Origin of the sequence: Acinetobacter sp. GD03645, from assembly GCF_029845285.1 — a bacterium.
GTDB classification, from domain to species: domain Bacteria; phylum Pseudomonadota; class Gammaproteobacteria; order Pseudomonadales; family Moraxellaceae; genus Acinetobacter; species Acinetobacter corruptisaponis.
Map to the genome: position 1 here is coordinate 115,343 of NZ_JAOCLL010000010.1, position 52,637 is coordinate 167,979.

The 52,637-nt window shown below is 41.7% G+C and carries 53 protein-coding genes and 1 pseudogene (1 of these 54 cut by a window edge); 31 read left to right on the forward strand and 23 right to left on the reverse strand.

The features are described 5' to 3' along the window. The 3 genes and pseudogenes from N5J47_RS10015 to N5J47_RS10025 all read right to left on the reverse strand — a co-directional run. Nucleotides 1–733: pseudogene (locus tag N5J47_RS10015) on the reverse strand (hypothetical protein); its annotated part reaches 29 nt to the left of the window's first position; the annotation flags it as partial. 298 nt (nt 734–1,031) lie between these two features. Next, on the reverse strand, nt 1,032–2,867 hold the full coding sequence (locus tag N5J47_RS10020) for a YadA-like family protein (protein WP_279961001.1): 1,836 nt from the start codon (nt 2,865–2,867) through the stop codon (nt 1,032–1,034). A gap of 59 nt (nt 2,868–2,926) precedes the next feature. Then, nucleotides 2,927–4,660 (reverse strand): YadA-like family protein, encoded by a 1,734-nt coding sequence (locus N5J47_RS10025; RefSeq protein WP_279961002.1) that lies wholly within the window; start codon nt 4,658–4,660, stop codon nt 2,927–2,929. A gap of 453 nt (nt 4,661–5,113) precedes the next feature. On the opposite strand from N5J47_RS10025, the gene N5J47_RS10030 reads away from it, so the two are divergent. Further along, nucleotides 5,114–5,461, forward strand: coding sequence for an IS630 transposase-related protein (locus N5J47_RS10030; protein WP_279961003.1), 348 nt, complete (start codon nt 5,114–5,116; stop codon nt 5,459–5,461). A gap of 262 nt (nt 5,462–5,723) precedes the next feature. Beyond that, nucleotides 5,724–6,119: a hypothetical protein gene (locus N5J47_RS10035; RefSeq protein WP_279961004.1), complete on the forward strand. Its 396-nt coding sequence runs from the start codon at nt 5,724–5,726 to the stop codon at nt 6,117–6,119. A gap of 248 nt (nt 6,120–6,367) precedes the next feature. Here N5J47_RS10035 and N5J47_RS10040 read toward each other — a convergent pair whose 3' ends face one another. Continuing rightward, on the reverse strand, nt 6,368–7,192 hold the full coding sequence (locus N5J47_RS10040; protein WP_279961005.1) for a hypothetical protein: 825 nt from the start codon (nt 7,190–7,192) through the stop codon (nt 6,368–6,370). A gap of 828 nt (nt 7,193–8,020) precedes the next feature. Here N5J47_RS10040 and N5J47_RS10045 point away from each other — a divergent pair. Next, complete coding sequence (locus tag N5J47_RS10045; RefSeq protein WP_279961006.1) at nt 8,021–9,169, forward strand: alpha/beta fold hydrolase; 1,149 nt, start codon at nt 8,021–8,023, stop codon at nt 9,167–9,169. 90 nt (nt 9,170–9,259) lie between these two features. Here the strand turns inward: N5J47_RS10045 and N5J47_RS10050 are convergent, their stop codons facing one another. After that, a complete protein-coding gene (locus N5J47_RS10050; protein ID WP_279961007.1) occupies nt 9,260–11,323 on the reverse strand; it encodes a bifunctional diguanylate cyclase/phosphodiesterase in 2,064 nt (687 codons plus the stop codon). Between the two features lie 552 nt (nt 11,324–11,875). Between N5J47_RS10050 and N5J47_RS10055 the strand changes: the two genes are divergently transcribed. After that, on the forward strand, nt 11,876–12,286 hold the full coding sequence (locus N5J47_RS10055) for a hypothetical protein (protein ID WP_279961008.1): 411 nt from the start codon (nt 11,876–11,878) through the stop codon (nt 12,284–12,286). Between the two features lie 94 nt (nt 12,287–12,380). Further along, nucleotides 12,381–13,022, forward strand: a complete 642-nt coding sequence (locus N5J47_RS10060; RefSeq protein WP_279961010.1) for a hypothetical protein — start codon at nt 12,381–12,383, stop codon at nt 13,020–13,022. Between the two features lie 383 nt (nt 13,023–13,405). Here the strand turns inward: N5J47_RS10060 and ilvC are convergent, their stop codons facing one another. From ilvC to N5J47_RS10075, 3 genes are all read right to left on the reverse strand, one after another. Beyond that, the gene (ilvC, locus tag N5J47_RS10065) at nt 13,406–14,422 is read right to left on the reverse strand and encodes a ketol-acid reductoisomerase (protein WP_004659026.1); all 1,017 of its coding nucleotides are present in this window, start codon (nt 14,420–14,422) and stop codon (nt 13,406–13,408) included. A gap of 98 nt (nt 14,423–14,520) precedes the next feature. Continuing rightward, nucleotides 14,521–15,012: an acetolactate synthase small subunit gene (gene ilvN, locus N5J47_RS10070; RefSeq protein WP_262466117.1), complete on the reverse strand. Its 492-nt coding sequence runs from the start codon at nt 15,010–15,012 to the stop codon at nt 14,521–14,523. Continuing rightward, entirely contained in the window at nt 15,012–16,736 is a 1,725-nt protein-coding gene (locus N5J47_RS10075) for an acetolactate synthase 3 large subunit (protein ID WP_267981670.1), read from the reverse strand. Before N5J47_RS10075 ends, ilvN begins: the two co-directional genes overlap by 1 nt. Nucleotides 16,737–17,243: 507 nt before the next feature. On the opposite strand from N5J47_RS10075, the gene N5J47_RS10080 reads away from it, so the two are divergent. From N5J47_RS10080 to holA, 4 genes are all read left to right on the forward strand, one after another. Beyond that, nucleotides 17,244–17,591: a DUF4124 domain-containing protein gene (locus N5J47_RS10080; protein ID WP_279961012.1), complete on the forward strand. Its 348-nt coding sequence runs from the start codon at nt 17,244–17,246 to the stop codon at nt 17,589–17,591. Nucleotides 17,592–17,731: 140 nt separating this feature from the next. Beyond that, complete coding sequence (gene leuS / locus N5J47_RS10085; RefSeq protein ID WP_279961013.1) at nt 17,732–20,356, forward strand: leucine--tRNA ligase; 2,625 nt, start codon at nt 17,732–17,734, stop codon at nt 20,354–20,356. Nucleotides 20,357–20,404: 48 nt separating this feature from the next. Beyond that, a complete protein-coding gene (gene lptE / locus N5J47_RS10090; RefSeq protein WP_279961014.1) occupies nt 20,405–20,914 on the forward strand; it encodes an LPS assembly lipoprotein LptE in 510 nt (169 codons plus the stop codon). 9 nt (nt 20,915–20,923) lie between these two features. After that, nucleotides 20,924–21,910, forward strand: coding sequence for a DNA polymerase III subunit delta (holA, locus tag N5J47_RS10095; protein ID WP_279961015.1), 987 nt, complete (start codon nt 20,924–20,926; stop codon nt 21,908–21,910). A gap of 8 nt (nt 21,911–21,918) precedes the next feature. Here the strand turns inward: holA and N5J47_RS10100 are convergent, their stop codons facing one another. Beyond that, nucleotides 21,919–22,368, reverse strand: coding sequence for a bacteriohemerythrin (locus N5J47_RS10100; protein ID WP_267981665.1), 450 nt, complete (start codon nt 22,366–22,368; stop codon nt 21,919–21,921). A gap of 371 nt (nt 22,369–22,739) precedes the next feature. Between N5J47_RS10100 and N5J47_RS10105 the strand changes: the two genes are divergently transcribed. The 5 genes from N5J47_RS10105 (at nt 22,740) to N5J47_RS10125 (ending at nt 29,248) form a co-directional block, all read left to right on the forward strand. Continuing rightward, nucleotides 22,740–23,567, forward strand: coding sequence for a Sir2 family NAD-dependent protein deacetylase (locus N5J47_RS10105; RefSeq protein WP_279961016.1), 828 nt, complete (start codon nt 22,740–22,742; stop codon nt 23,565–23,567). A 108-nt stretch (nt 23,568–23,675) separates the two neighbouring features. Continuing rightward, nucleotides 23,676–25,010 (forward strand): MacA family efflux pump subunit, encoded by a 1,335-nt coding sequence (locus N5J47_RS10110; protein WP_279961017.1) that lies wholly within the window; start codon nt 23,676–23,678, stop codon nt 25,008–25,010. 1 nt (nt 25,011) lies between these two features. Continuing rightward, entirely contained in the window at nt 25,012–27,003 is a 1,992-nt protein-coding gene (locus tag N5J47_RS10115; protein ID WP_279961018.1) for a MacB family efflux pump subunit, read from the forward strand. An 11-nt stretch (nt 27,004–27,014) separates the two neighbouring features. Further along, nucleotides 27,015–28,415: an efflux transporter outer membrane subunit gene (locus N5J47_RS10120; RefSeq protein WP_279961019.1), complete on the forward strand. Its 1,401-nt coding sequence runs from the start codon at nt 27,015–27,017 to the stop codon at nt 28,413–28,415. Nucleotides 28,416–28,759: 344 nt separating this feature from the next. Beyond that, nucleotides 28,760–29,248, forward strand: a complete 489-nt coding sequence (locus N5J47_RS10125) for a hypothetical protein (protein WP_279961020.1) — start codon at nt 28,760–28,762, stop codon at nt 29,246–29,248. Nucleotides 29,249–29,344: 96 nt separating this feature from the next. Here the strand turns inward: N5J47_RS10125 and N5J47_RS10130 are convergent, their stop codons facing one another. From N5J47_RS10130 to orn, 3 genes are all read right to left on the reverse strand, one after another. Beyond that, complete coding sequence (locus tag N5J47_RS10130) at nt 29,345–30,148, reverse strand: enoyl-ACP reductase (protein WP_279961021.1); 804 nt, start codon at nt 30,146–30,148, stop codon at nt 29,345–29,347. 142 nt (nt 30,149–30,290) lie between these two features. Beyond that, nucleotides 30,291–31,025 carry a Bax inhibitor-1/YccA family protein gene (locus tag N5J47_RS10135; RefSeq protein WP_279961022.1) on the reverse strand — a complete coding sequence of 245 codons (735 nt, stop codon included), beginning with the start codon at nt 31,023–31,025 and terminating at the stop codon, nt 30,291–30,293. A gap of 106 nt (nt 31,026–31,131) precedes the next feature. Then, the gene (orn, locus tag N5J47_RS10140) at nt 31,132–31,686 is read right to left on the reverse strand and encodes an oligoribonuclease (protein ID WP_267981657.1); all 555 of its coding nucleotides are present in this window, start codon (nt 31,684–31,686) and stop codon (nt 31,132–31,134) included. Between the two features lie 124 nt (nt 31,687–31,810). Here orn and rsgA point away from each other — a divergent pair, with 124 nt between their 5' ends. From rsgA to N5J47_RS10165, 5 genes are all read left to right on the forward strand, one after another. After that, nucleotides 31,811–32,869: a ribosome small subunit-dependent GTPase A gene (rsgA, locus tag N5J47_RS10145; protein WP_279961023.1), complete on the forward strand. Its 1,059-nt coding sequence runs from the start codon at nt 31,811–31,813 to the stop codon at nt 32,867–32,869. A 94-nt stretch (nt 32,870–32,963) separates the two neighbouring features. Then, complete coding sequence (locus N5J47_RS10150; protein WP_267981655.1) at nt 32,964–33,380, forward strand: rhodanese-like domain-containing protein; 417 nt, start codon at nt 32,964–32,966, stop codon at nt 33,378–33,380. A gap of 11 nt (nt 33,381–33,391) precedes the next feature. Beyond that, nucleotides 33,392–33,652: a glutaredoxin 3 gene (gene grxC / locus N5J47_RS10155; protein WP_004681801.1), complete on the forward strand. Its 261-nt coding sequence runs from the start codon at nt 33,392–33,394 to the stop codon at nt 33,650–33,652. A 27-nt stretch (nt 33,653–33,679) separates the two neighbouring features. Continuing rightward, nucleotides 33,680–34,138: a protein-export chaperone SecB gene (secB, locus tag N5J47_RS10160; RefSeq protein ID WP_004678443.1), complete on the forward strand. Its 459-nt coding sequence runs from the start codon at nt 33,680–33,682 to the stop codon at nt 34,136–34,138. A gap of 90 nt (nt 34,139–34,228) precedes the next feature. After that, nucleotides 34,229–34,717 (forward strand): hypothetical protein, encoded by a 489-nt coding sequence (locus N5J47_RS10165; RefSeq protein ID WP_279961025.1) that lies wholly within the window; start codon nt 34,229–34,231, stop codon nt 34,715–34,717. Between the two features lie 14 nt (nt 34,718–34,731). Here the strand turns inward: N5J47_RS10165 and N5J47_RS10170 are convergent, their stop codons facing one another. Both N5J47_RS10170 and N5J47_RS10175 read right to left on the reverse strand, forming a co-directional pair. Further along, the gene (locus N5J47_RS10170) at nt 34,732–35,340 is read right to left on the reverse strand and encodes an alpha-ketoglutarate-dependent dioxygenase AlkB (protein WP_279961026.1); all 609 of its coding nucleotides are present in this window, start codon (nt 35,338–35,340) and stop codon (nt 34,732–34,734) included. Then, nucleotides 35,327–36,166: a methylated-DNA--[protein]-cysteine S-methyltransferase gene (locus tag N5J47_RS10175; protein ID WP_279961027.1), complete on the reverse strand. Its 840-nt coding sequence runs from the start codon at nt 36,164–36,166 to the stop codon at nt 35,327–35,329. Before N5J47_RS10175 ends, N5J47_RS10170 begins: the two co-directional genes overlap by 14 nt. Nucleotides 36,167–36,311: 145 nt before the next feature. On the opposite strand from N5J47_RS10175, the gene N5J47_RS10180 reads away from it, so the two are divergent. Next, nucleotides 36,312–36,803, forward strand: coding sequence for a DUF4184 family protein (locus N5J47_RS10180; RefSeq protein WP_279961028.1), 492 nt, complete (start codon nt 36,312–36,314; stop codon nt 36,801–36,803). Between the two features lie 21 nt (nt 36,804–36,824). Here N5J47_RS10180 and coaBC read toward each other — a convergent pair whose 3' ends face one another. Beyond that, nucleotides 36,825–38,081, reverse strand: a complete 1,257-nt coding sequence (gene coaBC, locus N5J47_RS10185; RefSeq protein ID WP_279961029.1) for a bifunctional phosphopantothenoylcysteine decarboxylase/phosphopantothenate--cysteine ligase CoaBC — start codon at nt 38,079–38,081, stop codon at nt 36,825–36,827. Nucleotides 38,082–38,195: 114 nt separating this feature from the next. On the opposite strand from coaBC, the gene radC reads away from it, so the two are divergent. Genes radC through N5J47_RS10205 form a run of 4 tightly spaced genes read left to right on the forward strand, consistent with a single transcriptional unit; the run spans nt 38,196 to nt 41,477 of the window. After that, nucleotides 38,196–38,930, forward strand: coding sequence for a DNA repair protein RadC (gene radC, locus N5J47_RS10190; RefSeq protein ID WP_279961030.1), 735 nt, complete (start codon nt 38,196–38,198; stop codon nt 38,928–38,930). Nucleotides 38,931–38,974: 44 nt separating this feature from the next. Further along, a complete protein-coding gene (locus N5J47_RS10195) occupies nt 38,975–39,886 on the forward strand; it encodes a bestrophin family protein (RefSeq protein WP_279961031.1) in 912 nt (303 codons plus the stop codon). 54 nt (nt 39,887–39,940) lie between these two features. Continuing rightward, nucleotides 39,941–40,726 (forward strand): hypothetical protein, encoded by a 786-nt coding sequence (locus N5J47_RS10200; protein WP_279996976.1) that lies wholly within the window; start codon nt 39,941–39,943, stop codon nt 40,724–40,726. Nucleotide 40,727: 1 nt separating this feature from the next. After that, nucleotides 40,728–41,477: a hypothetical protein gene (locus tag N5J47_RS10205; RefSeq protein ID WP_279961033.1), complete on the forward strand. Its 750-nt coding sequence runs from the start codon at nt 40,728–40,730 to the stop codon at nt 41,475–41,477. 99 nt (nt 41,478–41,576) lie between these two features. Here the strand turns inward: N5J47_RS10205 and N5J47_RS10210 are convergent, their stop codons facing one another. Genes N5J47_RS10210 through N5J47_RS10220 form a run of 3 tightly spaced genes read right to left on the reverse strand, consistent with a single transcriptional unit; the run spans nt 41,577 to nt 43,112 of the window. Continuing rightward, nucleotides 41,577–41,993, reverse strand: a complete 417-nt coding sequence (locus N5J47_RS10210) for a type II toxin-antitoxin system VapC family toxin (protein WP_279961034.1) — start codon at nt 41,991–41,993, stop codon at nt 41,577–41,579. Continuing rightward, a complete protein-coding gene (locus tag N5J47_RS10215; protein WP_279961035.1) occupies nt 41,980–42,216 on the reverse strand; it encodes a hypothetical protein in 237 nt (78 codons plus the stop codon). Before N5J47_RS10215 ends, N5J47_RS10210 begins: the two co-directional genes overlap by 14 nt. A 44-nt stretch (nt 42,217–42,260) precedes the next feature. After that, the gene (locus N5J47_RS10220; RefSeq protein WP_279961036.1) at nt 42,261–43,112 is read right to left on the reverse strand and encodes a PHP domain-containing protein; all 852 of its coding nucleotides are present in this window, start codon (nt 43,110–43,112) and stop codon (nt 42,261–42,263) included. Nucleotides 43,113–43,157: 45 nt separating this feature from the next. Between N5J47_RS10220 and N5J47_RS10225 the strand changes: the two genes are divergently transcribed. From N5J47_RS10225 to mnmC, 4 genes are read left to right on the forward strand one after another with little or no spacing between them, the layout of a single operon-like run. After that, the gene (locus N5J47_RS10225) at nt 43,158–43,769 is read left to right on the forward strand and encodes a septation protein IspZ (protein ID WP_267981645.1); all 612 of its coding nucleotides are present in this window, start codon (nt 43,158–43,160) and stop codon (nt 43,767–43,769) included. A 23-nt stretch (nt 43,770–43,792) separates the two neighbouring features. After that, complete coding sequence (locus tag N5J47_RS10230) at nt 43,793–44,095, forward strand: YciI family protein (RefSeq protein WP_279961038.1); 303 nt, start codon at nt 43,793–43,795, stop codon at nt 44,093–44,095. Between the two features lie 3 nt (nt 44,096–44,098). Then, nucleotides 44,099–44,545: a hypothetical protein gene (locus tag N5J47_RS10235; RefSeq protein WP_267981643.1), complete on the forward strand. Its 447-nt coding sequence runs from the start codon at nt 44,099–44,101 to the stop codon at nt 44,543–44,545. A gap of 18 nt (nt 44,546–44,563) precedes the next feature. Next, nucleotides 44,564–46,468: an FAD-dependent 5-carboxymethylaminomethyl-2-thiouridine(34) oxidoreductase MnmC gene (gene mnmC, locus N5J47_RS10240; RefSeq protein ID WP_279961039.1), complete on the forward strand. Its 1,905-nt coding sequence runs from the start codon at nt 44,564–44,566 to the stop codon at nt 46,466–46,468. Between the two features lie 84 nt (nt 46,469–46,552). Here mnmC and N5J47_RS10245 read toward each other — a convergent pair whose 3' ends face one another. Further along, a complete protein-coding gene (locus tag N5J47_RS10245) occupies nt 46,553–46,867 on the reverse strand; it encodes a rhodanese-like domain-containing protein (RefSeq protein WP_279961040.1) in 315 nt (104 codons plus the stop codon). A gap of 90 nt (nt 46,868–46,957) precedes the next feature. Here N5J47_RS10245 and N5J47_RS10250 point away from each other — a divergent pair, with 90 nt between their 5' ends. Together N5J47_RS10250 and N5J47_RS10255 are read left to right on the forward strand one after the other, a co-directional pair. Continuing rightward, a complete protein-coding gene (locus N5J47_RS10250) occupies nt 46,958–47,446 on the forward strand; it encodes a YajQ family cyclic di-GMP-binding protein (RefSeq protein ID WP_267981638.1) in 489 nt (162 codons plus the stop codon). A gap of 14 nt (nt 47,447–47,460) precedes the next feature. Further along, nucleotides 47,461–47,955 carry a DUF4442 domain-containing protein gene (locus N5J47_RS10255; protein ID WP_279961041.1) on the forward strand — a complete coding sequence of 165 codons (495 nt, stop codon included), beginning with the start codon at nt 47,461–47,463 and terminating at the stop codon, nt 47,953–47,955. Nucleotides 47,956–48,007: 52 nt separating this feature from the next. Here the strand turns inward: N5J47_RS10255 and N5J47_RS10260 are convergent, their stop codons facing one another. From N5J47_RS10260 to N5J47_RS10270, 3 genes are read right to left on the reverse strand one after another with little or no spacing between them, the layout of a single operon-like run. After that, a complete protein-coding gene (locus N5J47_RS10260) occupies nt 48,008–48,421 on the reverse strand; it encodes an acyl-CoA thioesterase (RefSeq protein WP_279961042.1) in 414 nt (137 codons plus the stop codon). Nucleotide 48,422: 1 nt separating this feature from the next. Beyond that, nucleotides 48,423–48,860, reverse strand: coding sequence for a thioredoxin TrxC (trxC, locus tag N5J47_RS10265; RefSeq protein WP_279961043.1), 438 nt, complete (start codon nt 48,858–48,860; stop codon nt 48,423–48,425). Further along, entirely contained in the window at nt 48,861–49,757 is an 897-nt protein-coding gene (locus N5J47_RS10270) for an alpha/beta fold hydrolase (protein ID WP_279961044.1), read from the reverse strand. A gap of 123 nt (nt 49,758–49,880) precedes the next feature. Here N5J47_RS10270 and N5J47_RS10275 point away from each other — a divergent pair, with 123 nt between their 5' ends. Continuing rightward, nucleotides 49,881–50,216: a TIGR01244 family sulfur transferase gene (locus N5J47_RS10275; protein ID WP_279961045.1), complete on the forward strand. Its 336-nt coding sequence runs from the start codon at nt 49,881–49,883 to the stop codon at nt 50,214–50,216. 65 nt (nt 50,217–50,281) lie between these two features. On the opposite strand, the gene N5J47_RS10280 is transcribed toward N5J47_RS10275, so the two are convergent. Further along, nucleotides 50,282–52,306, reverse strand: a complete 2,025-nt coding sequence (locus N5J47_RS10280) for an Ig-like domain-containing protein (protein ID WP_279961046.1) — start codon at nt 52,304–52,306, stop codon at nt 50,282–50,284. Between the last annotated feature and the right edge of the window lie 331 nt (nt 52,307–52,637).

A 52,637-nucleotide genomic window follows, 5' to 3' on the forward strand; every position in this document is an offset into this window, starting at 1 on the left:
GTTTTCTTGGAGCACCATCTTTGGTTGATGGATATTCATCCAGCAACAAAACTGCGCTTAAAGGATCACATTGTATTCTTTCCTTTATACTTTCATCATCATAGATTACACCCTGAGCCTCTGCATAGAATTTTTTAGAATATTGTGCATGATAGCTTGCCACCCAGTTTTGTAAAATATTGGGCAAATTAAAGGTATAAAAATAAGTTCGTGATTCATTTGGCTGATAAACACTGACCGTTTCATCATTTAAACAATAATCTGTTTGTGTTATTTTTGCCGTTTTTGTACCCGTAAGCTGGAAAGCCGCTTTACAACTATTGGTATATTCATAAATTGGAGATGATGTTGTATTTTTGACCACCACCTGTAATTTATATCTGATTCGTAATGGATGACTCATACCCAGTAAATCCGAACGATCTCCCATCATCATTGGAACATGAGGGAAATTTTGACGAACAAACTGGATCGTGCGTTCTATTCCATTACAGTTTTGAGTGATGGGATTTGGATAAGCAACTGCATATAGCAAACCATCTTCTTCCATACGGTCTGGCCTAACATCTGGTTAAGGCTTGGGTACGGGACTTTCCGTGCCCACAGACAGTCCACCTGTCCCTGTTCCTCCAAGACTCACCCCTACACTCAGATTACCATCTTCATCTTTACAGCCAGCTAAAAGCAATGTCCCCATTAAGAATAGAAAAAATTTAGAGTTTATAGATGCCATAATATATGTTCTCATTTGCTTTGTTATAAAGATTTTGCTGACAACATCCTGTTGTCCTGCTTATCTCCCAGGCATTTTATCATACCTCTAAGCACCTGATATAATTCAATACTAATCACAAAATATTTAAGTTATTAAATGCAAAAAAAGGACCACCCTCATGCTGATTAAGGATAGCCCCAAAGGAACTTCTTCCCAAGAATATCTGAGTTTTGGTTTAGCCAATCAGTAAAACCTAGATACACTTGGCACTTTATTTTTTTTATTCATTCACCATTTATATATACATGGACGTCCGTTAGAACGAGTAGCTTAGACCAACACGCCCCCCCACTTCATTTCCGCCTGCGAAGCCAACCGCACCACTCAGTGAAACACGATTTGCAATGAATGAAGTCACAAGACCCACTGATCCAGCTGTTTCACCCTCATAGTGACCTACACCTGCAAACAATGCGACTTGACCTGAACGAATGTTTGGCACTGCCTGTTGAGCTGCAAGAGCCATTGCCACACCACGGTAAGCACTTTTCTCAAAGTTATCCAAACGTTTAGCTGCTTGATTAATACGACCATCAAGGCGATTAACCTCTGCTGTACGGGTTGCTGCCTCTACATCAATGCGTTGACCTAAGGCTGCATCACCTGCAACACGTGCATCCCTTTCAGCATTAACCGCTGCAATACGCTCTGCTTTAGTGGTTGCATCGCCTGCGATACGATCTACTGTTTCTTGTGCATCTGCATTGGCACGAAGTACTGCTTCATTGTTAATCGCTACGATACGAGCTTCCTTTTCTGCTACATCCCCTGCGATACGAGCTTCTTTTTCGGCATCATCTGCTGCTGCACGAAGTTTTGCTTCATTGTCAATCGCTGTGATACGTGCATCTCGTTCAGCATTGACCGCTGCAATACGTTCTGCTTTGGTCGCTGCATCGCCTGCAATACGTGCATCTTTTTCGGCATCATCTGCTGCTGCACGAAGTTTTGCTTCATTGTCAATCGCTGTTGAAAGAACAGCATCTGCATTGGCACGTTCTTTGGCTTCATCATCAACCGCTTTCTGACGTGCTGCAACCTCGACCGCTAATTTATCAGCTAAGTCTTTGTCACCTGCAATACGTTCCGCTTTTTCTGTAGAAAGTAAATCATCAGCATGAGCAATCAGTTGCGCACCTGCACCGATCTTGGCGATTTCTTTTTGTAGCTGTGATACGTTAATGGCATCTTGATTGTCTACACCATCCGCCACTTGACTGATCGTACGAACAGCACCAGTGAAGAACCCACCAAAACTCACCGTGTCCTCAGTACTACCACCACCACCATTGTGAGTATCAGCATTATAACCAATTGCGACTGAGTTTTTATCGTCAGCAACAGGCTGTCCTGGTGCCGCTGGATCTTTCGAACCAATTACAATCGTATTTTCTGCACTACCTGTTGTACTGTGACCAATATGGATTGCATTCAGTCCACCTCCAAGTGCGTCATGACCAATATTTAGTGCATTTTCACTTCCTGTTTCTGCATTATAGCCAAGTGTGGTTGCATTTTTTGCATTAGCCCATGTTTCACTACCAATCGCAGTTGCCCCATCACCACCACTCGCCCATGCCCGATCACCCAAAGAACTCGATTGGTTACCACGGACTTCGCTATGTCCACCGAACGCAGTTGCATTTTCATCATAGACATTTTGGCTATTACCTACAGCAACACTACCCGCTTTGTTTACATTAACGCCCGCACCAACAGCTGTACTATTGGTATCATTTGCATTGATCCATGAACCCACCGCAATACTGCTCTCACCTCTGGCATGGGCCTCAGCACTTATAGCAATAGAGGAATTGCCTGTGGCTTCATTGTTTGTACCCGCAGCAAAACTATCTTTCCCCATAGCATTGCTGTTATAACCTAACCCAATACTGGTGTTATCAACATCATTGAGTTGGCCCAAGATAATACCATTGGCTGTAGATGGAACATTGGCATAATTGGTTTCCCCTCCCATTGCATTACTTAAACCAGTGCCTGTTCCTGCTGGACCTTCCCATACAGGTGCTGCATAAGCATGACTTGCCATCAAGGCAACTGCTATTATTGATAATTGAAAATTTTTTTTCATTACATCATCCTTTTATTATGACCAAATCTAACTTAGTAATTCATTTAACTAAGTACGACTTAGTTCCCTCCGATGACATACGCTACACCAGCACGACCACCCACTTTTCCACCATCAGCAACACCAAATGCACCGCTGCCAGATAGGCGGTCACTAAATGAGGTAACCGCGCCAAATGCGCCTGCTGCTTCACCCTCGTAATAACCAACACCACCAAACACAGCAACCTGACCAGATTGGAGACTTGGGATTGCCTGTGACGCTGCCAATGAAATTGCGATACCGCGGTTAGCAGTTGTTTCCACACGGTCTAAGCGATAGTTTAATTGGTCAACTCGACCATCCAGACGTTTTACTTCTGCTACACGAGTTGCAGTTTCGCCATCAATACGCTTACCTAATGCAACATCCGCATTAGCACGTAAGGTTGCTTCATTATTAATCGCTGCGGTACGTTCTGCTTTTTCTGCGGCATCGCCTGCAATACGTTCCGCTTTTTCAGTTGCATCTGCATTAGCACGCAAGGTCGCTTCATTATTGATTGCTGCAATACGAGCATTTTTCTCTGCGAGATCCCCTGCAATACGGTCTGCTTTTTCTTGTGCATCCGCATCGGCACGTAGAGTTGCTTCATTATTAATTGCCAAGATACGTGCATCTCGTTCAGCATTAATCGCAGTAGTGCGTTCTGCTTTTTCTGCGGCATCACCTGCAATACGATCTGCTTTTTCAGTTGCATCCGCACCTGCACGTAAGGTTGCTTCGTCATCAATCTTTGTTTGCAAAGCATCATCACCAGCAATACGAGCAGTTTTTTCATTGTTCACCGCGGTGGTACGGTCTGCTGCTTCTTGTGCAATTTTGCCATCTAAAAGTGTATCACCTGCAATACGCTCAGCTTTTTCAGTATCAATCTTGGTATTAATCGCATCTAAGTCTGCTTGTGCAGGCGCATTATTAATTTTTGCAAGCTCTGATTTTAATTGTCCAAGATTCACTGCATCCTTATCATTAATACCATCTGCAACATAAACCACACGACGATCACCCATTGCAACAGTATTATCTTGATCTGCAACGGTATTTGCACCAATCGCTACCGAGTTGGCACCTGTTACTTTTGCCCCTGCACCTATTGCAACACCACCCTCCGCACTGGCTTCCGCACCACTACCAATCGCAATCGAATTTATACCACTTGCGACTGCATTACTGCCTGTGGCAATGGCATTGTCTGCGGTTGCTTTTGCACCAAAACCCAGACTAGTTGCATACTCACCTGATGCTTCTGACGTAGAACCTACGGATGTTGCACCTGTACCATTGACAGTAACCGAGTCACCAAATGCACTGGCTTGATTTCCTTTTAAATCAATATTGCCACCGACCGCTGTACCATTATCATCTGCAATGGTGATTTTATTTCCAACCGCCTGCGATGCTTGTCCATTTACAGTAATATCATTACCAACCGCTGTAGCAAAATCTTTATCGGTGGTATTGCCACTTCCGAGCACAGTGGAGCGAATGCCAGTTGTGCTGTTACCATTTCCGATAACAGCGGACCAATGTCCATTTACTGTATTTCCTGTACCACCAGTGAAACCTTCATTGCCTGTTCCAGTATTATCTGTACCAACCACAGTTGTATTCGCCGCCGCATTATTTGTACCGACAACCGTTGTATCTGGTCCAGTTGCAGTATTCCCTGTGCCAATGTTTGTTTGAGCTGCATATACATTTGCAGCCAATAAAGCTGTTGCTATTACTGATAATTGAAAAGTCTTTTTCATTACGTGTTCCTTTGCATACTAATTATATTGTTGATAAATATTGATTTTTAAAAATCCCATAAGTTCAGCATAACCATTATGCGACATGAATCATTAAATCAATATTCAAATGTGTAATCTGCACACGTATAAAAAGTTAGCACATAGGTTGTTCATTATCAAGAACTTTAAAAACAATAAAATAAAATACAAAAATAAATTTAAATCAATTACTTATTCTAAAAAAATCATATAAAAAATTAAAAAATAATTTTTTTCCTTAAATTTATATTAAAAATATGTTCAATATGTACATAGTTTAATTTTAGTGATACATTTCATCAAGTAAGTCACTTGAGTGAATTTGTTAAGAAAAATGGCTCACCATGAACCTGAAAAGCATGGGGGGGGGTACTTAAGATTTAAAAATGTGGAACTTACATAAAACAGGAAAGGAAACAATAAGTAGACTTTATGCGAGCATATTCATTAGATCTTCGTAAGAAAGTAATGGCTGCCTACCATCAAACACAACATAAATCTGAAGTCTGCAAAAGGTTTAATATTGCCAGGTCCACCCTGGATGAATGGATTTTACTGGAACAAACCACACAGGATTTGAAACCATTACCTGCCATCAGGAATGGCCGACCTTTTAGCATTAAGGATTTAGAAAGTTTTGAGGAATTTGTAAAATCAACGCCCTTTACACAAATTAGGGACTTACTTGATCCTTTTGAGCAGAAGTTTGGCTATAAGGTTTCCTATTCAGTTCTCTGGAGGGGCTTGCACAAGATAGGCAGGGCAAAAAAACGAAATTAATGACTAGCTGAGGTTACTGACTCATCTACAATGTTGTGATGTAAAAAAAGAAAAAATACAATATTAAGTAGTGAACTAGAACCAAAATATATGGTTCCACACAGCAACAGTAAGCAATTAAAATTTAAAATGATTTCATAAAAAATAGCTTGAGAAAAAACTATTTTTAAGACTGCTTAATACTGGAGTAATAAAAAGTAGAAATTTCTTTTATTGCTACAGGATCACGGATCAATCTATTAGCCTTTTAGGGGAAAATACAATGTCTGATCAATTTAGAATCATGGACCGTATCATGGCTTGCTATAAACCGTATTTAGGACAGCAAAATCGTTGCTCTTTAAATTTTAAAAACTGGAATTTGTCCAAAGCAGGTAAACTAAAATTTAAAATTATTGTACCTGACGGGTGTTCGTTACCTCATTTTAATTTAAGACAAGAAAGACTCTTTGGTTCTGATGAGATTCTTTATGAAGATCTTTGGAATGGTAAGGAAATTGACGTAAATGATAAAGATATTTGGCAAGGAAAGCAAAAGGTATATGTTGAAACAATTAATCCACTTCACAAAGTCAGTTATATGGCATTACAAGAAAAGAATAAATTGAGAGAATTCAGGGAAATCTTGCAATATGAAATTATTGTATATGTCATCTAATAACTGAAATTACACAGTGATCATTTTGAAAATGAAAATTTCTAGATAATCCACTTTCAAAAAATTTATATACAACTCTACCTCTAATGCAAATGATCTGTCTTATAATGGTTTTTTAATTGACCGAGTTTTAATACACTACAAATAGATAAGAACAAATGATAGCGTTGTGCTCTTACCATCTACTGAGCTGAATTAGAAAGGTTTCTATTCACACTTCGCAATATACAATACTGCTTAGGACGATGTCACTCATCGTACTGATAAACCCCCAGACGAAATCGTTTAGTGGCATCTGCTGAATTTTCATCATTCTTACAATAATCAATAGCAGCAGAGATCACGGCCTTTGACATTAGGTTCCATAAATCAGCACTCAATTGATTTAACTTTTCAACAGATTCCTGACTCAGCTCATCAGCAAATATTGCCTGTTCCAGAAAATTGCTCTGTCTAGTCAGGTTACTAATTCCAGCAGCAAGGTGGTCGGAAATATTTTGGGAAAATAATTGCTTACTCTCATCCATTTGTGGATCTGGAGTAAAACTGGAATTTTGTAGAATCACTTCATCATTTTCTTCCAGAACAATTCCCAACCTTTTTAATTCCAATAGAATTGATTTTGGATGTTTCTCAGAAGAAATTTGTCTCACAAGGCTTTCAAAGCTATTTTCATTACCCTGAAAAGGAATCCGTTCTGGTAATTTTTGACTCACCCAAAGACCAACCACACGTGCAGGAACACTGATCGGAAGCTGTAGGTTAAATTGATCAACCAAAGCATACTCGCCATAGCTTTGACAAAAAGCCCTTACATCACGGCGATTTAGACCAGACAACAAACTTATTGCGGAATCGGTTTTCTTCTGTTGAATCTTATCCAGTTCTTTTATTGCTTCGTTATAAAATAATGCTTTAAGCGCAGTGGTAAATTCACTATAACCAATGCCAGACTTGATCAGCCAATGAATCAACTGAGGCATGATACTGACGACATGCTCCAGTGTCGTTTCAGTATCATGAGACAACATCGTATCTTCAGAATTTACTAAAGTTGATGTCTCTTTACTCATGTAAACTCCAACCTTTAGCTCAACATTAAAAGAACTTTAACAATAAAAAATAGGATTTTCCTTATTCTAGCTGAATTCCCCCTAAGTGAGGATGAGGATTGTAGGCTTTTTTTTAAAAAAGTTGATGTGTTTTTACTTACAAGTCAAAAGAAAACAGATTAAATTAATATTAATCAAAATCTTAAGTATTTTAGCAATATTTTTTCAATCCTAAGTTGTTGTAATTAATAAAAATGAACAAGCAAATCACTCCTATCCTGAAAGTTTAAGCACCCATACTTTTGCCACAAACAGGCATTAGATCAGCTTTACAATAAAAAAAACCATCTCTAAAAAATAAAAAAGAGATGGCGAATGAGGAGCCTTTTCAGGGTTTGTAGCTCATAATTTAATATAGCAAATAAATGCTCAAATTACACATTTATTATAATAAAAAATAGCATCTATGTAACATTTTATGTGTTATTAGAACAAAATATTTAATATTTAGTTTAACATAATTAAATATATGAGAATTAATTTCTTTAGAAATAGGATGAAATATAAATAATATAATTATTTCAATATTTTAAGAAAAAGTAATGAATATATGTAAAATATCCAAATTAATTTCCCATCAAAACAAATGCTTAAAACACACATTTAAATTCATTATCTATCTATAGATTCGACCTCACATAAGACTGGAAAGAAATCAGCTTGTCCAAATACCCATTATTTCAAATTGATCATTTTGTAAGACAAGTTGAGCAAATGAGTCACTGAGCTCATGTCATTTTTCTTCTAATATGCCGCTACTGAATAGCAACCTGAGAGTTTAGGTTCATCATGACTCAATTGCCGAAAGTTAAACATGCCCTGCTTCGTTCACGAACTGCAAAAAAAGTGCTTAACAGCCATACCAGCCATCAAGCACGTCATATATATTCCAATGCAACAGACCGTATCTTTCGCGGGGCCCAGCTTGCATTGTCTGGAAAGACTCCCTTTGACGTGGTCTATCAACGTGAAATTATCAGTTTACGTCATTATACACCCCATACGGACTCCCCAGTACAGAAACACCGTATTCCCCTAGTGATCGTGCCACCTTTAGCAGCCAATATGCTGATCTATGATTTATTCCCAAATCGTAGCTTGGTACGTTATTTTCTTGGTCAGGGCTTTGATGTATATCTGATTGACTGGGGTACGCCAAGCCTACGTCAGGCAAAATATAACCTCGGCACCTATGTAAAAACATTTATGCCAGATTTTCTAGAGAAAATTCGGGAACATAGTGGTCAGCAACAGCTTTCCCTGTTTGGCTGGAGCTTAGGTGGTGCACTTTCACTATGCTACACCTCCTTGTTTAAAGATAAAAATATTCAGAATCTGGTGATTTTAGCCTCACCTATCAATACCCATAAATCAGGTTACATGGGTAAATTTTACCAGCGCTTAACAGCTCCAGCCCAATGGGTTCGCAGCAATACCAACTTCCGTATCCATCAAGTGCCTAGCCGTGTCTTTCATGTACATGGATGGCAAAATACCCTAGGCTTCAAACTCACTGATCCTATTGGTAACTTTAAGAACTATTGGGAATTGGTGAAGAACCTGAATGACCGCCAGTTTGTGGTTAACCATGCCACCTCAAGCTCTTTTGTGGACAATATGCTGGCCTACCCAGGCGGCGTAATGCGTGACATTATTTTACGTTTCTGGATTGATAATGAACTATCTACAGGTTCAGTAAAATTTGGAGACCAAACTGCCAATTTAAAAGACATCGACTGTTCAGTGCTGGCCGTGGGTGGTAATACCGATATCATTGTGACTGCTGAAGCACTACGTCCTCTAATGGATTTAATCAGTAGTGAAGACAAGCAATTTAAGGTTGTGCCAGGTGGACATATGGGGCTGGTCTCAGGTAATCAGGCACCACAGACTGTATGGCCTGTTGTAACCGAATGGCTATCCCAACGTTCTGATTAAAGGTTCATACTTCCCATAAAGGCTGTTGCTGTTGAACAAATAAACAGCCTTTAATGGAGATCAATTGTTATAAAACCAGATTATCTAAGATTAGGCAAAATGTGGCTGCCCTTGCAATACCAGACTATCAATATTAACGGGCCTGCCAAGCAAGTATCCCTGTAATTGATTACAACCTAAATTTTTAAGAATATCCGCTTGTTGCTGTGTTTCCACTCCCTCAGCCGTGACAATCAAACCTAGTTTTGCAGCAAGATGAATTATACTTTCTAAAATCGCTTCTTCTTTAGAATCGGGTTGTAAATCCATCAGGAAACCGCGATCAATTTTGAGTTCATCGACAGGTAAATCCTTTAAATACAGAAAGCTTGAGTAACCTGTTCCAAAGTCATCTATTGCGATTCGAATGCCGAGCTTACGCAGGCGTTCCAAGGTACGAATACTTGAATCAATGTGATGCATTGCGGTTGATTCAGTAATTTCCAGAATCAGGTTGTGAGGCTGGATTTGATATTTTTCCAATAATTGTTCAAGGACACTGAATAATTTCTTATTTTCAAACTGTAATGCTGACAGATTCACTGCAATTGGATAAAACTGGTTTTTGCTCTGCTCCCATTTCTGAATTTGTTGACAGGCTTGTTCCAGCGCCCAATATCCCATGGGAATAATTAAACCCGTTTTTTCAGCACCTTCAATAAACATTTGTGGCGTAAGCAGTCCCAAACTTGGATGCTTCCAGCGAATCAGGGCCTCAACACCACAGACTTCATAGTTTGCGGTAAATTTTGGCTGGTAAAACAAGACAAACTGCTGCTCATCAACCGCCTTATATAAATCATTGATCAGTTTGGACTGGCTGCGTACATCTTGCTGATCGCTCATGGACTGGAATACGGTATAGGTATTACGTCCCTGATCTTTTGACACCAGCATGGCAACATCCGCATTAATCAACAAATCCTGAATATTGGTGCCATGTTCAGGATACATCGCAATCCCAAGGCTCGCGGATATATTAATGTCTTTACTGGCAATTAAATAAGTTTCCTGAATAAAATGCAGGATTTCTTCAGCAAGCTGCATTGCCTCATTGATATCGGTATTTTCAGAAATCAGGACAAATTCATCGCCACCTATACGGAATAACTTATGGTTTTGATTTAGCTTATTGTGTAAACGATTGGCCATCTGGATCAACAACTGATCCCCAATATGATGCCCGAACGCATCATTCACCGACTTAAAACGATCCAGGTCAATATATAAAAAGGCAGCCTTTTGCTCATGCAAGCGATGATGGCTAAACACAACCTCTGCATAGTCGGTTAAATACATACGGTTAGGCAGCTTGGTTAGGGCATCATGCAGGGACTGAATCTCAAGCTCTTTATTTATAAAGGTAAGTTGTTGATTACGTTCTTCCAGTCTAGATTCTAAAACCGCAACGGCAAAACCTGCGACAAACACCAGACTGGTAATAAAGATGATTGTGAACAACAATACACTTTGCTCTGTCTGTGCAGCATTCAAGGCCTTAATAATACTTTCATCAAAATAGGTTGCCGCCATGCCTGTGTAATGCATACCGACAATGCTCAGCGCCATTAACACCGCAACAATTGCTTTTAGTCCAATCCGATACCTGACTGCTGACTTATATTTAAAGATAAAGAAGAAACTTAGACCAGCCCCACTGATTGCAATTAAAACTGAGCAAATAACCAGTAAGGGATCATAATGCATCTGATGATGTTCAACTGTAAGTGCCATCATGCCTGTATAATGCATACCTGCTATACCCAAGCCCATAAACACGGCACCAAGAATCAGGCGAGGCAAAGGCAAAGTTGGGCGTGAAGTCAGCCACACCGCAAAAATAGAGGCAATTGCACCCACCATATAGGAAAGCGTCGTTAAACCCAGATCAAAATGATAGCCTTCTGGCAAATGACTCGCCAGCATTCCCACAAAATGCATTGCCCATATCGCCAACCCCAGGATTAGACCACTCGCAACCAGAATGCTTTTTTCAAACTTTTTATAAGCAGCCTTGAAAACCAGCTCTTCCATTGAAACTGCGGCATAGCATGTTGCCACCGCAACCAGAATGGAAACGATGACCAATGTGTTATCGTAATCAACGTGTACCATAAAGGAATTCCATGATTATCCATTACTTTTTTTTATTTGCCGAGCAAATTGCCCAGGCTCAGAACGATCCTTCACACTCAAAAAAGATACGAATAGTGCATTCATAAACTTTCCTTAACAATAACATCATCTAGCATAAGGTCAAGTCTTTTTCACTTTATAAATCAATAGAATAAAAACACACAATCATTTCAGACCCATGAAAAACATTGTTTTTTTATCACAATTTTTTATCCAAAGACTTATTTATTTTTTACTGGACAGTACGAATATTTCAGTTATTTGTTTTTGTAGGTTTTAAATCGAACTGGGACATCAAAATACCCAGCAATTTTATTGTTTTCATTTTGCCTAAACCATTTTCTGGAAAATAATTAAGGCTTAAATATATTATGCCTTTTTGATCTTTGTATTGTTATAACTCTGTTATCACCCTATCATATAATTTTTAAGTATGGATTTAAAATATCTTTTCTTATCAAAATGATAGAATAAAATATAAAACCAAATTATGATATGGTCAATTCATATACAAAAAGAAAAATGTAGCGTATGCCATCACAGCCCCTCATTAGACTAAAAAAGATTAGTTCCGAAGAACAACTGGAGTACCTGAAAAAACAGCTTGAAGTTTCTGTGCTCCCTCACTTCTTTACCTATCGACAAATGTTTGAGCAAAAAATCCAATGTTTTGCATTACTACTTTATATGTTGGGAATTTTCTCTAGTTTCATTCCCTTTATTCCCTTAGAGAAAGAACAGAGTAGATGGCTATTTTTGGGTGCTGTGATTTGCTATGGCATACTGTTACTGCAAAGTTTTATCTCTTCTTCGCTTAAAAAATATTATTTACGGCCATACCAGCCAGAAATAGAGGCTCATCAGTATTTGGCCACACAGGGGGGAAATTTTACAAATTCACGTCTGGAATCAAAAACAAAAATGGCTGGAGCTAACAGCTGAGTTTCAGGATATATCAAATGATTACATTCGAAAAAAATTTCGTATTCCTTATCCACAAATAGAGAAGTTCAAAAACCCCCTTGATCCTAAACAGTTGATTGGACAAAAAGTCGAACTCTGTTTATTGCCACAGTCATATCAGCCCTTACAAATACGACTACTTCCAACAGAAAAAACCAAACTGGAATTTTTCCATTCAAAATCAGTCTTGTTTTTTAGCCAAAATCAGCTTTGGTCACTACACCATCAACGGATTCATATTAAGTCTTCAGTATGCACATTTACAGTGCAGGAGATTCAATTCGTTCGATCAACTGAAAATTTTGATTTCCATCTTGACTTCTATTGCCCTGAATACTGTGATTTCCAAATTCCATCAACGATTGGCAATTTTTCAGAGTTTGAACAAGCTTTATTTGAATGTTTTAAGGATATTGAGTTTGATCATTATCAAAAACTTAAATATAGCAACCAACCACAACATATTAAAATTTGGCAATGCCAGCCTGCTTTATTGCCTACTATAGAAAAAAGGAAAGTAATCAAAGATTTTGAGTTAAGTTTAGGTTTAATATTTATAATCACCATTGTTATTGTTTTTATACTCATTTTCTTAGCACATCACTTTATTGGTCTAAGTCTATTATTTTTTGCCATCGTGGCTTTAATCAGTATTTATTTCTACAATTTATCGTCAAAACGGCTTTTTGATTATCATCAGGATGCTCAACTATAAGCTAAAAAAAAGAAACCCTTGTAGAAACAAGGTTTTTTTTAAGATCCAACTAAAAATTAGTTCTTTTCATTATCAACTCTTTATCAACGATTTTATTTGCTTGAATCCAAGGTACGAAAAAGATGAAAGCACTGCTTTCATCTTTTTGAGGCACGTAACAATAAACATAAAAAAACCCACTCAAATAGAGTGGGTCTTCGCATTCAAATCAATTGATTTGAGAAATTAGTTCTTCTCTTTATCAACGATTTTATTCGCTTGAATCCAAGGCACGAATAAAGATGAAAGCACTGCTTTCATCTTTTTGAGGCACGTAACAATAAACATAAAAAACCCACTCAAATAGAGTGGGTCTTCGCATTCAAATTAATTGATTTGAGAAATTAGTTCTTCTCTTTATCAACAATTTTATTCGCTTGAATCCAAGGCATCATTGCACGTAACTTATTACCCGTTACTTCAATGCCATGCGCTGCGTTTTGACGACGACGAGCAGTCATTGATGGGTAGTTCAATGCACCTTCCTGAATAAACATCTTCGCATATTCACCAGACTGGATACGTTTCAACGCGTTACGCATTGCTTCACGAGACTGTTCGTTGATCACTTCAGTACCAGTCACATATTCACCATACTCAGCATTGTTAGAAACTGAGTAGTTCATGTCTGCGATACCGCCTTCGAACATCAAGTCAACAATTAACTTAAGTTCGTGTAAGCATTCGAAGTAAGCCATTTCTGGAGCATAACCCGCTTCAACCAAAGTTTCGAAGCCCATTTTAACCAGTTCAACCGCACCACCACAAAGAACCGCTTGCTCGCCGAACAAGTCAGTTTCAGTTTCTTCACGGAAAGAAGTTTCGATGATACCTGTACGGCCACCACCTACGCCTGAAGCGTAAGAAAGTGCAACGTTACGCGCATTGCCAGAAGCATCCTGATGAATCGCGATAAGGTCAGGAACACCTGAACCACGTTGATATTCTGAACGAACAGTATGACCAGGTGCCTTTGGAGCAACCATGATTACATCCAGGTCTTTACGTGGAACAACCTGGTTATAAAGGATAGAGAAACCATGAGCAAATGCTAAGGTTGCGCCTTCTTTAATGTTTGGTTCAATCACATCACGATAAAGCTGAGATTGGAACTCATCTGGAGTCAGGATCATCACCAAGTCAGCCTGAGCAACAGCAGCTGGAACTTCAGACACTTTAAGACCAGAATTTTCAGCTTTTTTCCAAGATGCTGAACCAGCACGTAAACCAACAGTTACGTCTACGCCAGAGTCTTTCAAGTTAAGTGCGTGAGCATGACCTTGTGAACCATAACCAATGATTGCAACTTTCTTGCCTTGGATGATAGATAAGTCACAGTCTTTATCGTAAAAAATTTGCATCTGTTTTCTCCGCTAAAATTTTTGTCATTTCCCTTGTTCTACAAGGATATATCTGTTGTAACCACCCAATTCCTACTTTTAAGGAACTGGGTAAGCCATTAAATTGTTAAAACCTTTTCACCACGAGCGATGCCTGACACACCAGAACGCACAACCTCAAGGATGGTGTTCTCTGCAAGTGCATCAATGAAACCATCAATCTTGTCCGTTGTACCCGCGATCTGAATGGTATAGGTCGTTGGCGTAACATCTACGATTTGGGCACGGAAGATATCCGCTGTACGCTTGATTTCCGCACGGGCCGCACCAAGTGCCTTAACCTTGATCAACATCAGTTCACGCTCAATGTGTGAACCTTCTGACAGGTCAACCACTTTTACCACTTCAACCAGTTTGTTGAGTTGTTTGGTGATTTGCTCGATCTTGTGATCATCGCCATACGTGGTCAATGTCAAACGAGATAGGGTTTCATCTTCTGTCGGTGCAACATTGAGTGTCTCAATGTTGTAGCCGCGTTGACTGAACAAGCCAACCAGACGAGAAAGCGCACCTGCTTCGTTTTCAACGAGTACAGAAATAATATGTCTCATTATGTACGCTCCCCTTTGCCTAACCACATATCTTTCATCGACTGACCCGCAACCAACATTGGATATACATGCTCAGTACGGTCCACCATGACATTAATGAATACACATTTATCATTAATTGCCATCGCTTCGGCTAATTTAGCTTCCAGCTCATCAGCGTGGTTAATCTGAATACCCACATGGCCATAGGCTTCCATTAACTTGGCAAAATCGGGCAATGAATCGACATAAGAACTTGAATGACGTCCTTCGTAGTTCATATCCTGCCATTGTTTTACCATGCCTAGCGCCTGGTTGTTCAAGCAAAGAATTTTTACATTCAGACCATATTGCTTACAGGTTGAAAGTTCCTGAATACACATCTGAATTGAAGCTTCACCCGTAATACACACTACTTGCTGATCTGGAAATGCAAGCTTGGCTGCCATCGCATACGGCAAGCCAACGCCCATAGTGCCCAAACCACCAGAGTTGATCCATTGACGTGGACGTTTGTATTTGTAGTACAACGCACCAAACATCTGATGTTGACCAACGTCAGAGGTAATGATCGCTTCACCATTGGTGACACGGTCCAATGCTTCAACAACCTGTTGTGGCTTCATGCTGCCATCAGTCGGTGTTTCATATTTAAGACCATGCACCTTACGCCATTCATTAATCTGAGACCACCATTCAGCAATCGCTTCAGGATTTGGCTTGGACACATTCATTTGTTTCAATTGTGCCAACATTTCCTGAAGTACAGGCTCTACTGCACCCACAATTGGAATATGCGCCATAATGGTTTTTGAGATGGTCGCAGGATCGATGTCAATATGAATGACTTTGGCATTTTGACAGAACTTAGCTGGGTTGTTGGTCACACGGTCATCAAAGCGTGCGCCAATCGCTAAAATCACGTCAGCATTGTGCATTGCCATATTGGCTTCATAAGTACCATGCATTCCCAACATACCCACAAACTGTGGATCATCGCCTGGGAAACCACCCAAGCCCATCAGCGTGTTGGTGACTGGATAACCCAATAGATGTGCCAGCTCAGTCAATAATGCTGAAGCATTGCCCTGAACCACACCACCGCCCGTATAAATCATTGGGCGTTTTGCGGTAATCAGTTCATCAATCGCCTTACGGATTTGACCAGAATGACCACGTGAAGGCGGTTGATATGAACGCATCTTCACTTTTTCAGGATATTCGTAGGCAAATTTGTCCGTAGGGTTGGTTGCATCCTTAGGAATATCAACCACAACTGGACCTGGACGGCCAGAAGACGCGATATAGAATGCCTTCTTGATAATTGCAGGAATTTCGCTGGCATGACGAACCTGGAAACTGTGTTTTACAATTGGACGGGAAATCCCGACCATGTCCGTTTCCTGGAATGCATCTTCACCAATTAAATGAGTCGCAACCTGACCAGACAAAATCACCATTGGGATTGAGTCCATATAGGCTGTTGCGATTGGAGTCACAGTATTTGTCGCGCCTGGACCAGAAGTCACAAGGACAACACCTGTTTTCCCTGTTACGCGCGAATAAGCATCTGCCATGTGGCCAGCAGCTTGTTCATGACGTACGAGGTAATGATTGATTCTGTCTTGTTGAAATAGCGCGTCATAGATATGTAAAACTGCGCCGCCTGGATAACCAAAAACATGCTCTACGCCTTCGTCCGCAAGGGCACGAACGAGCATTTCACCACCAGATAAAAGTTCCAACGTGATTCACCCTAGTATTTGCACAGTTTATAGGAGACATAAACCGTGTTTCATTCATTAACTTATGCACTTTTTTAAGTGTGCGTATTCTACTCGTTTTTGCTGCAATAGGAAAAATTTTCTGACTCATCAGCCGTATAAGCTGTTTTTACATCTCGAATCAAAATATGCTGGGATAAGCATATTTCAAAAAATCATTCTCTCGGCTAGAAAGAATGTCCATTGCAAGCCATGACATTTATTCGAAGGGTGATCAAATAAGCGCATATAAAACTAAAGCAAGCATTTTTGTTGCTTTCATACACAAAGTCAAGAATAAAGGAAAGGTTTTTCTATAATATTTTTTAGCTGTTGTTTTTTTAGGCTTATTCACGGCTGTGGTTTAGTCTAGTGAAACGTCCATTTATCAAAATTTCATTTTCTTTTTACATAAAACGATGCATTGTAAATTGCATCCTGAATACACTTTGATCGAATATAGACAGAATTCTCTTGGGGAGATCAAACATGAAACCATCTTATTTAAAAACGGGCTTATATACGGTTGCCACAACAGCACTGCTGCTTTGTTCAAGTCAAAACCATGCGCAACAGTACTACAAATGGGTCGATGCAAATGGATCGACCCACTACACCACCACACCTCCGCCTAAAGGTGCAAAACGTTTAAACAAAGTTTCAACCTATGGTGGAAATCAGCCGACACAAGCACCAGCCACAACAGCAAATCAGGCCGCACAGCAAGCCCAGAACGCTGCGCAACATGCATCACAGGCAGCAAATGTGGCGGCTGAAGCGGCTGCAACAACCTCACCTCCTGCTCAGGCACCATCTGCACCATCACATTCAGAATGATAAAGTAGCCTGAATAGATCAAGGTGGTATCTAACCGCCTTGAAGATAAAATCCCAATCTAAAAACTGACATTTCACCCAGTTTTGCGCTATGCTGTGCAGCAATCTTAATCTTACTTTTTTGTTGTATCGCATATCCCTATGACGACTTCTCACATTGACGCCGAATATCAAGCAAGTGCCATTGAGCCCCAAGTTCAACAAGACTGGGACAATCGCAAAGTTTTCAAAGTTGCCGACACTGTAGAGGGCAAACATCGCTATATCCTGTCGATGTTCCCCTACCCAAGTGGCAAGCTGCATATGGGGCATGTGCGCAACTACACCATCGGTGATGTGATTAGCCGTTTTTACCGTTTAAAGGGCGAAACTGTGTTGCAGCCAATGGGCTGGGATGCGTTTGGTTTACCTGCCGAGAATGCAGCAATCGCGCATAAAGTTGCGCCTGCAAAATGGACATTTGAAAACATCGCCTACATGCGTGACCAGTTAAAGAAACTGGGGTTGTCTGTGGACTGGGATCGTGAGTTCGCAACCTGTACGCCTGAGTACTATCACTGGGAACAATGGCTGTTTGTTCAGCTTTATAAGAAAGGCCTGATCTACCGCAAGCTGTCAACCGTGAACTGGGACCCAGTAGACCAGACCGTATTAGCGAATGAACAGGTTGAAAATGGTCGTGGCTGGCGTTCGGGTGCATTGGTGGAAAAACGTGATATCCCAATGTACTACTTCCGCATCACTGACTACGCACAAGAGTTGCTGGATGATTTAGATACCTTGCAGGATGGCTGGCCACAACAGGTTTTGACCATGCAACGTAACTGGATTGGTCGTTCTACAGGAATGGAAATTACCTTTCCATCCGCCAATCCTGAAATTTATGCAGATGGCCTAACAGTTTATACCACCCGTGCTGACACTTTAATGGGTGTGACCTATGTTGCGGTAGCGGCAGAACATCCTCTTGCATTAAAAGCAGCAGAAAATAATGCTGAACTTGCTGCATTTATTGAAGAATGCCGTATGGGTTCAGTGGCAGAGGCGGATTTAGCCACTGCTGAAAAGAAAGGCATGGCAACAGGTTTATTTGTTAAGCATCCTGTCACTGGCGAACAAGTGCCTGTCTGGATTGCCAACTATGTGTTGATGTCTTACGGTTCAGGTGCGGTGATGGCTGTTCCTGCCCACGATGAACGCGACTTTGAGTTTGCCAACAAATTTAACCTGCCAATCAAGCAAGTGATTGATGCCAAAGGCATAGATGACGCTGATTTTTCTGCAGCAGCATGGCAGGAATGGTATGGCTCTAAAGAAGGTAAACTGGTCAATTCAGATGAGTTCGACGGTTTGAATTTCCAGGCTGCTTTTGATGCACTCCTTGCTAAACTAGAACCACAAGCTTTGGCCAATGCCAAGGTTCAGTTCCGTCTACGTGACTGGGGCGTGTCCCGTCAGCGTTACTGGGGTTGTCCAATTCCAATGATCAACTGTGATCGTTGTGGTCAAGTCACAGTTCCAGAAGATCAACTGCCAGTGGTATTACCGACTGATGTCGTTCCAGATGGCTCTGGCAACCCATTGAACAAGATGCCTGAGTTCTATGAAACCAAGTGTCCAAGCTGTGGTGGCGATGCACGTCGTGAAACAGATACTTTAGATACTTTCGTAGAATCCTCTTGGTACTATGCACGCTACGCCTCACCTGATTTCACTGGTGGTATGGTCAAGCCTGAAGCGGCGCAAAACTGGCTGCCAGTCAACCAATACATCGGTGGTGTGGAACATGCCATCCTGCACCTACTTTATGCACGTTTCTTCCATAAGTTGATGCGTGACGAGGGTGTTGTTCAGGGCAACGAACCCTTTAGCAACCTGTTGACACAGGGCATGGTTTTGGCGGATACGTTCTACCGTGAAGCTGAAAATGGCAAAAAAACCTGGTTCAACCCTGCCGACATTATTTTAGAAAAAGATGAAAAAGGCCGTGTGCTTTCAGCAAAATATTCAGGTGATGGTCAGGATGTAATTATCGGTGGACAAGAAAAAATGTCCAAGTCGAAAAACAACGGCATTGACCCACAGGCAATTATCGACCAGTACGGCGCAGATACCGCCCGTGTGTTTATGATGTTTGCTGCTCCACCTGATCAGTCTTTGGAATGGTCAGATGCAGGGGTTGAAGGTGCCAACCGATTCCTGAAACGTGTATGGCGTTTGGCTACTGGTTTCTTGGAAAAAGGCAATCAGACAAGTGCAATTGATAGCGCAAATCTTTCTAAAGATGCACAGGATCTACGCCGTAAAACCCATGAAACGATTCAGAAAGTGGATGATGACATTGAACGTCGCCATGCATTTAACACCGCCATTGCCGCATTAATGGAATTGTTGAATGCAACCAACAAGTTTGAAGCCAAAGACGATAGCGATGTTGCGGTTGAACGCGAAGCAATCACAACATTGCTGACATTACTTGCACCATTTGCACCACATTTAAGCCAGACCTTGTTGGCTCAGTTTGGTATTGATTTAACCTCGGCTGAATTCCCTCAGGTGGACGAGTCAGCCTTGACCCGCAATACGCAAACGATTGTTGTACAGGTGAATGGCAAGCTTCGTGGTAAGCTGGAAGTTGCTGTTGATATTTCCAAAGAAGATTTATTGGCACAGGCGAAAGCCTTGGCAGAAGTTCAGCAATTCCTGACAGGTCCAACCAAGAAAGAAATTGTTGTGCCAAACAAATTGGTGAATTTAGTCGTTTAAACTGTAGGGGCGTATTGTATACGCCCTCATTGTCTATGAGGGATATTTATGCACTTAGCGCAACGTCTCGCTGCTATTGTTTTAACTTTGGGTCTAAGTGCTGGCTTAGTCGGTTGTGGTTTTCATCTTAAGGGAAGCAACCCAGCCGCAACACCATTGGTCTACAATAAACTCACCCTGGTTCTACCTGACAATACCGATGAACTCGAAAATCGTTTAAGTATCTACCTCAGTGCAACAGGTGTACAGCTCAGTAATGCCAATGATGCCTATGTATTGCGTATTCTGGATTACGCACCCCGCCGCCAGTTGTTGAATGGTAAATTGACAGAGGTGCTACTACGTTTAACGGTTACCTTTCAGATTGAGGACCGTCAGGGTCGCAAGATGACTGAACCACGTACCTTAACAGCTTCCCGTAGCTATCAATATGATGTGGCAACCGTCAACACTGATAACCAGCAGGAAGCTTATCTGAACCGTATTGTGATTGATGACCTGGCCCAACAATTGACACGTCAAATTGCTGCAAACCGCTTGCCTAAAGCTCAACCCTAAGCTGTCATTATGAAGCTGGATTATGTTCAAGCCCTAAAGCGTGTCCATGAAGCCCGTGGCGCATGGATTATGCACGGTCAGGAACCCCTGCTTGAACAAAACCTGCTGGATGCCTTTCGCAAAAGCTGGCAACAGCAGGAAGTTGAGCGGCAACGCTATGATATTGGCAACGTGAATGACTGGAAAAATGTCTTTAATGCGCTGAATAGCCTGTCATTATTTTCACAACAGCTTGCGATTGAAGTGCATGGCAATATCAAGCCTGATGCCAACGGTCTAAAACAGCTTAAAAATTATATTCAGCATAATGAACATAACTTACTCCTGATTGTTTTACCTAAACAGGACAGCAGCAGTTTAAAGACAGCCTTTTTTCAGACCGTGGAAGCCAATGGCGTGGTGGTTGCTCTGACCGCCACCTACCCACAGGATCGGCAACGTATCCTAGGTATTGAGGCAGAAAAACTCGGTATTCAACTCAACAATGATGCATGGCAATGGCTGATGCAGCACCATGAACATAATTTACTGGCTGCAAAAAACAGCCTGATGCGTGTTGCAGACACCTTTCCAGATCTTAAGCAAATTCAGACTGAACAGCTGTATGCCTGTTTACAGGATCAATCCCGTTATACCACCTATGACCTGAGTGATGCCTTGTTGGCTGGCAACCTGGCGCAGTCGGTCAAGATTTATCAGTACCTGATTGCGGCTGGCGAGCCTGACAGCCTGATTTTATGGACACTCAGCAAGGAAATGCGCCTATTGATGCAGTTGTTTGAGCAACCACACAATGCCCTACAGCTTGGTATCTGGAACACCAAGGTTTCACAATATCAACAGGCGTTACGGCGCTTGAATCCACGCCAGTTTCTGACCTGGTCTGATTTACTGTTGCGTATTGATGCCGCCATTAAAGGCATGTCCAAAGAGAATCCAGAACACCTGATGTTACAGGCAGTTGGGGAGTTGTGTGGCAACCGCCTGTTTGTATGATTTAAATTTTAGTCAAATAAACGTGCAAACCAGCTTTTCTCTTTTTTCTGCTCCTGAGAACGCAAGTACCTGATCATATTGTCACGCACAGCATCGACATAATCCTGATCATCATGCTGGATATGGTTGATCAACCATTTGGAAAGCAGCCGATATAAATCATTCTCCACCGCCTCCCCCTTTTCAAAGCGCTGACGGTATTCGTTGAGCCTTTTTACAAACAGGTCATGTATGCCCTTATGCGAGGGTAAATACTGATAGTTGACCTGTGCCAGCAGGTTTTCCTCAAAACTAAAATGGGACTGGGTGTAATCAATCAAGTCTTCCAGCACTTCCTGAATCTTGTCACGCTGACCACTTACCCTGATTTCCTCTAGCGTGTTGATATACTGCAAAATCTGGCGATGCTGATGATCAATCACATCAATTCCAATGTTAAAACTTTCTTTCCATTCCATTTTCATTTCCCCTGTGAAATTTCCTGTGAATCACTTGTATTTATTGACATATTTTTATATGGTTGTTCTGGGATTAAATCCATATAAAAAATATGGATTTAAATTCTACAATTTTTCAAAATTTAAATCCATAAAAAAATTATGGTTTTATTAAAAACAGTATTTAAATATAAAAAATAACAGTAAAATATTGAATTTTTTATAGATTATTATTTCCATACTATTCAAATAGGTATGGATAAAATCTGTTTTCAGCAAACTGCTATGACCAAACAATTAAAAATATCTTCCCAAGCCTCCTGTTTCTTTATCTCCATTCAGTACATGGCTACAATCAATACAGCTTATTCAACAGGTGAAAGATGATTGTCATGCACCAGCTAAGTCCAATAGAGATTAAACACATTCAAACGTTATTTTCCAAAGCGGACAGCCTGATCATTTCCGCAGGTGCTGGGATGGGTGTTGATTCAGGCCTACCTGACTTTCGCGGCAATCATGGAATGTGGCAGGCTTATCCTGAACTGGGTAGGCAACGTATTGACTTTACGGAAATTGCCAATCCAGCAGCGTTTAGACGGCAACCACGTTTGGCTTGGGGATTTTATGGACATCGCCTGGCACTTTATAGACAGACCACGCCCCATCAAGGTTTTAGCCTATTAAAGCAGTTGGCTGAAAAATTGCGGCTGCCCTACTTTGTTTTTACCTCAAATGTGGATGGGCAATTCCAGAAAGCAGGTTTTGATCCAGAGCGAATTTATGAATGTCACGGCTCTATTCACCATCTACAGTGTCTTGAACCCTGTGATCAGGAGATCTGGCCAGCCAATGCGCTGGCACCGCAGATTGACCATCAAGATTGCCAATGGCTGGCTGAACTGCCCCGATGTGCCGCCTGTGGAAATCTGGCACGCCCCAATATCCTGATGTTCGATGATTATGGCTGGATTAGCCATCGACATTATCAACAAGGTCAAGGCCTGGATGCTTTTATAAAAAGGCATCATCGACCTGTGGTCATTGAAATGGGCGCTGGCACAGCCATTCCCACCGTACGTTATTTTAGTGAACGTTTTGCGCCGAATCTTATTCGAATTAATCCACGTGAACATGCACTTCCCTTAAAGGGAGGTATCGCTCTGGCAACAAATGCTGAAATGGGGGTACAAAGTATTTATCAGATTTTTATGGAATAAATCCTCCACAAAATAGCAAATAATTCTCATTCTAGATTAAAAATATCCACGCTTTCTTCTCATTTCACTTTTATACTAGCTTCAGTTTTTCATTTTTGACCTGCGGCCATGCAAAAAACAAGTTCTAAAAAATTTCAGCCTCGTAAAATCATCATCGTGATCGGGGTGCTCATCATTGCGGCACTCGGATGGATGTTCTTTAAACCCAAGGCCCAAACGCCTCAGTATATTAGTGCCGAAGTCAGCAAGGGCGATATTGAAGATTCAGTGCTGGCAACAGGTGTGCTTGAGGCCACCAAAATGGTGAGTGTCGGTGCGCAGGTTTCAGGTCAGGTGAAAAAGATGTATGTGCAGTTGGGCGACCAGGTTAAACAGGGTCAGTTGATTGCCCAAATTGACTCCATTCGTCAGGAGAATGAGCTTAAAACCGCCGAGGCCAACATTAAAAACCAGCAGGCACAACTGGCGGTGCAGCAGGCCAACCTAGCCAAGGTTGAAGCTGAATATAAACGTCAACAGGCCATGTTTAGTCAGGATGCAACCTCACGCGCCGAACTTGAGGCGGCATTGGCAAACTACAAAACGGCACAGGCCCAGATTGCCTCGATTAATGCACAGATTGAACAATCGCGTTTGAGCCTTGCAACCACAAAGGAAAACCTGGGTTATACCAGTATTGTTGCACCAATGGATGGAACCATTGTGGCGATTGTCACCGAAGAGGGCCAAACGGTAAATGCCAACCAGACGGCACCGACCATCGTGAAACTGGCAAAACTGGATACCATGACCATCAAGGCACAGATTTCAGAAGCGGACGTGATGAAAGTTGAACAGGGCCAAACCGTTTATTTCACCACCCTAGGCAACAGCGATAAAAAGCATTATGCAAAACTGCGTCAGGTTGAACCAGCACCAAACTCCATTAACACTGAAAACAGCAATACCAGTTCATCTACCTCTACTTCCGCAGTGTATTACAACGCTTTATTCGATGTACCCAATGAAGATGGCAAACTACGTATTGATATGACAGCACAGGTCTACATTGTCTTGGCTGAAGCAAAAAATGCACTGACCATTCCAGCGGCAGCAATCCAAAGTCAGCGTCCAAACCGTAAGGACCGCTCAGCCAATGGAAATAAGTCCACTGATCAGGCAAAAAAATCAGGTGCTGAAACAGCCCAGCGTCCGAAACGTCTGGATTTAACTGAGGATGACAAGGCACTGATTGCGCAAGGCAAGGCTTCAATGGCAATGGTTCGGGTACTACAGGCTGATGGTACAGCCCAGCCGCAACCTGTGCTGATTGGCCTAAACAACCGTGTCACCGCACAAGTGTTGAAAGGCTTAAAACAGGGTGATCAGGTGGTGATTGCCGATGCAACTGATAGCTCAAATGAGGCGGCAAAACGTAGCAACCAACGTGCAATGAGAATGTAATATGACTCAAGATCAAACACATTCATCACAGCCATTACTTGAAGTCAGCAACCTCACCCGTGAGTTTCCCGCAGGTGAGGGTACGGTCCAGATTCTCAAGGGCATCAATCTAAAGATTTATGCAGGTGAGCTGGTTGCCATCGTCGGTCAATCAGGTTCTGGTAAATCCACCCTAATGAATATTCTGGGCTGTCTGGATAAACCAACAGCAGGCAGCTATCAGGTCAATGGTCGGGAAACCCGCCAGCTGGAGCCTGATGAACTGGCACAACTACGCCGTGAATATTTTGGCTTTATTTTCCAGCGTTATCATCTGCTGGGTGATTTAAGTGCCGCAGGCAATGTTGAAGTCCCCGCGATTTATGCGGGTGTAGACAGCCATCTCCGCCAAGAGCGTTCTGCTGAATTGCTGTCTGAACTGGGGCTGGAAGAACGACTGCACCACCGCCCTAGCCAGCTTTCAGGTGGTCAGCAACAACGTGTCTCGATTGCCCGTGCCTTGATGAATGGCGGTGATGTCATTCTTGCCGATGAACCCACAGGTGCACTGGATAAGAATAGTGGTATTGAGGTCATGCGCATTTTGCGTGAACTGAATGCCAAGGGTCACACCATTATTCTGGTAACCCACGATCTGAATGTCGCCAAGAATGCGACCCGTATTATTGAGATCAGTGACGGTAATATCATTTCAGACCGTGCCAATACACCTGAACATAACGATCCTGACCTGCAACACCAAACCCTGCAACGTACGCCACAAAAGAAAACCTCAGCCTGGCGTTCTTTCTTTGACCGTTTAGGTGAAGCGTTCCGCATGGCGCTACTCGCCATGAATGCTCACCGCATGCGTACCTTTTTAACCATGCTCGGGATTATTATCGGGATTGCCTCGGTAGTTTCAGTGGTTGCACTGGGTAATGGTTCGCAAAAGCAGATTCTGGAAAATATCAGTAGTCTTGGTACCAACACCATTACCGTATATCAGGGACGTGGTTTTGGTGACAATTCAAGGGCCTCACAGGTGAAAACCCTCGTGCCTGCCGATGCCGATGCACTGGCGGAACAGCCCTATGTGGATGGAGTCAGCCCCTCTGCCAATACCAGTGTCACCTTGCGTTATAAAGATACCGAAGCTTCAGCAACAGTAAATGGTGTCAGTGCCGACTTCTTCTATGTGCGTGGCATGACCTTTAAATCGGGCCAGCCTTTTGACAAGGACAGCGTGACCCAACGTGCGCAGGATGTGGTGATTGATACCAATACTGAAAAAACCTTCTTTGCCGATGGCACCAATCCCGTCGGTCAAGTGCTACTGTTGGGCAGCGTTCCAAGCCGAATCATTGGGGTAATTGATGCACAGCAGGGTTTTATGGGCAATTCTGACAGCCTGAATGTCTATCTGCCCTACTCCACCGTGATGAGCCGTATGCTGGGTCAGTCCAATGTGCGTAGCATCATCGTGCGGATTAAGGATGAATATCCAAGCAGCGCCGCTGAAAACGCCATTCTGACCTTGCTGGAACAACGTCACGGCGCGCAGGACGTGTTTACCCAGAATTCAGACAGTATCCGCGAAACCATTCAGCAAACCACAGCCACCATGACCCTGCTGATTTCAGCGATTGCGGTGATTTCCCTGGTGGTCGGTGGTATTGGCGTGATGAACATTATGCTGGTGTCTGTCACTGAACGTACTCAGGAAATCGGGGTACGTATGGCGGTAGGCGCACGGCAAAGCGATATTCTGCAACAATTCCTGATTGAAGCGATTCTGGTGTGTTTGCTTGGTGGTGTGCTGGGCGTACTGCTTTCTCTTGGCATTGGACAAATTATTGGGCACTTCGCCAAGGGCATTATTGAAATGAGTTATTCAACCACCTCGATTGTGGCGGCGTTTGTCTGCTCAAGCTTGATCGGTATTGTATTTGGCTTCTTGCCAGCACGAAATGCGGCACAACTCGACCCAGTTGCTGCTTTAGCAAGAGAATAAGGAATTCAGGTATGTCTTTTCAATTTACAAAATTAGGACTTGCGCTGCTACTCACAGGTTCCCTAGCTGGCTGTTCTGCTGTGGTAAAAACACCATATAACGCCCCTACAGCCCAAGTCCCACAACAGTTCCAGTACGATACGCAAAAAAATAAGAATGTGAACCTGACTGATCAATGGTGGACATTATTTAATGATGCCCAGCTTAATCAACTGGTTGATCAGGTACTGGCAAAAAATAGTGATCTGATTGTGGCAGGAATGACCCTGAAACAGGCCCGTTTACAGGCAGGTCTGGCTGAAAACAGACAAGGCATTCGTACCAGTTCCAGTGTGTCAACAGGTCATAACTATGACTTGCGCTCTGGAGATGGAAGTGACCGTGGTTTATCAGCAAGTGTCGGTGTCAGTTATGAACTGGACTTATTCGGCAAACTCGCCAACCAGACCGAAGCCAGTCGCTGGGAAGCCTTAGCCAGTGAACAGGATTTACAGGCCACGGCACAAAGTCTGGTCGGTACAACTGCAAAACTGTATTGGCAACTGGGCTATGTGAATGAACGCTATCAAGCTGTTCAACAAAATCTGGCTGCAACACAGAAAGTCTATGCACTGGTACAGTCACAATACAAGGCAGGTGCCGTTTCAGGTCTGGACTTGACTCAGGCAGAGCAATCGGTACAAAGCCAGAAAGCCAGCCTCAGCCAAATCGAGCAGCAACGCGTTGAAACACGGACTGCCCTTGCCGTTTTACTGCATGAGCCAGTGCAACAGTTGAATATTCAGGAACCCTCACAATTACCACGCAATGCATTGCCAAATGTGGCTGTAGGTTTGCCTGCGGAAATCTTGTCCCGTCGTCCAGACTTACAGGCCTCAGAATTACGTTTACGTAAAACCCTTGCCAATAAGGATGCAACTCAGGCCAGCTATTATCCATCCATCAATTTAACGGGTAATCTCGGCACTTCAAGTACTTCTTTGACTCAACTACTAAAGAACCCTGCCTTGACCTTGGGAGCAAGCCTAAGCCTGCCTTTCCTACAATATAACGATATGAAAAAGGATATTGCGATCAGCGAGCTTGAGTATGAAAAAGCCATTACCCAATATCGCCAAACCCTGTATCAGGCCTTTGCCGATGTTGAAAATGCCTTATCGAATCGGACTCAGTTAGACCAGCAAGTACAGTTGCAACAGCGCAATGTTGAACTAGCTGATAAGACCGAACGTCTCACAGAAGTGCGTTACCGCAATGGTGCGATTGCCTTAAAAAATCTGCTAGATGCGCAGGAAACCACACGCAATGCGCGACTCAATCTGGTTGAAACCAAGCAGAGTCAATACAATGCTTATGTGACCCTGATGCAAGCATTGGGTGGCAGTCCTGTGAAAGAACTGCCTGAACAATAGCCCTAGCGCTATTGTTTTGCTCTGTTATTCTTTCACCATATCTGGATTATTCTTGATCTGGTGAATAAGTTTGATAAAGTGTTTCCCTTGATTCATTACAACTAGCCGAAGATTTTACCGCCTATCTAGATGAGCTATTTAAAAAATGAAAATATAATTCAGATTACAGAATTGCATTACTTGTTGAGACTACCTCTAGCCATAAGCCCGTATCTCGCAGGAAAGAAATTGGCTCTAAAAAGGCAAGAGAAGTACTTTCGTTATAAATACATACCAAGATAAAATATTTAAATAAAATTTGACACGCGTAGCATTTGCTCAAAAATGAGATAAGAGAAAATCCTATGGCAGCATGGCAATTTAAAGTCTGCTTAATACCCAAAAGCTGGTTCGATACCAATGGCACTGGGAAAGAAGTATCGAGCTTTTATAATTCAGAAGGTCATTATGATGTCTCTTTTACTTGGAAAAATTCAACAAAAAATGGTGTAAAAGAAGAAATTATAAAATATTACCCATTATCTGAATCATGGCATGAAGACTTATTAAGTTTTGGTTGTGAAAAAGGAACTGATGTTCAAGTATGGTATGAGAAAGGAAAGTTAGAAGATATTCAGTTCCGAATAGATATCCGTGGTAATTTTATTTTAGATATTGAACAGATCATTGCTATTGCACAAAAGCTTTCTTGTGTGTTTTTTATACCTGAACAAAAGTACATAGTTGAGCCAAATGTATTCGAAGTGATCAGTCATCTAAAGAAATCAAATGCGTATTTATTCGCTAAAGATCCTGAACAATGGTTTAACAGTATAGAAAAACATAATAAGTGAGTTCAAAAGATGGGTTATATTTTTTAGAATTTCATCATAGTGTTAAAAAAAAGCCGCTATAAAAGCGGCTTTGTAATATAAATTAGATTAATCTAATTATTCATCATCCATCATTGACTGGCTCATACCAACCGTATTGAAACCACCATCGACATATAAGATTTCACCAGTAATACCTGAAGCCCACGGCGAGCATAGGAACAATGCAGCATTGCCCACTTCTTCAATCGTTACATTGCGTTTTAGTGGAGCAATTTTTTCATTAGCATTTAACATCTTACGGAAAGACTTGATGCCTGATGCCGCCAAAGTACGGATTGGACCCGCAGAAATTGCATTGACACGAATCCCCTCGGCACCCAAACTCGAAGCCAGATAGCGCACACCCGCTTCCAGTGAGGCTTTCGCCATACCCATCACATTATAATTTGGTAAAACACGCTCTGAACCCTGATAAGTTAGGGTCAATAAACAGCCTTGACGGGCAATTAACAACGGCTTGGCAGCACGTGCCATGGCTACGAAACTGTAGGCGCTGATGTCATGGGCAATTTTAAAACCGTCACGGCTGGTCACATCGGTAAAGTCACCATCCAGCGTTTCGGCAGGTGCAAAACCAATGGAGTGAACCACACCATCAAGACCATCCCAGTGTTTTGCCAGCTCAACAAAGGCATTGTCAATTTCGACATCAACCGCAACATCACAGGGAAAAACCAGATTTGAACCAAACTGTGCCGCAAACTCATCAACACGTTTTTTCAGTTTTTCATTTGGATAGGTAAACGCCAGTTCAGCTCCCTCACGGTGCAAGGCAGCCGCGATGCCATAAGCAATGGAGAGTTTGCTTGCAATCCCTGCAATTAAAAAACGTTTACCAACTAAAAGTCCTTGTGACATCTTATTCTCACTCGAAAAATTTTCACCACATGATGCCAATATTCCAGCGATTTCGGAATTGCATAATCCACCTTTTTTACATTGTTGCATAAAAAAATCGCCGTCAACTGACAGCGATTTTTAGGTTTAACCATGTTTGAGCCTAATCATCACCCTGAATCAGGCTTAACAAGCGCATAAATGAATAGTACATCCACACAAGCGTCGCCAGTAAAGCGATGGCACACACCCATTCAAACGCTTTAGGCGCACGCTGTGCCGCAGCACTCTCGATTAGGTCAAAATCAAGAATCAGGTTGAGCGAGGCAATCACCGCAACAAAGGCAGCAAAACCAATGCCCAACCAGTTGCTTTCAAAAATATAAGGAATACTTGAACCAAATGCCAAGCGTAGAATGATCTGCACCACAAAAACCAGCGCAATCGCAATGGTCGCTGAAATCACAATCGCCTTGAATTTTTCGGTGGCACGGATGATCTGGAATTTATACAGCCCAAATAATACCAGTGTAGTCACAAAAGTAGCCAGCAATGCCTGTAAAGGCACACCTGGGAATTTCAACTGGAAAATAAAGGAGATGCCACCTAAGAAAGCTCCCTCAAACAAGGCATAGGGAATCGCCAAGGCAGGTGCGGTATTGGATTTAAATGTAGTGATCAGGGCCAGGATAAAACTGCCCACAGCCCCGACAATCGCAGCCGCATAGGCAATGGACAGGTTTGCAGTGATAGCACAATAGAAAAACAATGCGATACCTAAAACGGCGGCAATCACGGTTAAAAGAATTGACTTCTGAATTGCCCCCTGAATGGTCATTGGCTCAGCCAAATCGCTGTAGGTTTCCACCCGAGTTAAAATAGGATTATTACTTTGCATGTACACTCTCTTTTTATAGTTGGCAATAAAAAACCGAGTTTAAGCGATTTTTTGATCAGGCCCAAATATTTTATTCACATAAAAAAAGGAGCTTATGCCCCTTAATTTATTTATTCATAATAAAAAAGTATTCACGGTAATATTTCAGCTCAGCAATCGAATCACGAATGTCATCCATTGCCAAGTGCGAGGCATTTTTCTTGAGACCGCTCATGATTTCAGGTCTCCAGCGCTTCGCCAGTTCCTTGACTGAAGATACGTCCAGATTGCGGTAATGAAAAAATTGTTCCAGTTCAGGCATTAAACGATGCAGGAAACGGCGATCCTGACAAATCGAGTTACCACACATTGGCGACGATTTTGGATTGACCCATTTTTTCAGGAATTCAAGTGTTTGCTGTTCTACATCCTGAGCGGTGAGTTTACTGCGGCGCACCCGTTCAATCAGTCCCGACTGTCCATGCTGCTTGGTATTCCACTCATCCATTGCGTTCAGGATCAGGTCAGATTGATGTACCGCTAAAACAGGTCCCTCAGCTAAAATGTTTAAATAGTCATCGGTAATAATTGTTGCGATTTCAATGATCTTGTCGTTATCGGTATCAAGGCCTGTCATTTCCAGGTCAATCCAGATTAATCGTGTATCAGGGGTACTGCTCATGGATGCTGATTCTAAAGTGCTTAAAAACATCAATAGTAGCAAATTAATTACATCTTGGCTGTAATTCCATAGCGGCTTCATGCTATTTTTGCGGTCTTCAACATGTGGATTTTCTGGGATATGAATGGCTTTAATTCGTAAGCGTCGTTTAACCGAGCAACAGCAGCGCCGTATTGAAAAACAGCATAAATCGCGTCAGGATGATATTGACACGTCGCAGGATTTAGATGGGCTGGTTGTTCAGCATTATGGCCGTCAACTCGAAGTACAAGCCCTGTCCGTACCTGAACAGCATCCTGAAAAACCACAGGTGGCTGAGGGTGAGCCTGAACCATTCTGGAAACCGATTGAACTGGATAGTGTTTGGCGTTGTCATACCCGTACCAACCTAGAGTTGCTGGTGACAGGTGATCGAGTCAAATGGCAGGCCGACCCCAATACAGGTTTGGGGATTATAACCGCGATTTATCCAAGACAATCATTATTGACCCGTCCAGACCGCTACCACAAGGTAAAACCCGTTGCCGCCAATATCAGCCTGATTGTGATTGTGTTCGCGCCACTGCCTGAACCCGCACCCACACTGATTGACCGTTATCTGGTCGCCTGTGCCGATGCCAACATTCCTGCATTGCTGGTACTGAACAAATCAGACCTGCTCACTGAAAATGACCCAATCCTGACCATGCTCAGTGAATATGAAGCCCTAGGCTATGAAACCCTGATCTGTCATGCAAAAGGTGATTTATCCGCACTTTCCGCACGAATCGACAATGAAACCGTTGCGTTCGTTGGGCAGTCTGGGGTGGGTAAAAGCTCACTGATTAATACCATTGTTCCAGATGCGGCACAGAAGACCAATGTCATTTCCGAAAACTCGGCACTGGGGCAACACACCACCACCTCAACCCGTTTGATTAAATTTGGAACAAACGGTGCACTGATTGACTCCCCAGGGATCCGTGAATTTGGACTGTGGCATTTGAGCCTGGAAAAAGTACGAACAGGTTTTCCTGAGATTGAAACCCATCTGGGCCATTGCCAGTTCCGTAACTGCACCCATAGCCATGAGAAAAATTGTGCCTTAAAACAGGCAGTTGATGCGGGTGAGATTTTACCAAGACGTTTGGACAGCTATCTACGCCTAATGGATGAAATTCAGGAAGCCCAGCAAAAAAGTTAGTTTTCTTGGGTTTTTGCCCTTGAACTAACATTTTTGATCACCATAGAGATAAGTTATACTCAGGGTCAATTTTGATTTTAACTTTAGGTGACTTGTGGAACGCTGGTTAGAGTTTATGGGGAACCACCCCTTTTTGTTTGGTACGCTCGGCGTGCTCATCGTGCTGTTCTTCATTTTAGAGGGTCAGCGCAATGGTCGTAAAATTTCACCACAATCACTCGGTATTTTGGTCAAGGCAAAAAATGCCATGCTGATCGATCTACGGGATGGTAAGGATTTCCGTGATGGCCACATCAGTGGCAGCCGCAACATTCCATACAGCCAAATCACAAGTCATGTTGATGAATTAAAAGCAAGTGACCGTCCATTGGTGTTTATTTGCAACCTAGGGCAAGTTGCAGGCTCCGCATTGCAGAAAGTCGGCCATGCCGACAGCTACCGTCTAGATGGTGGTGTCAGCAATTGGAAAGCCCAGGGCTTACCCTTAGTTAAAAGCAAAACCAAAGCTTAAGGAGAAATAAAATGACCGATACAAACGTCACCATTTATTCAACGCTTTCTTGCCCATATTGTGTGAGGGCAAAACAGCTCCTTGAGCGTAAGGGTGTTGCCTATAAGGAAATTAACCTTTCCAATGAGGCGCCTGAAGTTCGTATTGAGTTAATGCAGCGTACCAATCACCGTACCGTGCCTCAAATTTTTATCAAAGACCAGTTTATCGGTGGTTTTGACCAACTTTATGCCTTAGAGCGTGAAGGGAAACTCGACCAATTATTAGCTTAACAACACTCCACGATTTAAGGAAAAACAATGAGCGAAGAACAAGTTCAACCACAACTCGCGTTAGAACGTATTTACACTAAAGATATTTCTTTTGAAGTTCCAGGGGCACAGGTATTTACCAAGCAGTGGCAGCCAGAACTCAACATCAATTTATCTTCTGCGGCAGAAAAGATTGATCCAAACCATTATGAAGTTTCTTTAAAAGTTGTGGTTCAGGCCACCAATGAAGGTGAGACCGCATTCATTGTTGATGTGACCCAGTCAGGGATTTTCCTGGTTGATGGCGTGGAGGAAGATCGTCTTCCGTACATTCTGGGTGCTTACTGCCCGAATATCCTGTTCCCGTTCTTGCGTGAAGCAGTGAATGATCTAGTGACCAAGGGTAGCTTCCCACAATTGTTGCTTACCCCAATTAACTTTGATGCTGAATTTGAAGCCAATATGCAGCGTCTACAAGCTGAAGGTGATGCCCAAGGTCAGGCATAACACTTTAAGCACGCTAAAAACCACAGCACCTGCTGTGGTTTTTTATTTTATAATGAGAACGATATGGATAAGATAAAATGAGAACAAATAATGTCCACAGTACTATATACCCTTTGCCAACAGGTATTTCCTGAACTTGCCACAAGCCCTATCCCTCGTGACCTGCATGCTTTTCATCAATTTATTGACTGGGTTAATAGCCAATACTCAAATATCCAATATGTCGAATTAAAACAATATTATGACAATGGCACAGATGAATGCCACCAACTACAACAGGTCAAGGTGGATATTGAACAGTTGAACAACCGTATTGAGGAGGAAATAGAACAACTTTTTGCTAAAGATGATAATTCAGACTCAGATGCTCAAAGTGAGCCTGATGTTACAGAACATATCTATGCCATCCTCTTTGACAACATTTATGCGGTTGCAGAACAACATGGGCTGGCACTGTTATTAATCTCGAATGAGAACCCTTACTGGATGCTGGTTCCAGATCAGGCTGAACAGATTAATCACCTGATCGAGGCATTTAACCAGTCTTTTACTGACGTTGAGCTTTATCACTATGTTTAAGGCCACTGATGATATTACTCAACAATCGTTCTAAACGTCAGGTTGATACGGGCAGTCGACACTTTCTTGGTGGGTGGCAAACGGTGCAGCCAGTGGCTTTGTGTGGTGTCTTTCATTACCAGTAGGCTGCCATGTTCCAGATACAGCTCCACCTTTTCCTTGCTTTGTTTATGTTTAAAGGCAAATTTCCGTTCCGCACCAAAGCTGAGTGACGCAATCGCGCCATTTTTCTTCAAGTCGGTTTCATCATCACTGTGCCAGGCCATTCCCTCCTCACCTGTATGGTAAAGATTCAGTAGACATGAATTAAAGCGCTCACCTGTCAACTGCTCCACCCGTTGCCTTAACTCAAGCAGTTCAACCGTCCACGGCAAGGCATATCTGTTGACATTTGAGTAGGTATATTCATACCCCTGATCGCCATACCATGCCACTTTTCTTTTGGTGGTGATCTGCCAACCAAAGATAATAGCCTGATCATTTTCCCAAGCAATGTTTTGCATCAACTTTTCAAAATAATCATCAGCGACCATTTCCTGTATGACTTTGCCATAATACTGCACCGTTCCATCATAGGGTAAATGGTTATGCCTTGGGTCAGCCTCAATATCAAACAGTTGCATGTGTCTGTGCTCCCTCCCAGCCAATCATCGCCGTTTTCCTTAAGGTTCCCCATTCATAACCACCCAAAAGACCTGTGGACTGAATCACCCGATGACATGGAATCAGGAAAGCCACAGGATTACTGCCAATTGCTGTACCCACTGCACGGGCTGCCTTGGCATGGTCTATATTTTGCGCAATCTGACCATAGGTGGAAAGCTGTCCCATGGGAATCCGAAGCAGGCTTTGCCAGACTTTCAGTTGAAAATCGGTTCCTTTTAGATGCAGCTTAATTTCAGGCAATTGATCCCAGTCTTTTTGGAAGAAAGCCAGCGCATTAGTCTGAAATTCATCTATTTGCTCAACCAACTGAGCCTTAGGAAACTGTGATTTCAATTGTTGCAATGCTTCCACCTGATCTTCCACAAAGCTTAATGCACAGATGCCTTTGTAAGTTGAGGCAATCAATACCTCACCAAACAATGTTTCAGCAAAGGAATAATGAATCGCTAAATGTTGTCCACCCTGTTTATATTCGGCTGGGGTCATGCCCTCAATCTGGATAAACAGGTCATGCAAACGACTGGTACTGGAAAGTCCTGTTTCAAATGTCGCATCCAGTACACTGCCCTGTTGCTTTAAAATGTTCTTGGCATATTCAACACTGGTGTATTGTAGAAATTTTTTCGGGCTGGTTCCGACCCATTCAGTGAATAAACGCTGAAAATGCGCTGGACTGAGATGAATGTGTGCGGCCACCTCATCCAGTTGTGGCTGCTGCTGAAAATTTTGCTGGATATAGGCAATCGCTTGAGCAATACGATCATAAGTACGCTGCTGTTGCATTTCTCTATCCTCTAATTGCTGCTGTCTCTCCACACTAACAAGCTTCCTGTACCAAGAAAATCCGAAAGATGCTATTCATTTATCAACATCCTCATTTATGATGGCAAATATCTAAAAATCACTTAAAACAACAAGAGCATCAATTATGCCGTTTACCCCCTTACATTTGGGTATGGGTGCCTGCTGTAAAGCCATTGCACCACAACGTTTTAGCTTTATGATTTTCGCTGGTACACAAATCCTGATGGATTTGGAACCGCTATTTGGCATGATCTATGGTTGGCAATATTTACATATCATCACGCACAATCTATTGGGTGCAAGCTTAATTGGCTGTCTGGCTTTTGTGATCGGCAAACCGATCAGCGAATGGATGTTACGATTCATCCTAAAATATAGGGACTGGAAAATTTCATGGCAAACAGCCGCAATCAGTGCCTTTATTGGAAGTTATAGTCATATTTTACTGGATGCCTTTATGCATCACGATGTGTATTTCTTTTATCCTTGGATTTTAAAAAATCCTTTATCGAATTTAATTCCTTATTCTGCTCTTTTTTATAGCTGCATTTTTATGGCATTTATTGGCACAACCATTTACTTATATCAGCTCAAATTTAAAGATAAGAGGACGTAAACCAACGCCCTCCCAGATTTTTTATAAACGGCGACGTAATGCATCGGCAATCGATTCGACCAACTGCTGTGAGATTTCCTGTTTCGAGGCTTTTTCCAGTTCCCGTTTATTCATGTGATAAGACTGGGCAAAAAACACTGTCATGGCATTTTCATCAGATGCAAAGCCAATATCAGGACGCGAAACATCATTACAGGCAATCATATCCAGCTTTTTCGCTACCAATTTACCTGCGGCATATTCCTCAACATTCTGGGTTTCAGCAGCAAAACCAACCATAAATGGACGCTGTTGTTGCTGGGCAATAGTCGCCACAATATCAGGATTTTTCACCAAGGACACCGCAAGCTCATCGCCTGCTTTCTTGATTTTATGCTCCGCAACCTGAGCCACACGGTAGTCCGCCACCGCAGCAGTCGCAATAAAGATGTCACAGCCCTGTTGCAACTGGTTCATACTGACATCCAGCATTTGCATGGCTGAACTGACATTGATACGTTGCACACCATTTGGAGTATCCAGACTCACAGGCCCTGCCACCAGAGTCACTTTTGCCCCTGCGGCATAACAGGCTGCCGCCAAGGCAAAACCCATTTTTCCAGTGCTGTGGTTGGAAATATAACGTACAGGATCAATCGCTTCGCGGGTCGGGCCAGCAGTAATAGTGACGCGCTTACCTGCCAATAAGCCAAACTTTTCTGCAATGGCACGCTGGGCTTTATGGAAATAAGCCGCCACCTGACGCGCTAAATCCTCAGGTTCAGGCATACGCCCCAACCCAACATCACCACACGCCTGCTCACCTGCATCTGGCATAATCACATGCACGCCATCTTCAACCAGGGTTTGCAGGTTACGCTGTGTAGCCTTGGCTGCCCACATTTGCTGGTTCATGGCAGGTGCAACCCAGACAGGCGCTTTGCTGGCTAAATATAGGGTACTCAGCAAATCGTCCGCCAAACCATTGGCAAACTTGGCAATGCTGTCACAGCTTGCAGGCGCAACCAGAATTAAATCTGCCCAGCGTGCCAGCTCAATATGTCCCATACCTGCTTCGGCTTCTGGGTCAAGCAGTTCAGTATGGACTGGATTACCTGAAAGGGCCTGAAAAGTGAGCGGGGTAATAAAAGCCTGCGCGCCCTGTGTCATCACCACGCGGACATCAAAACCATAATCTTTTAAACGACGAACCAGAATGGCACTTTTATAAGCAGCAATGCCGCCCGTAACCGCCAATATAATGTTTTTATGAGGAATAACACTAAGATCGAAGCTCACAAACAGGATACCTTGCTGTTGCAGTGGCGCTCACAATAGCATTAAATACGGTCATACCCAAGCCATGCGCTCGGAAAAACATGCACTACAATAAAATGAACGTGAATATTCATCATGAATCAATCCATAAAACAGTCCATCAAGGCATGGCCAGAACAAGAACGACCACGGGAACGCTTATTATCACAGGGGGCACACAGTTTATCCGATGCTGAATTACTCGCTATTTTTCTACGCTCAGGCTCCAAACAGCACTCGGCGGTTGAGCTTGCCCGTATTCTGATCCAGCATTTTGGTGGACTCAATCCAATTTTTGATGCCTCACTTGAAGAACTTTCCCAGTTTAACGGCATTGCCGATACCAAATACGCACAACTGATGGCAGTAAAGGAACTGGGACGGCGTTATCTGAATAATTACTTTCACCAGCAACGGCTTTGCCTGGATACATCTACATTGGTGCTTGACTATCTACGCTATGAACTGCAAGGTGAAAAACAGGAAGTGTTTGCCGTGCTGTGTCTGGATGCTGAGCTCAGGAAACTGCATTTTAAGAAACTGTTTTTTGGATCACAGCATAGTTGCAGTGTATCCATTAACCAGACCTTGCGTTATGTGCTTCAGCAACAGGCCTGCCAAATCGTGATTGCACATAATCATCCTTATGGCATTGCCCAGCCCTCGCACGAAGACATTTACCTCACCCAGCAACTGAAACAAGCCTGTCAGTTACTTGAAATCCAGTTGCTTGATCACTTTATCATTTCACCTGAAAACCATTTTTCCTTTTCTGAGCAACAACTACTCAAACCTGTCCGAATCAAACAATCTGATCTTGACAAAGCCTAGAGCAAACAGGAACATCAGCAGATAAAATTAATGATTCAAACAACATGATTGTCCGTGACCAGCCCAGTATTTTTAAGGTTTTATTTTCATGGCGTGGGACGATTTTACCCAAAATTTTACCTTCTCTCGGTTTTGTCATGTTGATCTCCGCCATTATTGGTGGAATTGAATATATTGATCTATACCGCTTCCCTGAAATTCCCCTCGTCGGCTTTACCCTGATCGGGGTTGTGCTTTCTATCTTCCTTGGTTTTAAAAATACCGCATGCTATGACCGTTGGTGGGAAGCACGTAAACTTTGGGGCGTTTTGATTGCCACATCACGACACTTTGACCGTGATTGCCGAATCTTAACCCAGGCACGACGTGAACGTGTAATTCAGCATGTGATTGTATTTGCCAATGTGTTACGCGACCGTTTACGTCACCAGACCGCGAACCCAACTGAACTGACGGAAACCAGTGGTTTAAGCCAGCAGGCGCTTACCCAGCTTTACCAGCAGCACAATGCGCCACAATATACCCTGAGCCTGATCCAATGGGAGCTGTTACAAGCCCTGAAAGATGGGGAAATCTCCGATATCATTTATACGCAGATGAATCGTCATGTCGCGGCCTTAAGTGAAATGCATACGGGTTGTGATCGGATTGCCAATACCCCTATTCCGTTTGCCTATTCGGTTTTGCTGAACCGAACCGTTTATTTCTTCTGCTTTATGTTGCCTTTTAGCCTGGGTTCTTTACTGGGTTTGGTGACACCCCTCTTGGTTGGAATTTTGGCTTATACCTTTCTAGGCCTCGATGCCTTAAGTACAGAAATTGAAGAACCTTTCGGCACACAAAGTAATGACCTGCCACTGGATGCAATGGTACGTACCATTGAAATTGAATTATTGAGTACCTTAGGCCGTCCAACACCACCACCAATTCAGGCACAGGATCATAATTTATTGTAAATTATAATTTTTTCATTTATATTAGCGCAAAACTAGAATAACTTGTCTATTTAAATGAAAATATTATCTAAATTTACATGGTTGCCCATGTTGCCAAATATTCCTGCAACAAAGCAACCGTCTAAAAGCTCAAAAATATATTCTGGTATTTTGTATTTTCTCATCTTATCTTTTTCAACCTATACTTATAAACACATACCTAGTTCAATTTATTTTGTTCTGTTAGCTCTTTTCCTTTACATTTTTATTTCATACCAAAGTTATATTGAATATCATCCAATTGCTTATAAGGATTTGAAATTACGTCGTTTTATTGGATTTAATGCAACCTTAAAAGAGGTTACTGCGATTCTTAACCCCACCACAGACTATCACTATCAAATTAAAATTCACACAAGTGACTCGATCCCTCAAGACCAACAACAGGAATGGTTGATTACACCCAATTTATATCCAATGAATTTACGTGCATTGATGGGTCACTCTATTTACGTGGAATCATTAGCCAATTCACATCTCATTTTTAATATTAAGCCTTACTTACTTGATCAAAATCAGCAAGAAATTTTCTTTACCCAACACCATTTAGAATATCCAAAAGCCAATACAAAATATAAAAAATGTCGATATAACAATATTCAAAAAGTTGAACTGGATACCTCTCAAATAGAGATACGATTGTTCATTTGGGTTAAACAACAAAATATACAGATAAAGCTGAATGAGACCCAACTTAAGCTGATGGAAATAATTTTCTTCCCCAAGCTTTTAATGTTTTCACAAAGGCAATATCTAGCGATTAAAAACCAACAGGCTCAAGGTATTATTTGGCAGTCGTAATATGAAAAAACTTTCTAAATTTACTCGGCTACCCTTTATTCCTGAGATCAACAAACCCTCCTTTACAATCAATCTCCTACTTATTATTTGTATCTTAACTTTTTTTTATGTGATTCTCTTTGGTGAAAAAACTCCAATAGTTATCTTTACACTGATTATTCAACAGGCCATTTTAATTTATGCACCACGCAAAATGATTGCCAAAGATTTATTTTTTAGGAATATGATTGAGTTTAAAGGTGAAATTAAAGAAATCATCAAATCTGATAGAGAAAATTATAGCACTGAAATTCAAATCTCCAGTTCAGCAAATATTTGTCAAAATTTAGACCAAAAATTTTTGCTCCTAACTCCAGCCGAACACCAAAACCTAATGGTTATCCAACTCTTTAAACCTTTAAAAAAGTTACCCACTTCCTTTGATACCGATTACTTTTTACATCAGGACATCATCTTTCGCTCTTTTCAGCATAGTACTTTTATTTTTGATCTAGGTGTCATACTGAAAGATCAATTAGATCATGAAGTTACTTTCTTCTTTTATCATCTTGAATACTTCAACCAACAAGGTAAAAAGCAAACTTTAAAATATAAAAGAATTGAACAAGTGAAACATCATATTCATTTCAAAGACAGAAGCCATATTGTAAAACTCATTTTCTATAAAACTGAATTTACATTTATATGTGACAAAATACAGTTTATGAGACTTCGTGAATTACTATATTCATCCAATATTTCCTTTTTGTAGAATGTCGATTTATGAAAAAATACTTTATTAAAAGAAATTCATAACCATAAACAATATAGTAATCAAAAATATTTCTAATTTTTCATTGAATAAAATTTCTTAGCTAAAAGGATTTATTAGCTTAACATCCATCCCCTGAAAATCACTAACATTACGAGTAACCAGCGTTAAGTTATACACCAGTGCTGTTGCAGCAATCATTTTATCTATCGCATTATGTGAATGAGGAACACATAATTTCCCCCATAACTCTGCAACTTCTAAATCCGTATCCAATATTACATGCTGATATTGATTGATCATCTTTTTCAACCAATTTTCTAAATATTCAGCTTGTGTTATATCATTTTTATATCGAAGTAAATGAATACCTCGTCTCAACTCTCCTATTGTGACTACACTTAAATAAATTTGCTGTTTAGAACGTTGGGCTTGTCGAAAAAAATCAACCACACCTTGATTAGCATGTTGTGGCCGACTTAATTCACTAATAATATTTGTATCAATTAAAAACATCTCTCATCTCTACGTCTTGGATTCGTTCAAATACCGTAGCATCTTCTATTTTAGGTATTGCCAAAATAAGATCAATTAAGTCCTCCGATTCTGATGATATCATTGTAGCTTGTGCTTGTTGTTGCTGACGAAACTCAAGAAACTGAACAAAATCCAAAACTTCTGCTATTTTCTCTTGAGGCAATTGACTTACTTTATGAAAAACTAATTCAGCTAATCCCATAACATGCTCCTCAATTTTAAAATTGTTGATTAATTATACATCTTTTATCTAAAACTTTCCCAGATCCCTCTTTGCCCCTCATGGATACGTGGTGTCTGTCCTAATTTAATCCACGGCATATTGTCTCCATGAAAATCGCTGCCAATCGAAACAGCTAAACCATGCTCCTGAATCACTCGATCCACCATGTGTCGTGTAGAAAGCACTTCACTACTGGCAGGAAGCTCAACCGCATCACCACCAGACCCAGCAAATAACTGAATCAGATAACGGATATTGGTTGCAGACAAATCATAACGGGTCGGATGTGCCAATACCGCAAAGCCCTGACTGGCATGAATCACATCAATGGTCTCTTTTAAACCTACCCCATCAAATTTGACAAAAGCCTTTTTGCCCTCTTTCAGGAAACGGTCAAATGCCTGCTGTGGGCGAGTGACAATATTTTTTTCAACCAGAGTCTTGGCAATATGGGTTCGTGTCACCCGATCTCCCTGACCATCCACTTTTGCCAATACATCAGAATGAATATCAAAACCGATACATTTTTCCAATAACTCACAAATTAGTTTTGCCCGTTCAGCCCGCACTTTTTTCTGGTTTTCCAGCATTGCCTTGATAGGAACTTCATCCTGCATATTCAATGCAACGATATGCACCCCATAACTCTTTTTAGTGCTGGGACGTGACCACTGACTGGAAATTTCCACGCCAGAAATAATTTGAATATCATGATCTTGGGCATAATCCTGTGCGCGTTCCAACCCATCCATCGTGTCATGGTCGGTCAGGGCTAAGGTCTGGATTTTTAAATCAACCGCAGCCTGTACCAATTGTTCAGGAGACAAGGTACCGTCTGAAATGAAACTATGCGTATGTAAATCGACACCGAACATGCTTTGTATTATGCTATCTGACCTATTTCACCACTGTACTGTAACATGAAAGCGTTGCTCGACTATCTTCCACTGATTATCTTCTTTTATTTTTATAAAACCACCGATCCCAAAGATAGTCACCATCCATTACTGGAGCTTGTGGGCAGTGCAGGAAATACTGATCAAAACCATATTCTGGTTGCGACCTGTGCTCTACTGATCTCGACCCTTGTGGTCTATGGTTGCCTGTTCTTTTTCCAGAAGTTCAAACTGGAAAAAATGCAGTGGTTTATCGTTGTCATGTCAGTGGTTTTTGGTGGAATTACACTGGCATTCAGTGATGTGACCTATATCAAAATGAAAGCGGTCATCATCAATGTCGGGATTGGAATAGGTTTTCTGGTTACGCCCCTGTTTAACAAAGAACGTGAACCGATTATTAAAAAACTTTTGGGTTCGTTGCTTGAACTGACACCAAAAGGCTGGATGCGTCTAAACTGGGCATGGTGTGGGCAGTTCTTCTTGTTGGCGTCACTGCATTTCTTTTTTGGGTTCGTATTTATGCAGGGAAAATACTGGGGCGAATTCACCGCTTTCGGCGATATTATCGTTTCTATCAGTTACCTTGCTGTTATACTGATTTGCTTAAGAAAGCATTTTAAAGCCACTGACTAACCTGAATCATTTGAGCGACTGCTATGCCATATTTTGTGCTGACCTGTACTGATCACGAAGATACCCTGGAAAAACGTTTAGCAATTCGTCCCCAGCATGTAGAGCGTCTACAAAAGCTGGATGATGAGGGTCGCTTAATTGCTGCTGGTGCTCATCCAAAAGACCCGAATGATCCACAGGCTGGATTTTTAGGCAGCACCATCATTGTTGAATTTGAGAGTCGTGAAGCACTGGATGCATGGATTCAGGAAGAGCCATTTTTAAAAGAAGGGATTTACGCAAAGATCGAAGTAAAACCTTTCAACAAAGCTTTTCCAAAAGGGTAAATCATGCAAGTTGCCGTTAAAAGCCTATTCGCTTTTTGTTTATTCAGCTCAAGCGTATGGGCCGTTGAACCCACATCTCCCCCACCCACAGCGGTACAACCGAAACCATCTGTTACAGCCACTGCTGCAAATACAACTGGTACGGCAGCAAAGCCTTTAACGGCTGAACAAATTGCCAAGGCAAAACAGCAACAGGAAGCAAAGGTAAAAGCCCTGATTCAGGATCAGGCCAGTCGCTTAAAACAACTTGAACATGCCAATCTTGAAGCGCTTGCCCAAAATCAGGAATTGCAGCTTAAGAACGATAACTTAACAGTTCAGGTGCAGGTTCTACAAAGTGAACGCAGTGCTCAAATGTTCCTATATGGTGCGATGACCATTGCGGTTGGGGTAATTCTTGGCTTCTTTATTGCCAGCTATGTCTACACCAAACGCCGCCGTCAGTGGTAAAACACGATTTCTTTATTTATGTCTCAATCAGCAAAACTACAAACTGCCGAACTGGACTGGGAACTGGTCGATGGCATTGAAGTTCCCATTTCCAGACAATTTGGCGATGTCTATTTTTCCAAGGACAATGGTTTACTTGAAACCCGCCATGTCTTCCTCAATGGTAATGACCTCATTGAACGTCTGTCACAACTCAACGATTATCAATACTTTTGTGTGGGGGAAACAGGCTTTGGCACAGGCTTAAATATTCTGACCCTTTGGCAATTATGGCAACAGGTTCGTCCAAATAATCACAGCCATCTACATGCAATTAGTGTGGAAAAGTTTCCACTCAGCAAAGCAGACCTCATCCGTGCCCTCAATGTCTGGACTGAACTCGAACCGCTTGCTGAAAAACTGATTGAGCAATATCCATTACCGATTGCAGGTTGCCACCGTCTCAGCTTTCCAGAAGAACGTTTTAGTATTGATTTATGGCTGGGCGATGCACAGGATATTTTTCCCATCATCCCTAAAACACAGGCAGTCAATGCGTGGTTTCTGGATGGCTTTGCCCCATCCTGTAATCCAGATATGTGGCAGGAAAATGTACTGAACCATATTGTGCGTTTATCAGAATTTGGGACAACATTTGCCTCATTTAGTGTTGCAGGTGTACTCAAACGTGGACTGAAACAGCATGGTATTCAGATCAGCCGTCCTCGTGGTTTTGGGCATAAACGGGAAATGCTCAAGGCGATTTGGCTAGATACCTCCCAAACTGAAACTCAGTCGCAAGATTCAGAAACAACTATTGCAGCTCAACCAAAGTCCGAAACATCAAAGCAACGCAAAATCGCCATCATTGGCGCTGGAATCGCGGGTTTAAGTACAGCATGGGCATTTGCCCAACGCGGCCATCAAGTCACGATCTACGAGCAAAATGGGCCGCTTTCAGGTGCATCAGGTAATCCCCTTGCACTGCTTAATCCAAAACTCTGCCCGATTGAACAGGCGCATGAACATTTAATGACGCTGAGTTGGCAACACGCCTTAAACTTCTATCCCAGATTCAAGGCATTTAAACCCATTCAGGTTCAACAGATTGCTTTAAAAAATGCGGATGAATTGTTAGGTCTGGTTGAGCAATATCCTGAAAATGTATTATCTGAAAATATAAAGCAGGCAGACAATTCTATTCCTCAGACTGAGTTTCCCAGCCTCACTTTACATCAGGCAGGTGCAATTTCCCCTCATCAGTTACGTGATGAAATTTTGCAGCATCCCAATATCATTTTAAAAATTGCAAAAATCTCTGCACTAAAACAAATAGAAAACCAGACTGAAGTCTGGCAAGAGCAGCAACTCATCGCAACAGCAGATCATGTGATCGTGTGCTGTGCCAGACAAAGCGCTGAACTGTTTGAAAATTATCCAATCTTGAAGCCAATTCGTGGGCAGGTCAGTTGGGTAGAAAATACCAAGCGACCCCTTTCATTGAACCAAGCCTATAGTTATGGTGGGTACTGCACACAATTGGATGCATCACATTTACTGTTAGGTGCATCCTTTTATCCAAATCGGGATGATGCTGAAGTGTTGCCAGCAGACCATGTGCATAACTATGAACTTATCCACAGTGTCTTTCCAGAATATACACAACAGCTTCCCTCTGTAGATACTTGGCAAGGTCGGGCATCTGTGCGGGCACAGAGTCTGGATTACTTTCCATTGGTTGGGAAAATGCAAGATCATGAGGAAATCTACACCCTTGCAGGGCTAGGTTCCAAGGGATTCATGTTTGCACCGCTTTGCAGTGAGATTTTGGCAGCTTTGATATTAGGTGAACTTTGTCCAGTTTCACAAAAGCTATTGGATAAGCTGAATCCGCAGAGATTTAAAAAGAAGATCAAAGTAAAAAAGCCATATTATTCGGCTTGAGTTATTTTTTAATCATAATGTATTGCTAGATTTTTTTAATTTGCCAAAATACCTGTGTATTTTGGCAAATTATTCCAGAGTGCTTTAATCACCCTGTTCTAAAGGCAAGCCCGCATCACGCGCTGCACGTGTACCTCCCATCAGTACCACATATTCACGAGAATCATCCAGACCATCCAGAAGCTCTGCCGCACGTGGTGCCTTACTACCACCACCACATAGAATATAAATCGGCTGATCCGCTGCAACCTGAGTCAAACTATCCGCAGTTAATTCAGCAATTGGGCGATTGACCGCCCCTTTGACATGAGCCTCTGTATACGCATTGGTATCTCGGACATCCCAAATGACCGCGCCTTCTGGGAACTCAAATGTTGTAATTTCTTGTTTACGGATCATTGCGCACTCCTTTGATGTAAACAACACTTGGCAAATGAAGAAAACACCCTTAGCATCTCAAATATTCTTTCCCTTTGTAAAGGTCTAACCATGCCTTCTTTTGATATTGTTTCTGAATTAGAGTTATTTGAAGTCAATCATGCGGTGCAAAACACACAAAAAGAGATTGCCACACGTTTTGACTTTCGTGGACAGGACGTTTCGATTGAACTCAATGAAAAAAACAAGGAAATCAAAATCTCGACTGAAAGTGATTTCCAGTGTGAGCAGGTCTATACCATGCTTGAAAACCACTTTTATAAACGCAAGATTGATGTACAAGCACTTGACCCACAAAAAGCCACTGCCTCTGGCAAGCATGTGGTACAGGTGATTAAGCTTAAGGATGGACTTGACTCAGATACTGCAAAAAAAATTAATAAAGCCATTAAAGAAAGTGGCATCAAGGCGCAATCTTCTATCCAAGGGGACAAAATCCGTGTCACTGATAAAAAGCGTGATACTTTGCAACAGGTCATGAACTTTTTACGTGAACAGCAATTTGGTCTACCGCTTCAATTTAATAATTTCAAAGACTAAGCAATAGGTTCACTATGGCAAAAGATAACCGTCTTTATACGCTGGTTAAAACCACTTCTAAATTTCCAAAAGGCATTCGCAGTACCTTATGGAGCAAAGCCTTTGGACGAGTTGTTCCAATGGTGGGAACGGCAAACATTCGTTATTTGGAAGTCGATAAAGACCACGTTACCGTTCGCATTGAAAACCAGCGTAATATGCAAAACCATATCAAGGGTGTCCATGCCGCAGCGATGGCCTTACTCGCTGAAACGGCAACGGGTTTCCTAACAGGTCTACATATTCCTGATGATCGTATCTTGTTGATCAAATCACTGCACGTAGACTATTTAAAGGTTGCACAGGGTGGTTTAACCGCGACCGCAACCTTATCTGCTGATCAACAGAAGTTCATTGCAGACAATGAGAAAGGCGAGCTATTGATTCCTGTGACCGTGATTGACGATTCAGGCAACGAACCAATCCATTGCCAAATGCTTTGGGCTTGGTTGCCAAAACGCAAAAAGTAATTCTGAATCAACCATAATAAAGCCCAAATAAATTTGGGCTTTATTTTTTGGCTTAACCAGCAATAAATTCCTGCTTAATCTGTTCAGCAATCTGTCGCTTGTTTCCATTGACATCAACCGCAACAAAAGTAAAAACGCCTTCCGTAATCCGTACAGGTTCACGCGAATCATCATGACTGTTCCAGACCTCGATCTGCACCTGAACCGAGGTGTTACCAACCTTAAGAATTTTGGTGTAGCAACTAATCACATTTCCCACTTTCACAGGAACAAGGAAAGTCATCTGGTTAATCGCAATGGTTGCACAACGACCTTTACTAAAACGTTCAACATGAATCGCTCCAGCCAGATCCATCTGAGATACAATCCAGCCTCCAAAAACATCACCACTCCAGTTGGTATCGGCTGGCATAGCAATATTTTGCAGGGATAAAGTCCCTTCTGGATGATTCAAGCGTTCCGTCATGTTAATTTCCTTGATGTTGCTGTAATTGCTGGTCTAGCCATTGTTGAAGCTCTGGTGTTCTTAATGCCCCACTGATTCTCGCCAACTCAGTGGTTTTATTCATTAACACCAACGTCGGAATGCTACGCACATTAAATGCGGCACTTAAACGGGGATTCGCTTCGGTATCAATCTTGGCAAAAACCACATAGGGATTTTGCTTTGCTACCTGAGCAAAATGGGGAGCCATCATCTTACAAGGTCCACACCACTCTGCCCATAAATCGATCAGCACAGGTAAATCGGTATTGGCAATAAAGTGACTAAAGTTTTGTTCATTGAGTTCAATTGGCTCCTGAGGCAACAATGGCTGATGACATTGCCCACAGTTTGGATGAACGGCCAATTTTTCTTCGGGTACGCGATTTTTTGCACCACATGATGCACAGACAATCATCATTTACATCACTCCAATATGTTGATGTAAAAATTCTAATTGGGTTGTGACTGCTTTTTCAAACCATGAACCGTGATAAACTTCAAAATGTTTCATATCCCACTCATGATAAGTGACAAATGGTGCAATATTGGTCGCTGCCTCACGACTGGATGCAATTGGAATCAGACTATCTTTCTTGGCAGCAATAAATAACACGGGAATATTAATCTTACGCACAAACTGAATTGGACGGTAACGCATCAAGTTAAAGAATACACGGGCAGGAACTTCCCCACTCCAGTAATAATTAGGATTTACAATGGAATGATAACCATAGTAGCTATCAGAGGTGGGTAAAAAACACAGTTTATATTGATCAACCACGGGCAAAGTTTTAGGCACTAACCCCATCTTTGATCCCATATAGTCCTGACTGGAACGTTTCAGAGCTTCTGGATAACGTTGCAATGGGTAAAGTTTAGCTGTCTCAGCACCATCCACATAAGGTACCTGTACCATCACTGCCTGAATATTCTTAAGATCAGTCGCCAAACTTAAGGCATAGCCACCACTTAATGAAGTTCCCCACAAGATAATACGACGACTATCAATCAGTTTACAGTTTGATGCATATTGGATCATTGTTTTCCAATCATCCAGTTGCGAACTCAATGAAATCAGTTCACGGGGCTTGCCTGTACTGCCACCCCAATAACGATAGTCAAATAAGATAACAGCATAGCCCGCCTGAGCAAAACGCTGTGCATACTGAATCAGCTTGAATTGACGCAAACCAGCAAATCCGTGCGCCATAAGAATGACGGCAGGTTTAATAGCAGCTTTGGGAAGATAGAAATCCGCAGCGATCGTTTCATCACCACTAGGAACATACAAAGGCTCAACTGTATAGGTGTGCATGCGCGCTCCATTGCGTTATCTTATGACTTATCATCGTTTATTTACTATAGACATTTAAACTCAAGATCAAGCTTAATGCTATGATAGAGCATAAAATGTTTTGTTTGTTTTTGGAGTGACAAGATGTCAGAGAATGTTGGTTTTGCAGGTCAAATCGGCCCTGAACATGTAGAGCAAGTGGTTGAAAAGGGATTCAAATCCATCATTAATAATCGCCCTGATATGGAGGGTGGCCCTGAACAACCAACCAGCGCACAGATTGAAGAATCAGCACGTAATGCAGGTTTGGATTATGTGTATCAACCAGTTGTTGCAGGTCAGACTACAGAACTGGATGTTCGCACATTTGCAAATCATTATAATGAACTGCCAAAGCCAATCCTGATGTTCTGCCGCACAGGTAATCGTTCTAACAACCTATATCAGTTAGCAAAGCAAATGGATTTGTTGGAGGATTAATAAAAAATCTTCAAATAAAAATGGAAGCTCGAAAGCTTCCATTTTTTTATTAAGTTAACCTAGTATTATTTATAGTTATTACAAGTCGTGATGTCTTCGCCATATGGACTAACGTCATCAGGTCTCCATTTACCATCAGTATCATCAACATCTACTGCCGCTACTGGAGGAACAAAAGATAAAGCAGTCATATTGTCTTTTGTGGAAACAATTGTGGATGCAGTTAAATTCACACGTAGCCAGTTAGAATAGTTGTTGGCATAACGAACTTTAAAGTCAAATTTACCTTGAGCATCAGTTGTAAAGGTTGACTTCGTTCCTAACGATTCATTCTTAGTATCAAGAATCACAACAGGATTTGGAAATTCATTTGATGGACATTCTACAAATGTTGTAATTCGTTTTGGTACATTATTTTCATAAATTGTATAATCACGTGACCAGCGCCAGAAACCCAACCAAGACCACATACCTTCACTCGTTTGAGCATATGAATAATCACGTACCCAATTAAATCTACCTTTCATGAAACTTGCTAAATCAAGTGATATACTAATTTTTTGGTTTGCAATTGGATTGCCAGCTGTATCTACGACAGAAGCTGAAAACGCTTTATAATAATAAGTCTCATCAGCAGGATCTTTAATGACTTCATGATTCTGTGCTACTGTAATATACGCAGATTGTGTGGAAACGGTTAATAATAAATTAGGAGAATACACTGGTTTAGGAGCTATGGCATTACCTGCTGACGCTTGAATTTCAACACCACCACCTAAAGTCTGTGCCGATCCAGCAGTATAAATAACCGTAGCCCGTCCTGCACTATCAGTCATCGCTGTAGGTTGAGAAATTCTACCAGATACTGAAGTATCTTTTAGAACGGAGAAAGATACCTCCGTATCTGGGATCGGTGTTCCATTTTTATCTTTAACCAAAGCCACTACTTTAGTATTAGCACCAGGAGCTAATACAGTAGACTCAGATTGTATAGAAATCGTTGCTGGCACACCTGCACTAATTTTTTGTGCAATATAAATAACATTCGTACCAAACTTTGCAGAGATAGTTGCAATTGATGCAATTGTCCCAACTAAGGTTGTACTTGCGTCCCCAACCCACTTACCATTTTCTTGACGAATATTTGTGATCGTTGCTTTTGGAGTGACTGTACCATTGGTTGTTGCAAATACTACTTCTTTTCCATCCAAATCTGCTTTCGTATCTCCAATAATTTTAACTGAAATCAGTTTAGACTCACCTACTCCAACAGGCTTCGGATCTGATGTCAATTGTAGAATATTATTTGCCACATTCGCAGTTAAAGTTGCTGACTCTGTTGTCAGTAAATTACTAACTGGTTGATTTCCATCTTCAACAGTTAATTTACCAGTTAAGATTAATTGACGATTAGCCATACCTACAACAGAAGAATATGGTACTTTAAATACCGCTTTTCCGTCATTATCGGTTGCTTTGATATCTCCAACCGTATTTCCACTGGCATCTAATAAACTTGCTTTTGCTCCAATCAAAGGCTTACCAATAGCGTCAAGAGCAGTTAAAGTAACGCTCGCACTCTCTCCTTCCTCTAGCAAGTTAACATCTGAAGCAATAGTTACAGCCGTACCATTAACAGGTATTGTCAATTCCTGTTTAACATTTCCTGAACTAACAATAACCACGATCGAACGATTCATACGCTGATTTAACGTAGAGTTAATCAATGAAATATCTGTTTTGATTAGACCATTTTCATCACTCACCAGTTTACTTGCTGTACTTAAATTAGCTCCAGCTTTATCAGCATCTTTAATTTCAATCGTAACATTAGCTTTTGGTATGATACCTCCTGATTTATTAAGAGTACGGATAGTCAAAGTTAAACTATCCTCTCCTCCAGCATTTAAACTACTTTTATTTTGACCTATTGATAATAATTCTGCTGGAACTTGCTTGGCTGTATCGTCTGTAGGTGTACTTGGTGAATCAACATTAAAGTAGCCCTTACTACCACCACCACCACAACTTGCTAATAAAATTGACACAGCAACTGCTGACAATTTTAGTGTAAATTGTTTTTTATTCATCATCATTCCTTTATATTTCCCCAATCCAACCCCCGTTATGGAGTAAGATATTTAATTATAAAAAATATGCTTAATGTAATCACATTATTGTTTTTCTGTAAATATACTTTATTGGTAAATAAAAAATATTAAAGTGAACTCAATCAATTTTTTTTATTTAAGAGAGAATAAGATACCTTTATATATCAGATCACCAATCCAGATCTATATTCTATGGACCTAATTTCATATAGATATAATTTAATAACGAGTAAAACACGTACTTTAAAACACTGAGAATACCAAATAAAAAACACCCCAACCTCTCTCAAGGCTGGGGTGTTTTCAATTT

Excerpts from the sequence above, each read along its gene's own strand:
- N5J47_RS10195 (WP_279961031.1), top strand. The coding sequence starts at position 38,975 with ATGATTGTCCGTGACCAGCCCAGTATTTTTAAGGTTTTATTTTCATGG.
- N5J47_RS10175 (WP_279961027.1), bottom strand. The coding sequence starts at position 36,166 with ATGCAACAGCAGCGTACTTATGATCGTATTGCTCAAGCGATTGCCTAT.
- N5J47_RS10205 (WP_279961033.1), top strand. The coding sequence starts at position 40,728 with ATGAAAAAACTTTCTAAATTTACTCGGCTACCCTTTATTCCTGAGATC.
- N5J47_RS10275 (WP_279961045.1), top strand. The coding sequence starts at position 49,881 with ATGTCAGAGAATGTTGGTTTTGCAGGTCAAATCGGCCCTGAACATGTA.
- rsgA (WP_279961023.1), top strand. The coding sequence starts at position 31,811 with ATGGCTTTAATTCGTAAGCGTCGTTTAACCGAGCAACAGCAGCGCCGT.
- N5J47_RS10230 (WP_279961038.1), top strand. The coding sequence starts at position 43,793 with ATGCCATATTTTGTGCTGACCTGTACTGATCACGAAGATACCCTGGAA.
- mnmC (WP_279961039.1), top strand. The coding sequence starts at position 44,564 with ATGTCTCAATCAGCAAAACTACAAACTGCCGAACTGGACTGGGAACTG.
- N5J47_RS10270 (WP_279961044.1), bottom strand. The coding sequence starts at position 49,757 with ATGCACACCTATACAGTTGAGCCTTTGTATGTTCCTAGTGGTGATGAA.
- N5J47_RS10105 (WP_279961016.1), top strand. The coding sequence starts at position 22,740 with ATGCACCAGCTAAGTCCAATAGAGATTAAACACATTCAAACGTTATTT.
- leuS (WP_279961013.1), top strand. The coding sequence starts at position 17,732 with ATGACGACTTCTCACATTGACGCCGAATATCAAGCAAGTGCCATTGAG.
- N5J47_RS10200 (WP_279996976.1), top strand. The coding sequence starts at position 39,941 with ATGAAAATATTATCTAAATTTACATGGTTGCCCATGTTGCCAAATATT.
- N5J47_RS10245 (WP_279961040.1), bottom strand. The coding sequence starts at position 46,867 with ATGATCCGTAAACAAGAAATTACAACATTTGAGTTCCCAGAAGGCGCG.
- N5J47_RS10130 (WP_279961021.1), bottom strand. The coding sequence starts at position 30,148 with ATGTCACAAGGACTTTTAGTTGGTAAACGTTTTTTAATTGCAGGGATT.
- N5J47_RS10250 (WP_267981638.1), top strand. The coding sequence starts at position 46,958 with ATGCCTTCTTTTGATATTGTTTCTGAATTAGAGTTATTTGAAGTCAAT.
- trxC (WP_279961043.1), bottom strand. The coding sequence starts at position 48,860 with ATGATGATTGTCTGTGCATCATGTGGTGCAAAAAATCGCGTACCCGAA.
- N5J47_RS10050 (WP_279961007.1), bottom strand. The coding sequence starts at position 11,323 with ATGGTACACGTTGATTACGATAACACATTGGTCATCGTTTCCATTCTG.
- N5J47_RS10025 (WP_279961002.1), bottom strand. The coding sequence starts at position 4,660 with ATGAAAAAGACTTTTCAATTATCAGTAATAGCAACAGCTTTATTGGCT.
- N5J47_RS10280 (WP_279961046.1), bottom strand. The coding sequence starts at position 52,306 with ATGAATAAAAAACAATTTACACTAAAATTGTCAGCAGTTGCTGTGTCA.
- N5J47_RS10080 (WP_279961012.1), top strand. The coding sequence starts at position 17,244 with ATGAAACCATCTTATTTAAAAACGGGCTTATATACGGTTGCCACAACA.
- N5J47_RS10035 (WP_279961004.1), top strand. The coding sequence starts at position 5,724 with ATGTCTGATCAATTTAGAATCATGGACCGTATCATGGCTTGCTATAAA.
- N5J47_RS10255 (WP_279961041.1), top strand. The coding sequence starts at position 47,461 with ATGGCAAAAGATAACCGTCTTTATACGCTGGTTAAAACCACTTCTAAA.
- orn (WP_267981657.1), bottom strand. The coding sequence starts at position 31,686 with ATGAGCAGTACCCCTGATACACGATTAATCTGGATTGACCTGGAAATG.
- secB (WP_004678443.1), top strand. The coding sequence starts at position 33,680 with ATGAGCGAAGAACAAGTTCAACCACAACTCGCGTTAGAACGTATTTAC.
- N5J47_RS10210 (WP_279961034.1), bottom strand. The coding sequence starts at position 41,993 with ATGTTTTTAATTGATACAAATATTATTAGTGAATTAAGTCGGCCACAA.
- holA (WP_279961015.1), top strand. The coding sequence starts at position 20,924 with ATGAAGCTGGATTATGTTCAAGCCCTAAAGCGTGTCCATGAAGCCCGT.
- N5J47_RS10180 (WP_279961028.1), top strand. The coding sequence starts at position 36,312 with ATGCCGTTTACCCCCTTACATTTGGGTATGGGTGCCTGCTGTAAAGCC.
- N5J47_RS10040 (WP_279961005.1), bottom strand. The coding sequence starts at position 7,192 with ATGAGTAAAGAGACATCAACTTTAGTAAATTCTGAAGATACGATGTTG.
- N5J47_RS10055 (WP_279961008.1), top strand. The coding sequence starts at position 11,876 with ATGCCATCACAGCCCCTCATTAGACTAAAAAAGATTAGTTCCGAAGAA.
- N5J47_RS10100 (WP_267981665.1), bottom strand. The coding sequence starts at position 22,368 with ATGGAATGGAAAGAAAGTTTTAACATTGGAATTGATGTGATTGATCAT.
- N5J47_RS10235 (WP_267981643.1), top strand. The coding sequence starts at position 44,099 with ATGCAAGTTGCCGTTAAAAGCCTATTCGCTTTTTGTTTATTCAGCTCA.
- grxC (WP_004681801.1), top strand. The coding sequence starts at position 33,392 with ATGACCGATACAAACGTCACCATTTATTCAACGCTTTCTTGCCCATAT.
- radC (WP_279961030.1), top strand. The coding sequence starts at position 38,196 with ATGAATCAATCCATAAAACAGTCCATCAAGGCATGGCCAGAACAAGAA.
- N5J47_RS10215 (WP_279961035.1), bottom strand. The coding sequence starts at position 42,216 with ATGGGATTAGCTGAATTAGTTTTTCATAAAGTAAGTCAATTGCCTCAA.
- N5J47_RS10120 (WP_279961019.1), top strand. The coding sequence starts at position 27,015 with ATGTCTTTTCAATTTACAAAATTAGGACTTGCGCTGCTACTCACAGGT.
- ilvC (WP_004659026.1), bottom strand. The coding sequence starts at position 14,422 with ATGCAAATTTTTTACGATAAAGACTGTGACTTATCTATCATCCAAGGC.
- N5J47_RS10260 (WP_279961042.1), bottom strand. The coding sequence starts at position 48,421 with ATGACGGAACGCTTGAATCATCCAGAAGGGACTTTATCCCTGCAAAAT.
- N5J47_RS10110 (WP_279961017.1), top strand. The coding sequence starts at position 23,676 with ATGCAAAAAACAAGTTCTAAAAAATTTCAGCCTCGTAAAATCATCATC.
- lptE (WP_279961014.1), top strand. The coding sequence starts at position 20,405 with ATGCACTTAGCGCAACGTCTCGCTGCTATTGTTTTAACTTTGGGTCTA.
- N5J47_RS10020 (WP_279961001.1), bottom strand. The coding sequence starts at position 2,867 with ATGAAAAAAAATTTTCAATTATCAATAATAGCAGTTGCCTTGATGGCA.
- N5J47_RS10135 (WP_279961022.1), bottom strand. The coding sequence starts at position 31,025 with ATGCAAAGTAATAATCCTATTTTAACTCGGGTGGAAACCTACAGCGAT.
- N5J47_RS10225 (WP_267981645.1), top strand. The coding sequence starts at position 43,158 with ATGAAAGCGTTGCTCGACTATCTTCCACTGATTATCTTCTTTTATTTT.
- ilvN (WP_262466117.1), bottom strand. The coding sequence starts at position 15,012 with ATGAGACATATTATTTCTGTACTCGTTGAAAACGAAGCAGGTGCGCTT.
- N5J47_RS10045 (WP_279961006.1), top strand. The coding sequence starts at position 8,021 with ATGACTCAATTGCCGAAAGTTAAACATGCCCTGCTTCGTTCACGAACT.
- N5J47_RS10165 (WP_279961025.1), top strand. The coding sequence starts at position 34,229 with ATGTCCACAGTACTATATACCCTTTGCCAACAGGTATTTCCTGAACTT.
- N5J47_RS10220 (WP_279961036.1), bottom strand. The coding sequence starts at position 43,112 with ATGTTCGGTGTCGATTTACATACGCATAGTTTCATTTCAGACGGTACC.
- N5J47_RS10125 (WP_279961020.1), top strand. The coding sequence starts at position 28,760 with ATGGCAGCATGGCAATTTAAAGTCTGCTTAATACCCAAAAGCTGGTTC.
- N5J47_RS10170 (WP_279961026.1), bottom strand. The coding sequence starts at position 35,340 with ATGCAACTGTTTGATATTGAGGCTGACCCAAGGCATAACCATTTACCC.
- N5J47_RS10115 (WP_279961018.1), top strand. The coding sequence starts at position 25,012 with ATGACTCAAGATCAAACACATTCATCACAGCCATTACTTGAAGTCAGC.
- N5J47_RS10030 (WP_279961003.1), top strand. The coding sequence starts at position 5,114 with ATGCGAGCATATTCATTAGATCTTCGTAAGAAAGTAATGGCTGCCTAC.